At 39.3% G+C, this 57,671-nt stretch carries 55 protein-coding genes, 2 pseudogenes and 2 riboswitches (2 of these 59 cut by a window edge); of the genes and pseudogenes, 12 read left to right on the forward strand and 45 right to left on the reverse strand.

Translation table 11 applies throughout. The features are described 5' to 3' along the window. Positions 1–1,149, forward strand: the 3' portion of a protein-coding gene (gene parE / locus MHH54_RS08880; RefSeq protein WP_095117801.1) for a DNA topoisomerase IV subunit B. It extends 819 nt beyond the left edge of the window; 1,149 of the gene's 1,968 nt are visible here — the last part of the coding sequence; the start codon falls outside the window, past its left edge; it ends in the stop codon at positions 1,147–1,149. A gap of 2 nt (positions 1,150–1,151) precedes the next feature. Then, the gene (parC, locus tag MHH54_RS08885) at positions 1,152–3,590 is read left to right on the forward strand and encodes a DNA topoisomerase IV subunit A (protein ID WP_003212124.1); all 2,439 of its coding nucleotides are present in this window, start codon (positions 1,152–1,154) and stop codon (positions 3,588–3,590) included. 53 nt (positions 3,591–3,643) lie between these two features. Here the strand turns inward: parC and MHH54_RS08890 are convergent, their stop codons facing one another. From MHH54_RS08890 to MHH54_RS08900, 3 genes are all read right to left on the reverse strand, one after another. Then, positions 3,644–3,769, reverse strand: a complete 126-nt coding sequence (locus tag MHH54_RS08890; protein ID WP_003210976.1) for a hypothetical protein — start codon at positions 3,767–3,769, stop codon at positions 3,644–3,646. A gap of 43 nt (positions 3,770–3,812) precedes the next feature. Further along, positions 3,813–4,148 carry a hypothetical protein gene (locus MHH54_RS08895; protein ID WP_003210975.1) on the reverse strand — a complete coding sequence of 112 codons (336 nt, stop codon included), beginning with the start codon at positions 4,146–4,148 and terminating at the stop codon, positions 3,813–3,815. Positions 4,149–4,341: 193 nt separating this feature from the next. After that, the gene (locus tag MHH54_RS08900; RefSeq protein WP_106028888.1) at positions 4,342–5,520 is read right to left on the reverse strand and encodes an MFS transporter; all 1,179 of its coding nucleotides are present in this window, start codon (positions 5,518–5,520) and stop codon (positions 4,342–4,344) included. Positions 5,521–5,725: 205 nt separating this feature from the next. On the opposite strand from MHH54_RS08900, the gene MHH54_RS08905 reads away from it, so the two are divergent. Continuing rightward, entirely contained in the window at positions 5,726–5,899 is a 174-nt protein-coding gene (locus MHH54_RS08905) for a maltose acetyltransferase domain-containing protein (protein WP_262983093.1), read from the forward strand. After that, positions 5,890–6,058 (forward strand): annotated as a pseudogene (locus tag MHH54_RS08910) (acetyltransferase); the annotation flags it as partial. The gene MHH54_RS08905 and the pseudogene MHH54_RS08910, both read left to right, overlap by 10 nt. Before the next feature lie 328 nt (positions 6,059–6,386). Here the strand turns inward: MHH54_RS08910 and kdpC are convergent. Genes kdpC through kdpA form a run of 3 tightly spaced genes read right to left on the reverse strand, consistent with a single transcriptional unit; the run spans position 6,387 to position 10,742 of the window. Further along, the gene (gene kdpC, locus MHH54_RS08915) at positions 6,387–6,968 is read right to left on the reverse strand and encodes a potassium-transporting ATPase subunit KdpC (RefSeq protein WP_268493784.1); all 582 of its coding nucleotides are present in this window, start codon (positions 6,966–6,968) and stop codon (positions 6,387–6,389) included. 23 nt (positions 6,969–6,991) lie between these two features. Further along, positions 6,992–9,028: a potassium-transporting ATPase subunit KdpB gene (gene kdpB / locus MHH54_RS08920; RefSeq protein ID WP_223251369.1), complete on the reverse strand. Its 2,037-nt coding sequence runs from the start codon at positions 9,026–9,028 to the stop codon at positions 6,992–6,994. Between the two features lie 40 nt (positions 9,029–9,068). After that, entirely contained in the window at positions 9,069–10,742 is a 1,674-nt protein-coding gene (gene kdpA, locus MHH54_RS08925; RefSeq protein WP_106032609.1) for a potassium-transporting ATPase subunit KdpA, read from the reverse strand. 727 nt (positions 10,743–11,469) lie between these two features. Beyond that, a riboswitch (cyclic di-AMP (ydaO/yuaA leader) is annotated at positions 11,470–11,612 on the reverse strand. A gap of 214 nt (positions 11,613–11,826) precedes the next feature. Beyond that, a riboswitch (cyclic di-AMP (ydaO/yuaA leader) is annotated at positions 11,827–11,979 on the forward strand. A gap of 106 nt (positions 11,980–12,085) precedes the next feature. Here kdpA and MHH54_RS08930 point away from each other — a divergent pair. After that, positions 12,086–12,463, forward strand: a complete 378-nt coding sequence (locus MHH54_RS08930; protein ID WP_106032502.1) for a DUF2294 domain-containing protein — start codon at positions 12,086–12,088, stop codon at positions 12,461–12,463. Positions 12,464–12,736: 273 nt separating this feature from the next. Here MHH54_RS08930 and MHH54_RS08935 read toward each other — a convergent pair whose 3' ends face one another. From MHH54_RS08935 to MHH54_RS08960, 6 genes are all read right to left on the reverse strand, one after another. Continuing rightward, positions 12,737–13,156, reverse strand: coding sequence for an ester cyclase (locus tag MHH54_RS08935; protein ID WP_106032503.1), 420 nt, complete (start codon positions 13,154–13,156; stop codon positions 12,737–12,739). A 124-nt stretch (positions 13,157–13,280) separates the two neighbouring features. After that, positions 13,281–14,279 (reverse strand): zinc-binding alcohol dehydrogenase family protein, encoded by a 999-nt coding sequence (locus MHH54_RS08940; RefSeq protein WP_342500881.1) that lies wholly within the window; start codon positions 14,277–14,279, stop codon positions 13,281–13,283. 3 nt (positions 14,280–14,282) lie between these two features. After that, positions 14,283–14,909 carry an ABC transporter permease gene (locus MHH54_RS08945; RefSeq protein WP_342500882.1) on the reverse strand — a complete coding sequence of 209 codons (627 nt, stop codon included), beginning with the start codon at positions 14,907–14,909 and terminating at the stop codon, positions 14,283–14,285. Further along, positions 14,906–15,676 (reverse strand): ABC transporter ATP-binding protein, encoded by a 771-nt coding sequence (locus MHH54_RS08950; RefSeq protein WP_342500883.1) that lies wholly within the window; start codon positions 15,674–15,676, stop codon positions 14,906–14,908. Before MHH54_RS08950 ends, MHH54_RS08945 begins: the two co-directional genes overlap by 4 nt. 13 nt (positions 15,677–15,689) lie before the next feature. Further along, on the reverse strand, positions 15,690–16,595 hold the full coding sequence (locus MHH54_RS08955) for a glycine betaine ABC transporter substrate-binding protein (RefSeq protein WP_044141387.1): 906 nt from the start codon (positions 16,593–16,595) through the stop codon (positions 15,690–15,692). Between the two features lie 11 nt (positions 16,596–16,606). Further along, positions 16,607–17,263 carry an ABC transporter permease gene (locus MHH54_RS08960; protein ID WP_161792790.1) on the reverse strand — a complete coding sequence of 219 codons (657 nt, stop codon included), beginning with the start codon at positions 17,261–17,263 and terminating at the stop codon, positions 16,607–16,609. 137 nt (positions 17,264–17,400) lie between these two features. Here MHH54_RS08960 and MHH54_RS08965 point away from each other — a divergent pair, with 137 nt between their 5' ends. Next, positions 17,401–17,757: a helix-turn-helix domain-containing protein gene (locus MHH54_RS08965; protein WP_044141385.1), complete on the forward strand. Its 357-nt coding sequence runs from the start codon at positions 17,401–17,403 to the stop codon at positions 17,755–17,757. Positions 17,758–17,981: 224 nt separating this feature from the next. On the opposite strand, the gene MHH54_RS08970 is transcribed toward MHH54_RS08965, so the two are convergent. Beyond that, a complete protein-coding gene (locus MHH54_RS08970) occupies positions 17,982–18,815 on the reverse strand; it encodes a radical SAM protein (RefSeq protein ID WP_342500884.1) in 834 nt (277 codons plus the stop codon). A gap of 41 nt (positions 18,816–18,856) precedes the next feature. After that, positions 18,857–19,702: a Sir2 silent information regulator family NAD-dependent deacetylase gene (locus tag MHH54_RS08975; protein ID WP_342500885.1), complete on the reverse strand. Its 846-nt coding sequence runs from the start codon at positions 19,700–19,702 to the stop codon at positions 18,857–18,859. Positions 19,703–20,863: 1,161 nt separating this feature from the next. Here MHH54_RS08975 and MHH54_RS08980 point away from each other — a divergent pair. After that, positions 20,864–21,524 (forward strand): annotated as a pseudogene (locus MHH54_RS08980) (IS3 family transposase); the annotation flags it as partial. A 22-nt stretch (positions 21,525–21,546) separates the two neighbouring features. Here MHH54_RS08980 and MHH54_RS08985 read toward each other — a convergent pair. Next, positions 21,547–22,464: a class I SAM-dependent methyltransferase gene (locus MHH54_RS08985; protein ID WP_342500886.1), complete on the reverse strand. Its 918-nt coding sequence runs from the start codon at positions 22,462–22,464 to the stop codon at positions 21,547–21,549. Between the two features lie 239 nt (positions 22,465–22,703). Then, entirely contained in the window at positions 22,704–23,345 is a 642-nt protein-coding gene (locus MHH54_RS08990) for a TetR/AcrR family transcriptional regulator (RefSeq protein WP_044141391.1), read from the reverse strand. Between the two features lie 110 nt (positions 23,346–23,455). Between MHH54_RS08990 and helD the strand changes: the two genes are divergently transcribed. Next, the gene (gene helD / locus MHH54_RS08995) at positions 23,456–25,801 is read left to right on the forward strand and encodes an RNA polymerase recycling motor HelD (protein ID WP_342500887.1); all 2,346 of its coding nucleotides are present in this window, start codon (positions 23,456–23,458) and stop codon (positions 25,799–25,801) included. Between the two features lie 645 nt (positions 25,802–26,446). Here helD and MHH54_RS09000 read toward each other — a convergent pair. The 6 genes from MHH54_RS09000 to MHH54_RS09025 form a co-directional block, all read right to left on the reverse strand. After that, positions 26,447–26,782, reverse strand: a complete 336-nt coding sequence (locus MHH54_RS09000) for a hypothetical protein (RefSeq protein WP_342500911.1) — start codon at positions 26,780–26,782, stop codon at positions 26,447–26,449. 128 nt (positions 26,783–26,910) lie between these two features. After that, complete coding sequence (locus MHH54_RS09005; RefSeq protein ID WP_342500888.1) at positions 26,911–28,014, reverse strand: threonine synthase; 1,104 nt, start codon at positions 28,012–28,014, stop codon at positions 26,911–26,913. Between the two features lie 72 nt (positions 28,015–28,086). Further along, positions 28,087–28,461 (reverse strand): RidA family protein, encoded by a 375-nt coding sequence (locus MHH54_RS09010; RefSeq protein WP_050944882.1) that lies wholly within the window; start codon positions 28,459–28,461, stop codon positions 28,087–28,089. Between the two features lie 11 nt (positions 28,462–28,472). After that, positions 28,473–29,123 carry a PAS domain-containing protein gene (locus tag MHH54_RS09015; RefSeq protein WP_342500889.1) on the reverse strand — a complete coding sequence of 217 codons (651 nt, stop codon included), beginning with the start codon at positions 29,121–29,123 and terminating at the stop codon, positions 28,473–28,475. A 162-nt stretch (positions 29,124–29,285) separates the two neighbouring features. Then, entirely contained in the window at positions 29,286–29,966 is a 681-nt protein-coding gene (locus tag MHH54_RS09020) for a TetR/AcrR family transcriptional regulator (RefSeq protein ID WP_339162256.1), read from the reverse strand. A gap of 42 nt (positions 29,967–30,008) precedes the next feature. Further along, positions 30,009–31,178, reverse strand: a complete 1,170-nt coding sequence (locus tag MHH54_RS09025; RefSeq protein WP_050944880.1) for an NAD(P)/FAD-dependent oxidoreductase — start codon at positions 31,176–31,178, stop codon at positions 30,009–30,011. 219 nt (positions 31,179–31,397) lie between these two features. On the opposite strand from MHH54_RS09025, the gene MHH54_RS09030 reads away from it, so the two are divergent. Next, positions 31,398–31,586 carry a hypothetical protein gene (locus tag MHH54_RS09030; protein WP_106032515.1) on the forward strand — a complete coding sequence of 63 codons (189 nt, stop codon included), beginning with the start codon at positions 31,398–31,400 and terminating at the stop codon, positions 31,584–31,586. Between the two features lie 71 nt (positions 31,587–31,657). Here MHH54_RS09030 and MHH54_RS09035 read toward each other — a convergent pair whose 3' ends face one another. From MHH54_RS09035 to MHH54_RS09045, 3 genes are all read right to left on the reverse strand, one after another. Further along, positions 31,658–32,005, reverse strand: coding sequence for a DoxX family protein (locus tag MHH54_RS09035; protein WP_106028876.1), 348 nt, complete (start codon positions 32,003–32,005; stop codon positions 31,658–31,660). Between the two features lie 91 nt (positions 32,006–32,096). Further along, a complete protein-coding gene (locus tag MHH54_RS09040; protein WP_003211572.1) occupies positions 32,097–32,522 on the reverse strand; it encodes a MarR family transcriptional regulator in 426 nt (141 codons plus the stop codon). 72 nt (positions 32,523–32,594) lie between these two features. Next, complete coding sequence (locus tag MHH54_RS09045; protein ID WP_342500890.1) at positions 32,595–33,164, reverse strand: TetR/AcrR family transcriptional regulator; 570 nt, start codon at positions 33,162–33,164, stop codon at positions 32,595–32,597. Between the two features lie 268 nt (positions 33,165–33,432). On the opposite strand from MHH54_RS09045, the gene MHH54_RS09050 reads away from it, so the two are divergent. Both MHH54_RS09050 and MHH54_RS09055 read left to right on the forward strand, forming a co-directional pair. Further along, complete coding sequence (locus tag MHH54_RS09050; RefSeq protein ID WP_003211311.1) at positions 33,433–34,359, forward strand: DsbA family protein; 927 nt, start codon at positions 33,433–33,435, stop codon at positions 34,357–34,359. Positions 34,360–34,370: 11 nt separating this feature from the next. After that, the gene (locus tag MHH54_RS09055; RefSeq protein WP_003210842.1) at positions 34,371–34,688 is read left to right on the forward strand and encodes a monooxygenase; all 318 of its coding nucleotides are present in this window, start codon (positions 34,371–34,373) and stop codon (positions 34,686–34,688) included. 95 nt (positions 34,689–34,783) lie between these two features. Here MHH54_RS09055 and MHH54_RS09060 read toward each other — a convergent pair whose 3' ends face one another. From MHH54_RS09060 to MHH54_RS09095, 8 genes are all read right to left on the reverse strand, one after another. Continuing rightward, complete coding sequence (locus MHH54_RS09060; RefSeq protein ID WP_268493798.1) at positions 34,784–35,929, reverse strand: choline esterase; 1,146 nt, start codon at positions 35,927–35,929, stop codon at positions 34,784–34,786. Positions 35,930–36,286: 357 nt separating this feature from the next. Further along, positions 36,287–36,709, reverse strand: coding sequence for a cytidine deaminase (locus MHH54_RS09065; RefSeq protein WP_003211471.1), 423 nt, complete (start codon positions 36,707–36,709; stop codon positions 36,287–36,289). Positions 36,710–36,827: 118 nt separating this feature from the next. Further along, complete coding sequence (locus MHH54_RS09070; RefSeq protein WP_342500891.1) at positions 36,828–37,100, reverse strand: DUF2651 family protein; 273 nt, start codon at positions 37,098–37,100, stop codon at positions 36,828–36,830. Between the two features lie 233 nt (positions 37,101–37,333). Further along, positions 37,334–38,260: an alpha/beta hydrolase gene (locus MHH54_RS09075; protein WP_342500892.1), complete on the reverse strand. Its 927-nt coding sequence runs from the start codon at positions 38,258–38,260 to the stop codon at positions 37,334–37,336. Between the two features lie 18 nt (positions 38,261–38,278). Beyond that, positions 38,279–38,689 (reverse strand): MerR family transcriptional regulator, encoded by a 411-nt coding sequence (locus tag MHH54_RS09080; RefSeq protein WP_106035468.1) that lies wholly within the window; start codon positions 38,687–38,689, stop codon positions 38,279–38,281. A 192-nt stretch (positions 38,690–38,881) separates the two neighbouring features. Next, complete coding sequence (locus MHH54_RS09085; RefSeq protein ID WP_106035467.1) at positions 38,882–40,357, reverse strand: family 1 glycosylhydrolase; 1,476 nt, start codon at positions 40,355–40,357, stop codon at positions 38,882–38,884. A gap of 14 nt (positions 40,358–40,371) precedes the next feature. Continuing rightward, positions 40,372–42,261: a beta-glucoside-specific PTS transporter subunit IIABC gene (locus MHH54_RS09090; RefSeq protein WP_342500893.1), complete on the reverse strand. Its 1,890-nt coding sequence runs from the start codon at positions 42,259–42,261 to the stop codon at positions 40,372–40,374. 119 nt (positions 42,262–42,380) lie between these two features. After that, positions 42,381–43,223, reverse strand: a complete 843-nt coding sequence (locus MHH54_RS09095; RefSeq protein WP_106065371.1) for a PRD domain-containing protein — start codon at positions 43,221–43,223, stop codon at positions 42,381–42,383. 374 nt (positions 43,224–43,597) lie between these two features. Here MHH54_RS09095 and MHH54_RS09100 point away from each other — a divergent pair, with 374 nt between their 5' ends. Further along, on the forward strand, positions 43,598–43,906 hold the full coding sequence (locus MHH54_RS09100; protein ID WP_050944865.1) for a DUF4870 domain-containing protein: 309 nt from the start codon (positions 43,598–43,600) through the stop codon (positions 43,904–43,906). Between the two features lie 53 nt (positions 43,907–43,959). Here MHH54_RS09100 and MHH54_RS09105 read toward each other — a convergent pair whose 3' ends face one another. The 12 genes from MHH54_RS09105 to MHH54_RS09160 form a co-directional block, all read right to left on the reverse strand. After that, positions 43,960–45,363: a HAMP domain-containing sensor histidine kinase gene (locus MHH54_RS09105; RefSeq protein ID WP_268493809.1), complete on the reverse strand. Its 1,404-nt coding sequence runs from the start codon at positions 45,361–45,363 to the stop codon at positions 43,960–43,962. Positions 45,364–45,365: 2 nt separating this feature from the next. Further along, entirely contained in the window at positions 45,366–46,073 is a 708-nt protein-coding gene (locus MHH54_RS09110; protein WP_342500894.1) for a response regulator transcription factor, read from the reverse strand. A 129-nt stretch (positions 46,074–46,202) separates the two neighbouring features. Next, positions 46,203–47,471 (reverse strand): glucuronoxylanase, encoded by a 1,269-nt coding sequence (locus tag MHH54_RS09115; protein ID WP_034619861.1) that lies wholly within the window; start codon positions 47,469–47,471, stop codon positions 46,203–46,205. Positions 47,472–47,524: 53 nt separating this feature from the next. Next, positions 47,525–49,060: a glycoside hydrolase family 43 protein gene (locus tag MHH54_RS09120; protein WP_003212282.1), complete on the reverse strand. Its 1,536-nt coding sequence runs from the start codon at positions 49,058–49,060 to the stop codon at positions 47,525–47,527. A 221-nt stretch (positions 49,061–49,281) separates the two neighbouring features. Then, positions 49,282–50,742: a CoA-acylating methylmalonate-semialdehyde dehydrogenase gene (locus MHH54_RS09125; protein WP_003211356.1), complete on the reverse strand. Its 1,461-nt coding sequence runs from the start codon at positions 50,740–50,742 to the stop codon at positions 49,282–49,284. A 336-nt stretch (positions 50,743–51,078) separates the two neighbouring features. Next, complete coding sequence (locus MHH54_RS09130; protein ID WP_003212141.1) at positions 51,079–52,419, reverse strand: alpha-glucosidase/alpha-galactosidase; 1,341 nt, start codon at positions 52,417–52,419, stop codon at positions 51,079–51,081. 31 nt (positions 52,420–52,450) lie between these two features. Next, positions 52,451–53,281 carry a carbohydrate ABC transporter permease gene (locus MHH54_RS09135; RefSeq protein WP_003211851.1) on the reverse strand — a complete coding sequence of 277 codons (831 nt, stop codon included), beginning with the start codon at positions 53,279–53,281 and terminating at the stop codon, positions 52,451–52,453. Next, positions 53,281–54,213: a sugar ABC transporter permease gene (locus tag MHH54_RS09140; protein ID WP_095117803.1), complete on the reverse strand. Its 933-nt coding sequence runs from the start codon at positions 54,211–54,213 to the stop codon at positions 53,281–53,283. Before MHH54_RS09140 ends, MHH54_RS09135 begins: the two co-directional genes overlap by 1 nt. 30 nt (positions 54,214–54,243) lie before the next feature. After that, complete coding sequence (locus MHH54_RS09145) at positions 54,244–55,500, reverse strand: ABC transporter substrate-binding protein (protein WP_342500895.1); 1,257 nt, start codon at positions 55,498–55,500, stop codon at positions 54,244–54,246. A 219-nt stretch (positions 55,501–55,719) separates the two neighbouring features. Beyond that, positions 55,720–56,760: a LacI family DNA-binding transcriptional regulator gene (locus tag MHH54_RS09150; RefSeq protein WP_003210944.1), complete on the reverse strand. Its 1,041-nt coding sequence runs from the start codon at positions 56,758–56,760 to the stop codon at positions 55,720–55,722. A gap of 181 nt (positions 56,761–56,941) precedes the next feature. Further along, on the reverse strand, positions 56,942–57,634 hold the full coding sequence (alsE, locus tag MHH54_RS09155) for a D-allulose 6-phosphate 3-epimerase (RefSeq protein WP_342500896.1): 693 nt from the start codon (positions 57,632–57,634) through the stop codon (positions 56,942–56,944). Positions 57,635–57,651: 17 nt separating this feature from the next. Beyond that, positions 57,652–57,671 carry the end of a PTS ascorbate transporter subunit IIC gene (locus MHH54_RS09160; RefSeq protein ID WP_342500897.1) on the reverse strand. Its footprint extends 1,243 nt past the window's final position, so 20 of the gene's 1,263 nt are visible here — the last part of the coding sequence; its start codon lies beyond the right edge, outside the window; it ends in the stop codon at positions 57,652–57,654.

Here is a 57,671-nt window from a genome sequence, read left to right on the forward strand (position 1 = left end):
GTGAGAACAAAAGATGGCGGTACGCATGAGTCTGGTGCCAAAACGGCGATGACAAGAGCCTTTAATGAATATGCGCGCAAAGTAGCCCTTTTAAAAGAAAAAGACAAAAATTTAGAGGGCACTGATATTCGCGAAGGTCTGTCAGCTATAATTTCTGTCAGAATTCCTGAAGAACTGCTTCAATTTGAAGGCCAGACAAAAGGAAAGCTTGGGACAAGTGAGGCTCGCTCAGCTGTTGATGCTGTTATTTCTGAAAAGCTGGCTTATTTCCTTGAAGAAAACCGTGAAACAGCGACTCTTCTTGTGAGAAAAGCGATTAAAGCACAGCAGGCAAGAGAAGCTGCTAGAAGAGCACGTGAAGAAGCAAGGAGCGGCAAGAAACGGAAAAAGTCCGAAGCAACGCTGAGCGGAAAATTAACACCTGCTCAATCTAGAAACCCCGCAAGAAATGAATTGTACCTAGTAGAGGGCGACTCTGCGGGCGGGTCAGCAAAACAAGGACGTGACCGTAAATTCCAAGCGGTGCTGCCGCTTCGTGGAAAGGTCATTAACACAGAAAAAGCGAAACTTGCTGATATTTTCAAAAATGAAGAAATCAACACCATTATTCATGCGATCGGTGGAGGCGTCGGTGTCGATTTTAATGTAGAAGACATCAATTATGACAAAATCGTAATCATGACAGATGCTGATACAGATGGAGCGCATATTCAAGTGCTTCTGCTCACATTCTTCTACCGCTATATGAAGCCGCTGATTGAGCATGGCAAAGTGTTTATTGCACTACCGCCTTTATATAAAGTCAGCAAAGGCTCAGGAAAAAAAGAAGTTATTGAGTACGCATGGTCTGATGAAGAAATGGATGACGTACTGAAGAAAGTTGGAAAAGGGTACACGATTCAGCGCTATAAAGGTTTAGGTGAAATGAACGCCGACCAGCTATGGGAAACGACAATGAATCCAGAATCGAGAACACTTGTCAGGGTTAAAATCGACGATGCTGCACGTGTGGAACGCCGCGTCACGACATTGATGGGTGACAAAGTAGAACCACGTCGTAAATGGATTGAAAAGAATGTCGCCTTTGGACTTGATGAGGAAAGCAACATTCTTGAAAATGAAAACTTGTCGCTAGCTGAGGAGGTTTAAACATGGCACAACAAGAACGATTTCATGATTTACCATTAGAAGAAGTAATCGGAGACCGGTTTGGTCGCTATAGTAAATATATTATCCAAGACCGCGCGCTTCCAGATGCGCGAGATGGACTAAAGCCTGTACAACGAAGAATTTTATATGCGATGTACGCAGAAGGCAACACGCAAGATAAAAACTTCCGTAAAGCCGCGAAAACAGTAGGTAACGTGATTGGTAACTATCATCCACACGGTGACTCATCTGTTTATGAAGCGATGGTGAGAATGAGTCAGGATTGGAAAGTACGGAATGTGCTCATTGAGATGCATGGAAATAACGGGAGTATCGATGGTGATCCGCCTGCTGCCATGCGTTATACGGAAGCAAGGCTATCTGCGATTGCTTCAGAGCTATTAAAGGACTTAGACAAGGAAACGGTCGAGTTTGTCGCAAACTTTGATGATACAAGCAAGGAACCCGTTGTTTTACCAGCAATGTTTCCAAACCTTCTCGTGAATGGATCAACAGGGATTTCTGCTGGTTATGCCACTGATATCCCGCCGCATCATCTAGGAGAAGTGATTGATGGTGTCATTAAACGAATCGAACAGCCGCATTGTACGGTTGAGGACTTAATGACGGTCATCAAAGGTCCAGATTTCCCAACAGGCGGTATCATTCAAGGGGTAGACGGCATTAAGAAGGCTTATGAAACAGGCAAAGGAAAGATTATGATTCGCGGAAAAGCGGAGATTGAAACCATCCGCGGCGGGCGCCAGCAAATCGTGATCACAGAGATTCCTTATGAAGTGAATAAAGCCAACCTTGTCAAAAAGATGGACGAGTTCCGAATTGAAAGAAAAGTGGAAGGAATTTCAGAGGTTCGAGACGAGACTGACCGGACTGGGCTTCGAATCGTAGTTGAGCTGAAAAAAGAAGCAGATGCAAATGGTGTTTTGAATTTCTTATATAAAAACTCAGATCTGCAAATCCCGTATAACTTTAATATGGTGGCGATACATAATCGTAGACCAACCTTAATGACGCTGACAACTATACTTGATGCATATATTGCTCATCAAAAAGAAGTGGTGACGAATCGCTCAGCATATGAGCTTCGAAAAGCGAAGGAACGCCACCATATTGTAGACGGATTAATTAAGGCGCTATCCATCTTAGATGAAGTCATTGCCACAATCCGCTCTTCTAATGATAAGCGAGATGCGAAAAACAACTTGATGGATAAATATGACTTTACAGAAGCGCAATCAGAAGCGATTGTTTCCCTCCAGTTATATCGTTTAACGAATACGGATATTACGCAATTAAGAGACGAAGCAAGTGAGCTTGATGTGCGTATAGCAGAACTTGAAGACATTTTAGGTAACGAGAAAAAGCTGCTAAAGGTCATTACAAACAGTTTGAAAAAGCTCAAAAAGACATATGCTGATGAGAGACGATCTGTCATTGAGGAAAAAATCGAAGAAATTAAGATTAACCTAGAAGTGATGATTGCCTCAGAGGATGTTTACGTCACGGTGACGAAGGATGGGTACATCAAACGGACAAGCCAGCGCTCCTATGCTGCATCTAACGGTAAGGACTTTGGCATGAAGGATACAGACCGCCTGATTCATCAGTTTGAAATGAATACAACGGATGTCCTCCTATTGTTCACGAATAAAGGGAGCTACATTTATTGTCCTGTGCATCAGCTGCCAGACATACGATGGAAAGACATGGGGCAGCATATCACGAATATCATTTCAATTGATCGTGATGAATCCATCCAAAAAGCCATTCCAATTAAAGAATTTGATGAAACATCGTATCTGCTGTTCTTTACAAAAGGCGGAATGGTGAAGAAAACAGAGCTTCTGCAATATAAAGCGCAGCGCTATTCGAAACCGCTTGTCGCCTTGAACCTAAAAGGGAACGATGAACTCGTGGATGTCCATGTGACAACAGGACAGCAGGAATTGTTTATTGCGACGAAAAATGGCTACGGATTGTGGTTTGATGAAGAAGAAGTAAGTGTTGTTGGTCCGAGAGCGGCTGGTGTCAAAGGAATCAACTTGAAGGACGGGGACGAAGTAGTCTCTGGCCAGATCATTGATCCGAAAAACGATGTCCTTGTGCTGACGACACAAAGAGGGGCTGTGAAGCGAATGAACCTCTCTGAATTTGATAAAACATCTAGAGCCAAACGCGGAGTTCTGATGCTAAGAGAATTAAAGAAAAACCCGCATCGTATTGTGGCTGTCATTGCTGCATCACTGCACGACACACTTGAAATGGATACAGAGAAGGGTGCAACGATTCCGCTTGATATCTCTACTCTCAGAGCGAATGACCGTTATAGCAATGGATCATTTATTGTAGATGAGGAAGAGCAGGGAGAAGTAACGCATGTCCTTGTCACACCTCAACCTGCACCAGATGACAATAAATAAGCAAACGAAAACCCCCTGCGATAAACAGGGGGTTTCTTTTATATACGGGTCATTTAGCTCTCGTGGCTGCCAAACATGTTTGTAATGGCGTGCACTACTTCAATTCCTTGGTAGACGAAAAGAGAAAGTGAAGTGACAGAGAATAGACCTAGAATGAATACTCTTAAGAAAAATAACATCGTGTAAAACCTCCCAATTTTTGTTTTGATTTAGATGGTTGGGTTAAACACGAGATAGTCGGAAATAAGAAGATTGATAGAACACTGCAAGTAAATGCTTCTTTTTCCGGTCATATTGATCAGTATGAGTGATGCGTGCAAATCCAGCTGTCATACTGCCAATCATCAGCAGTACTGTAAATGCGGCAAATACTGCGCTCACATGTTTTTGTTTCTTTTCATCGCCCATTGTCTGAGCGATTTTCATCTCATGTGATTCTTGATCGGCAACCACCTTTGCATGATGGTATACCTGAACGGAATGAGGCATTGAGAACAAATGAAAACTTGCAAGTGCTATGAATAAGACAGCTAATTTTAGCAGCATATTTTTTTTCATTTATCTCACCCCTTCCTGTTTATTTTCATGATCTTATCACGTTTTCTGTTATTTGAAAAGTCTTATTTTTTTACTTTCCCTCTTTAAAAAAGCGATAAACATCAGGACATTTATAGGACTGTTTCACTTCATGAAAGGTTTCAATTTTATTTTTTAAATTTAAAAAAGTGCCATGATCGAGGATCAGACACTTTTAGTGAACTTGTGATGTACGCGGTTTTGCGACAGCTTTTGTAAAGATTCCTGCAATACATATGGCGAATAACACAAAAATAAAGGCATGAAGCAGTCCTACTTGATTGGCAAGCAGCCCTAATATAGGCGGCCCAGAAAGAGAGGCGGTGTAACCTGATAAGGTCACAATGCTGACGCGTTTGACGGCGTAGCGGCTATCATCACCAGCTGCCGAAATGGTTAGCGGGAAGCCTAAAGAAGCGCCAAGTCCCCATAAAAAGATGGATATCATACACACTACGAGTGAAATTTTTAAAATGACTAACAAGAGTCCGGCAGCTGCTGAAAAAATAGCGACTCTTAGCAATAACACCCTGCCAAATCGATCAATTAAACGTCCGCTGATCAGTCGTCCACTAATCATCCCGCACAAAAATAAAGCATAGATGACGGTACTCATGGAATGTGAAACCTGGTACCCATCTACCATCGCAAGGGGAATCCAATCATTTGCAGAGCCTTCTACAAATGCAAGACATAAGGCGATCATCGCAAGAGATATCGTCCGTTTGTTCAGCCATGCCGCATGAGAACTATCAGTTGTATCTGACTGAGACTGCTTCTCATGCTGATCCATTCCAGTCCCATGCGGAATATACCGGGTACAAATTAGGATGCTGAGAAAGAAGAGAAGGGCAATGACAAGTAAATGAATCAACACAGAGACCCCTAGATGAATAAAAAGAATGCCAGCACCTGCTCCAATTAAAGTGCCAATGCTAAAGGAAGCGTGCAATATAGGCAAAATGGTTTTCTTAATCCTGTATTCAATTTCTGTCCCTTCTAGGTTCATCGCCACATTGCACATCCCTGAGCCTGCTCCAAAAAGAAATAGTCCGGCCGTGACGACAAAGATAGAAGAGAGGGTCGAACCAATAGCAAGAGTGGTGAATCCAAGAAACATCAAAAAAGCACTAATCACAATTGCCAATCGTCCGCCTTTTTTTCGAACAAATACATTTGAAAGAACAAGCCCAACAATTGAACCAACGGATAATCCGAGTAAAATGAGTCCCATCGTTCCTGTATTGGCTTGTAATAAATCTCTCACTTCTGGTGTCCGTGAAAACCATGTGGAAATGGAAATACCAGACATCGTGAAAATGATGATGATTGCTTTATACCACTTTAATTCCATGTAATCCCTCACATTTAAAGATGTATCTGTTACTGAACAAATCTACTCGATTATAAATGAGACGGGTCGATTCGTAAATAACTTATGGCAGGAACATGGCCAATTCTATTCAAAAGAAATCATGCCTTCACAAATTCTTCTGAAGAGAAGGTAAAATAAAGAAAAAGGGGAGGAGAGGATCAATATGAAAAGTGAGAAGGAAAAAATGATCCAAGGAAAACATCATGTATCTAGTGACCAAACCTTGATCGCAGATCGTGAAAGAGCGAGACAATTGACCTTTGCATACCAGCAAACCAATCAGCCAGAAAAAAGAACAGCCATTTTATTAAAGGAATTATTAGGCGCTTGCGGAAATGAGGTCGATTTGAACCAATAGAACGTGCAAAAGGCATTGAATTTGGCAAGCCAGTCACCATTGGAAACCACGTCTGGATTGGCGGCGGTGTTATTATTAATCCAGGTGTCACCATTGGCGATTGTGACAAAAAGTGTTCCAGCAAACGTCGTGGTTGGCGGAAATCCTGCAAAATCATGAAATATCTAGATGAATCAAAATCTGGCGAATAAGCGAAGGATTTTGATTTTTTCTTTTTTGTCTCAATAAGATAAGTATACTTAGATTTGAGACATGAAAAATGTATTTGTTGTTTAACTTCCTAGAATATATATTATGTAAACTAAAAAAGAGAATACATATGTACAGCGAAGTAAACACGGATCCATTGCTTTTTTATGCTCTTCTTCTTTATGTAAATGTATACAATGATTCTTATCTAATTTTATCTCCATTTAATTTCAAAACCTCTACAACCTTCTCAATAAATTAATTCGGTCGTAGAGGTCGGGCTTTTTGAGCTTCTTGCTTAGTTAATGATATGTTTATTCTGAATGAACTTTTCTAACTGAATATTTAATTCTAAAATATTGACTCGAGGCTCTCCAAAAAGACCTAATTGGCGATCTTTTTGATTCTTTTTGATAAGAGCAATTAGTTGATCCGGAGCAATGCCTGTTGCTTTAAAAATTCTTGGCACCTGTAATTCAGCTGCCTCTGGTGACAAATCAGGATCTAATCCAGAACCTGAAGTGGTAATTAAATCAGGTGGAATTTTGCTGCCTATATTTCTATTCTCGCCCCTTAACTGCTCTATATTTTTTTCTGCTTTTTTTATATATTCCTTTGATGCAACAGCAGAATTTGTGGCAGCTGAAGCAGTTGGATCATACTTAGCAGCTGATAGTCTTGGATGAAACCATTGAGCTCCTTTAAAATCCTGAGCTAATAATTCTGAACCTTCTACCTTTCCATTATGAATGACAAGGCTTCCTTCCGCTTGTTTATGAAATAAAACTTGAGCTACCCCTGTTGTAGCCAAAGGATAAACCAACCCACATAGTATCATAAAAACTATTGATGTACGTAATGCGATTATAATTGATTTCAATGGTGTTCTCCTCCACTTTCTTTTTAGGCAAGATGCAATGCGGATACAATGACATCAATCATTTTAATACCAATGAAGGGTACAATAACCCCGCCAAGTCCATAGATTAATAAATTTCTAAACAGAAGCCTATTTCCGTCCATTGCTTTATACTTTGCCCCCTTCATCGCAACAGGAATAAGAAGAGGAATAATGATAGCGTTAAAAATTAAAGCAGAAAGCAGTGCTGAATTTGGTGATGTTAAATGCATAATGTTAAGTGATTGTAACTGCGGGATTGTCATAATAAATAGAGCTGGAATGATGGCAAAGTATTTAGCAATATCATTAGAGATAGAAAAAGTTGTTAAAGCTCCTCTCGTAATGAGTAGTTGCTTCCCAATAGCAATAACAGATAAGAGTTTTGTCGGATCTGAATCTAAATCAATCATGTTGGCTGCTTCTTTTGCGGCCATCGTTCCAGAGTTCATCGCAACCCCTACATCTGCCTGTGCTAATGCTGGTGCATCATTAGTCCCATCACCTGTCATCGCAACAAGTTTACCTTGTGTTTGTGCCCTTTTAATCGCTTCTATTTTATCTTCTGGTATAGCTTCTGCTATAAATTCATCTACACCAGCTTCTTTTGCAATTGTTGCTGCAGTTAATGGATTATCTCCTGTACACATAATTGTTTTGATTCCCATGCCTCGCAGTTCTTCAAAACGTTCTTTTAGTCCTGGTTTTACCGTATCTTTCAGATAAATAATTCCGTATATCTTATTATTAATAGCGACTGCTAAAGGTGTTCCTCCTGCTTTTGCAACCCTATTAGATATTTCCTCAAAGTCAACAGGTATGCTTCCGTCATTTTCAATGATATATTTCTTGATTGAATCTACTGCGCCTTTTCTAATAACTGTTCCATTCATTAGATTTAGGCCAGACATTCTTGTTTCTGCTGTAAATTTGATGATCTCTGCATTACTGTAATCTTCGTTCCAATTAACTCCTAATTTATTAGAAAGTTCTACTATTGACCTTCCTTCAGGAGTCTCATCTTTAACAGATGCTTTTAGAGCTGCTAAAGTAACTTCCTCTTTGGTAACATTAACTACAGGGACAAAATCACTCGCCATACGATTTCCAAAGGTAATTGTTCCTGTTTTATCTAATATCATGGTATCTATATCACCAGCAGCTTCTACTGCTTTACCTGACATAGCCAATACATTAAATTGAGTGACACGGTTCATTCCTGCAATTCCAATGGCAGAGAGTAAGCCACCAATTGTAGTAGGAATGAGACAAACGAGGAGTACTATTAATGTTGTTACATCAAGTTTGACTTTTAAATAATCTGCGATCGGAACAAGCGTCATCATAACCACTAAAAAAATTAAGGTTAATACCGTTAAAAGTGTTGTAAGCGCAATTTCATTAGGTGTTTTTTGACGAGTTGCTCCTTCTACTAAAGAAATCATTCGATCGAGAAATGATTCACCAGGATCTGCTTGTATTTTCACAATGATGTAATCTGAAACGACCCTTGTTCCTCCTGTTACCGAGGAGAAGTCACCACCAGCTTCTTTAATGACAGGTGCAGATTCACCTGTAATAGCTGATTCATCAATAGATGCTAACCCTTGAATGATTTCACCGTCAGAAGGAATAATATCCCCAGTATCTACCCGTACAATATCTCCTTTATGTAAAGAAGTAGATGGCATCTCCTGATAGCTTCCGTCTTTTTGTCTTACTTTTGCCAATGTTTCTGATTTTGTTTTCCTTAATGTATCTGCTTGTGCTTTACCTCGCCCTTCTGCAAGAGCTTCTGCAAAATTAGCAAATAGTACTGTAAATAAAAGAACAAGAAATACAGCAATATTGTAACCATGTCCGACGTTACTTTCGCCAAAGATGTTAGGGTTAAAAGATAAAATCAGCGTAATGAAAGTTCCTACTTCTACTACAAACATGACGGGATTTTTGATCATAACCAATGGATTTAACTTTTTAAATGCATCTATACTTGCTTGAAACATAACATTTTTTGAAACAACTTTTTTCTCAATTGCCACGAGGCATCCTCCTTATTTGTTTTGTTGCTTGTCTGTTGCATTACTGAAACATTCCTAAATGTTCTGCTATTGGCCCTAGTGCTAGTGTCGGGAAAAATGTAAGAGCTCCGACAACCAGAATGACTACTAATAGAATAATAGTAAACATGGGTGTATCTGTACGAAATGTTCCTGAAGTTGTCGCAACAATCTTCTTAGTAGCTAATGAACCTGCAATGGCTAGCATTGCTATAATGGCAATATATCTTCCGAATAAAATAACTAAACCGATAGCTATATTATAAAAATCAGTGTTAGAGGTAAGACCACCAAAAGCTGATCCATTATTAGCTGCACCTGATGTAAAAGCATATAATACTTCTGATATCCCGTGGAAACCTGGGTTTAATATTGATGAAACTGGTCCTGAGAGCGATAAAGCAATTGCTGTAGGAACTAGGATAAGAATTGGGTGAATTAAGATAGCGATTGAAGCTAATTTGATTTCTTTAGCTTCAATCTTTTTTCCTAAAAACTCTGGTGTACGCCCTACCATAAGCCCACAAATAAAAACTGTTAGTATGACGTATAGCAATCCATTTAATAGTCCTACTCCTTTACCTCCGAATATGTTATTTAACATCATCTGAGCCAATGGAACAAGCCCGCCTATAGGCGTTAAAGAATCATGCATGTTGTTTACTGAACCAGTTGTTGCTGCTGTTGTAACTGCGGTAAACAAAGCAGATTCTGATATACCAAAACGAACTTCTTTGCCTTCCATATTCCCATCAATACCCAAATGATTTAAAGCGGGCGTCCCATTATATTCGGCAATAAACACAACAGAAAGGAACACGATAAACATCATGCTCATTGTGGCAAATATAGTGAAACCTTGCTTTTTGTTTTTTACCATAACTCCAAATGCATATACTAAAGCAGTAGGAAGCAGCATCATAGATAAAATGTGAACAAAGTTTGTTAATGGCGTTGGATTTTCAAATGGATGTGCTGCATTTGTTCCAAAGTATCCACCACCATTAGTTCCAATGTGTTTAATAGACTCTAAAGCTGCTACGGGACCTCTTGTTATAATTTGGGTAATTCCTTCAAGAGTTGTAGCATGAACCGCACCATGAAGTGTCTGAGGTACTCCTTGAAATACTAAGAATAAAGCAACAATAAAAGATAAAGGCAAGAACACACGGATGATAGAACGAACAAGATCGACGTAGAAGTTGCCAAGGTTATCTTGACGACCTATTAAACCGCGTATAAATGCAATGGCTACAGCAAATCCTGTAGCAGCTGATGTAAACATAGGGAAAGTAACAGCTATCATCTGTGATAAGTATGACAGTGAATTTTCCCCACTATACGCTTGCCAGTTTGTATTGGTAATGAAAGAAGCGGCTGTGTTAAATGCTAATCCAGAAGACATATTCTCTATACCGTCCGGATTTAAAGGCAAGTATTTTTGTAATCTGAAAACTCCATACATCAACATCATCATGATAAAATTAGAAAGCAGAACAGCAAAGACGTATTTTTTCCACCCCATACGGTCTTTTTCGTTAACTCCAATAAAACGATAGATGACACGTTCCACTGGTCCGAAAAATTGATTCAATCTTGTTTCTTCATAGTTAAATACTTTTACAAGGTAGAGACCAACTGGCTTTACTAATAGCCCAATAATGAGTAAGGTGACCGCTACCTGTATAAGTCCCATCGACATTTGTATTTCCTCCTATTTGCTGCTCTTTAATTTTTAATATTTAGAATTTTTCGGGTTTAATCAGCACATATAACAAGTAAATGATCATAACTAATCCAATTATTGCAGGTATAAACATATTATTATCCTCCTTATTCTTTCTCACAAAACAACGTAAAACACCAGAAAAGAACAAAGGATACTATAAAAAAACTCATTGTTATTAAGTCATTCATCGTTTTTTCTCTCCATTCATTTACTAATTGCATCGCAATTTTAGTTTCTACACCGTTTGACTTTCTTATGAAATTCATATCGTTCATCAAATATAAACCTAGTCTCCTACTTATTGGATTGATCGAAAGTAGACAAATTTTATATTTACGCTTACTTCCTACAAAACTTGAAATAAGCCTAAGAATAAAAAATAGACCAATGCTTACTTATCTCCCTGTGAAATGGTAAAGAAACAAATAGGTATCTATAACTATGCCTTTGAAGTTAAAGACATAGAATTCCTATCCTTCTCTTAACAATTCCAACTGTGGAAGAAAAGTACTCATTGGTCTACCTAATGCCTAGCTAGCGTTAAGCTCTCCCTGCATTCTGTCTCCCTGTTCTTTTCTTAAGATACAGTTTTATATCAATTTTAAACAAATAAAAAAGACCCACAAAACATGATTCAATAAATATTTTACTGCAAAAGCAATAGAATATCCGTTGAATTAATAGGCGGTCTGTTGACCTCCTTCGCTTTAGCCGACGAAGTTAGCTGACGGGTAGGATGGCGAAAGAGTCATCTCATCCCTTCTACAATCTGTAGAATTAACCCCAATTAATTGGTTCCTCCGTTCCTGAATATTCAGGACTAGGCCGATATATGTTTAATTTAATGAATGGTTTGATTATACGATTATAAATTTTACTTGTAAAGAGACATTTCCAAAAAAATTATTTAGTTATGGTCTTTCTTTTTCATTAATCACCAATAAACTTATGTTAGGCTTCTCTTCTATATCCCCCTCCCTTATTAAATAAAAAATCTTCTTTACAATTCCAGTATCATTAATTATGATAATTGATGTTTTAACAAATGAATGAACTTAAATCGCTAAATCTTGATTGTAAGAGCGGGGGAACCAGAATAAAATGGAACTGATTCATTTTAGGGGTGAATCTCATCATTTTGAGTAGGGCAACTCTCATGCCCGAATCCGGCAGCTAACCTCGTAAGCGTTTGAAGAGAATTGTTCCTATTTGCTTATAGGCTAGTGAATTCCTAGATTTGTTGGTCTAATAGAAATCCTCTTCTCGGTTTTTTTGTTTTATTACGACAGAAAGAATTATTCGGAGGGAAAATTATGGGACAATCTAAGAAAAAGTTAGAAACTGAACTCAGCGAGGCTTTTATTAAATTTCAACGAGAATTAATTGGTCGAGGACCTCGAGAGGCAAAAACTTATATTGTAGAGGATATGATTCTTTTACGCTTTAAAGGTGTTTTGACTGTTGAGGAAGAACACCTTGTTACCCATGATATAGGTAAAGGTCTTGTGAAGAAGATGAGACAGGTCCTTAGGGAAATGTATAGTGAAGATTTTAAGGCAATTGTGGAAAAGCATACAGGGTGTAATGTATTATCTAGCCATAGTGATACTAGTACAAAAACTGGTGAACGAATTGAAGTATTTGTGATGAATCAGAATATTTCGAAGTTACTTAATAATATTGAGTAACACTTACCTACTATGTGAGGTTGTTTTTAGTATTAACTTTTATAGTAGTAATCTAAGTTCATTCTAGCGCTTGTAGTTGCATTTAAAACTTGAGATTCATTAAAAGACCAAAGAGTATGGGGACTGAACCCCGTTATGGTATTTTAAAAGAACTGAATTTTCTAGGTGTGAACTGAGGTAATTTCTCAATCAAGTCACATGATCTCAAAAAAATGCCGCTTTTATAGCGACATTTTCTGAGATCACTTCATTTATTTACAAGAGGAGATGTAATTATGCTTTTGGAATTGCCCCTATTTGTTGGAGCAAGCCAAGCATATCGGGTTGACCATACTCTTCAATAATTTGACCATTAGAGATCCGATAAAAATTCATTGCATTTACTTCAATTTTCTTTTTCGTTGGTGGAAACCCGAGAAACTCTCCGTCTTGTGTGCCCTTCATGACAAAATGAGCTGCTATTAGATTCCCTTCTGCTACCAACTCCTTAACAGTCCATTGTATATCAGAAAAACCAGATCTCATCATATGAATTATGGAGAGATAACCACTTGGACCATTCATTGGTTCTTTTTGCATAGGTACATAAAAAACAGCATCTGGAGCAATTAATTCTTCAGCAAGTTCTTTGCTTGCCGTATTAATGAAGTTCGTGAAACGATCCATCAATTGTTTGTTTTCTGTAATCGTCATATTTAAACCCCTTTCTATTTTCGTGAGCATATGCCTTCACTTAAATTTTATCTCTACTTTAGATAATTGGTAAGTAGGCACCTTAATGTTGCATAGGAACCTTTTTGTAACTATTATTTTATCTTTAAGTTGCAGAGAAATTATCATTCGTTTCTAAAATGTCATTGGATATAACGATCTTACCGTTTGCGGTGTTACTTTCCATTAAAAGATGTGCCTTTCCAATCTCCTCGAGTGTAAAGACTCTAGAAATAGGTGGGACTATACCATGTTTTTGGATATGTTCAAATAAAGAGATCAGTGTACTTTCTTTGATCACTTCACTTGTGAACGCTGTGAAATATACACCTGTGGGTATATCCACTAAAGGTTCAAAGGCATCAAGAGTCCATTCATCTCCTAATATTCCTGACATGCAACAAATCCCTCGTTCTGAGATGAATTGCAAGGACTCCTTTACAGTCGTTGTACCAACCAACTCTAGAACCTTGTTTACCCCATTTGGAGCAATAGCATACACCTGTTCACTCAAATGTTCATTATCGAGCAGTGCATAGTCTGCTCCAGCTTGTTGGAGAAGTGCAAATTTCTCTTCGTCTCGAGTCGTTGATATTACTGTTGCTCCTACACTCTTAGCTAGCTGAAGTGCTGCTAAGCCTACGGAACTTGTTCCACCACGAATAAGTAGCATCTCTCCTGAAGTCAATTGAAGACATTCAAATAAGGATGCATACGCGGTATAATACATTTCCGGTATCGCTGCAAGTTCAGTCCATTTCATATCGCTAGGAATAGGATACACTTGGTCCGAAGGTATAAGTGCATATTCAGCATAACTTCCGTCAAATGCACGGCCTAACCCTCCCATTAATGAAGCGACGGTCGTTCCCTTTATAAATGTGCTATCTGAAGGGTCTTCAATTTCTCCTACGCATTCGATCCCAATAATACGTGGGAATTGAACGGACGGTGAATGCCCCTGTCTAGTGAACATTTCGGAGCGATTTATTCCAAACGCCCTGATTTTTACAAGTACCCATCCAGGTTTGACTACAGGAATAGATACTTCAGTGATCTGTAGTTCTTTTGGGGTACAGACCCTTTCCAATACAACTGCCTTCATTATTTATCTCTCCGATCTCAAATGTATTCGTTTCTCAAACAGCATGAATATTGCGTTCGTCACAATAGCAAGTCCTGCTGACAATAAGCCCCCCCACAAAATCTTATCGATATTCATGGTCCGTAATCCATCATTTAATATCGTACCTAGCCCTCCTGCATTAATGAAGGCAGCGATGGTTGCCATGCTAATGGTTGTTACCGAAGCAAGTCGAAGGCCTGTAAACAGAGGCTTGATTGCTAAGGGTACCTGGACTTGAAGTAAGATCTGAAATCGGCTCATACCAACCCCTGTAGCTGCTTCAATAATAGATGGTTCAACATGATTCAAAGCTGCAATGAACTGACGTAGAAGGATATATTGGTTATAGGCAATGAGCACGATAATGGCTGTCGTTTTCCCCAATCCGGTTACAGGGATCATGATAGCAAACAAAGCCAAGCTCGGAATGGAATACAAGATTGAAAACATGTAAATGAGTGATCTAGATACCTTATCAGAGGCCAGAGCTAAGATGGTTAAGACGATTGCAATGATCACAGAGAGCAACATGGTCAAAATGAGGATCTCCACATGCTCTAACAATGCATTTCCCAACTTATCCGGATGCTTAATGGCATAGTCGATCATGTTAAGTTCCCCCAGAAACGTTCTTGCTCCTTCGAAGATTGAATAAGTGAGTACACAAAATCATCTGCAGGATGAGTTGCAATTTCTCTCGGGGTATCGAATTGACAAACCTTACCCTGATTCATAATCATAACCCTGGTTCCTAGCTTGAATGCTTCATTCATATCATGAGTCACGAACAAAAAGGTTTTTTTCATTCCCCCATGAATCCTTAACAGTTCATCCTGGAGATTTAAGCGCGTAATAGCGTCCAATGCCCCAAAGGGTTCATCCAGCAGCATAATATTGGGATCGGTTGCTAATGCTCGCGCAAGACCGATTCTCTGTTGCTGCCCTCCGGACAATTGTGAAGGATAACGTCGTTTGAAGTTCTCTGAATCTAATCCAACTAAAGTTAACAATTCTTGCACCCGTTCTTCGATTTTCTTTTTGTCCCATTTCAAAAGACGAGGAACGGTAGCTATATTTTGTTCAATATTGATGTGGGGGAACAAGCCTACTTGCTGAATAACATAGCCGATTTTTCTTCTAAGTTTTACGGGATCAACTCCAGCGATATCCTCGCCAAATATTTTAATAATCCCGTGGGAAGGATCGTTAAGCCGATTCACCATCTTCAATAAAGTTGTTTTTCCTGATCCAGAGGAGCCGAGGATGGTAATAAACTCCCCTTCACTTATGGACAAGTTCACATGATCAACTGCATATTCATTGGAATCTGAATATGCTTTACTCACATCATGGAATTCGATTGCTGTTGGATTCATGTTAACGCCATCCTTATTTAATGGAATCATAAAATTCTTTTGCCACATCTTCATATTCTTCTTTGTCTACGTCCACTTTTGCGTTTAGTGCGGTGACGGTGTCTGTATCCAATACCGAACTAACCTTGTTGATCACTTCAGCGATACCGGGGTCCGTTGAGAGCACATTATCACGGATAACAGGCGCCAAGTTATAAGGTGGCCATACTTGTTTGTCATCTTCCAATAGGGTGAACTCGTCTTTGTTCACCAACTGACCTTCAGTGGTATATGCGGGAGCAACATCAGCCTCGTTGTTTCTAAGTACTTCATATTTCAAACTGTTATCATATACTTTGGATGATTTCCAATTGAGCTTGCCATACACTTTCTCTAAAGCTGGAATACCGTCAGCTCGCTGGTCAACCTCTCCTTGGGAAGCAAATCGAATCTCACCAGCATGTTTTTGCAAGTCGGTAATGGTCTTGATCCCTAATTTTTGTGATACTTCTGTTCGAATAACGAGACCCGCTCCATCATTTGCTTTTGAATAATCGAGCCATGTGATATTGAATTGCTTTTTGTACTCTTCCTTGACTGTTGTATACACTTCATCCGGATCTGTCATCAAATCCATCTTTAAGACGGACAACAACCCCGTACCTGTGTACTCTGGATACATATCGATATCGTTATTAACAATCGATGAATGAATGATGGAACCCGCAATATTAGGAACACGCTCTACTTGGTATCCCGCGTTTTCCAAGGCCAAAGCATATAGCTCCCCGATAATTAAATTCTCAGTGAAGTCTTTTGAACCAATTCGTATTGTCGATCCATGATTATTCGTTTTATTACCACATGCGCTCAAAATGATGGACAAAACAAGTGTGATTGAAATGGTTAAGACCAATTTTTTCTTTTTGTTCTTTTTCATTTGTGTGGACACTACCTTTGCAAGAATTTATATCTAAACAATACACGTTCAGACAGATCTAAAAAGAAGCCTATACCAATAGCTAAAATCGCTACTGAAATACCACCAATTAAAAGTAAATCCGTTCGATTGAGTCCTAAACCGGTAAAAATGATCTCTCCTAATCCACCAGCTCCAATTTTGGCAGCCAAAGTGGCGCTGGCGATAATTTCAATCGCAGCGGTTTTAATCCCTGTCAATATCAATGGTCCAGCCACTGGAAATTGGATTTTCCATCTTATTTGTCGTTCAGACATCCCTACACCTTTTGCAGAGTCAAGTAGAGACATGGACACACCTTGTAACCCGGATATTGTATTCATTAAGATAGGAGGGATTCCCAAAATAATGAGAGCGACAAGGGCTGGCCTAAATCCAGTACCCATGATAGGAAGCAACAGAAGTAAGACCGCTAGGCTGGGAACGATTCGTAATGTTTGAAATAAAGAGATGATCCATTTTTCGGAACGACCGTATTTAGTTGATAAGGTACCTAATGTAATCCCGATAAGTGTAGAACCTATCAATGCCAATAAACTGATCTCTAAATGCTCTTTCCAAGAATTCCAAAAAGTAAACATATTATTTGAAAAATAGTCACTCAGTTGTATCCATAAACTTTCTTGCAAACTCCCTCCTCCTTTCATTCATTTTCATTTGCTTTTTTCATCGTCAAAATTATAATATAAGCAATGTATTGGTTTTGAAAGTAGGCACCTTTTTGTTATATAGGCACCTAATTGTAACTATTGGAGGCGATAATGTAATGATTCCCAAAAAAGAGTTGCCGTTGTGTCCCGTCGCAACGACAGTTGGATTGATAGGCAACAAGTGGAAGTTATTGGTTATGAGGGATCTTTTAAAGGGAACTCAACGATTTGGAGAACTTCGTAAAAGTATCCCGGAGATCAGTCAAAAGGTACTCACTGAAAATCTACGTTCAATGGAAGAGGATGGAATTGTCATTCGTACTGTTTTTGCAGAAGTCCCTCCGAGAGTCGAATACAGCTTAAGTGATTTAGGAAATTCACTTAAGCCAATTATATTCTCTATGGAAACATGGGGACTCGGGTACCAGAAACTCAATGATGAACTACCAAACGATATTCATCAGAGTGAATGATTTCAATTTGTTACTCCACGGTCATTTCAAAAATAGAAGTAGCTTCTCTATTATTCCCGTGGAATTATAAACCATGCATTTTCATCACCAAGCTAAGTCAATGGAGGACTCATGCGTCCTCCATTAATTCGTAAGTGAAAGTTTATCTTCGAACAACAGCTGCAATATTTCTAGCATGAAGTAAAAACGGGTAAGATTCTCATAAAATGAATGGCTATATAAAATCAAAATGGATATGCGCTGTGTTTAGATACATGAATGATTTCAGACGGAAACCTTGCCTTAAAATATTTTTCCACTTTTAGATGAATGCTTTTCTCGTACCATTTGTCCCAGCCGTTCGCATCAAATAATTTTGGCATCCCTAAACGCTCAGATCTCATCCCCATTTGACCATCACCAATCATTAGCGTATCAATCCAAATTCGATCAGTTATGCCTTGTATCATGTTAGCGAAATTAGGTGAAAAAGGTAGCACTGGGGAAATAGATACTTGTGTATGTATTCCAGCATCCTTTATCTTTTTCAAGGTTTTAACTCTTAAATCAATTCCAGGAGCATAGGGTGAAAAAATTCGTTTTACATCTTCGCGATCTGTCTCGATTGTCATTGATACCAGAATTCGACATTTTTTCTTTAATTTCAGTAGTATATCAAGATCTCTGGCAACCAGAGGGCTTCTAGTTTGAATTTGAAGTGAATCTGGTGGGTTTTTATCCATTTCTTCCAATAGGCTTCTTGTAATGTTTGCCTTCTGCTCTACAGGTTGATAAGGATCTGTGGCTGATGACATGAATATACTTATGGGTTTATTTTTACGTCTTAGAAGAGAGACTTCCCTTAGATAGTTTTCTGCTGCATTTTTCTTGACATCCACCCACAATCCCCAAGGAATATCCTTAAACTTTTGAATAGGCATTTCTCTGACGTAACAGTATTCGCAAGCAAATGCACAACCTGCATAGGGGTTTAGTGAATGAGTAAAGCCAATATCTAGATAACCCTTTACTTCACTTAAAATTTTCTTAGACACAATGTCTTTGATTTCAATCGGCATGATGTTACCATCCCCTCAATTACTTTCGTTTAATCTCCCACTTAATCGGTTAATTGAACGATCACACTATGCATATCTTCTACAAAAGCAATGGTGCGATCTATATTCTCTACAACTCCCTCGGAATGGTCTCTATTGAGTCGAAGTAACGTTGCATTCGCATTGTTATACGTCATTTGTTCGAATGGATAACGTATAATTTCTGGTGTATTGAAACCAACGCCTAGTTCCATAAAGACAATTCTCTTGTCACCAAATTTTTCTAAGAAATTCCTATATAATTTTTCGGAAATCAGCCATTGTTCATCTTGAACGAAAAAACGGTTGCTTCGTAAATTCGGGTCCATGTCCCCACCGCATACAGGACATTTTGGAACAAGGTATGATGGAATTGCACAATCTATCATCGTGGCAATCATTTCTTCGATTAGAGACTCATTATCATATAATTTGTTATGGCAACCTTTGGCACATTGAAGATAGCTGTAATTTCCTTGAACTTCGAAAATATTCAATGGTGAAAATCCTGCTTTTTCAAATTGGCTTTCAACATTTGTTGTTATAACATGATGGGCTTTCTTAGATACAAGATGATATAATTCTCGGTAAAGCTTGGTTGGACCAGTGGCGTACCGATTGAGATGTATATGTCTGGACCAATATGCCCGCTTCTCCTCTTGCATTTTAAATGGATAGAAACTGGATGTATACAGATCAGAAAAACCATATTTATCGATGAAAGGACCAAAATGATCCGTAAATCGTTTCCCAGTGTAAAATAAACCTGCTGCTGCTGAGAGACCAGCTCCCCCGCCAATAATAATACAATCTGCCTGATTAATCGCACTTTTGGCATCATTAATACGTTGATTATAACTTTTGTTCATTACATACGCCCCCTGTTTAACCGCCTTTCTTTTTATGTTAAAATTTCTCATGCTACTTGAAAAGTAGGCACCTTTTTATTAGATAGGAACCAGAAAGTAACTATTGGGTGTTTACAACAAAACAGCTGTTTTGTTGTTGTGTTGTCATGAAAGATTAAACTATTGTTTTTAAAAGAATTTCCTTATTTTGAACCTGTTGTATAGGGACATGAACAAGGGTCCATTCTATGCCTTTATATTTGTTTCCCAACCATTCTATTCTACTCCCAGTATAGAGGATTAAGGTACCCGTTATAAATAAACTCTTCGGCTTCTTCCTTAATTTTTTTAGAAATTTTCAATTGATTTTTTCATTTAGCACTTCCCCATAAAAACTGCCCTTGTAATGTATGTATTAGACAATGTTTATTTCTGGGGTCCCGCTAACCAAATGACATAATTATACAGGCAAACTAAGAGTCCACTAGATGGAAAGGACCCTTCTTGTTGTCCTTTGAACATAAAGGACCCTTTTTCTTGTCCCTTGAACAGAAGGTGAAATAGGGTCCTTTAATAAATATACAGTTGTTGTTTCAACAAATTAAAGGACCCTTTTTTTTGTCTTGGTACAGTACTAGAAGGTAAATGTGAATCCATTGTTGTACACTCCCTCTTATCCATCTCCAACTGCCCTTTTGTATGTAATATCAAAAACCTCTATGTCCAATAAATTATTTTGAATTTAATTATTGTTACCTAATTGCCATCACTCGACTTCACCCACATATTAAAAAATGTTTTTAAAACCTTGTTATCTTTATTGAAATACTTAACTTCAAAAGGCCTTTCGCAAAGGGTGGATCGCCAGTTAAACAAGCCCTTTCTTTCTGCCTCAAAAATCTCTGTTAAAGCCTTTTTTGGGCTTATTATCACCAAATAACTCAAGACCAAAATCAATTTGTGATCTTTTAGTCGAATTAAAGAACTCTCGATTTTCTTCAATACCGATAAATTGGAGTAGTGAATTATCTAAAATAAATACAGCGCAGTGGTCACTTCCGGACCTAACTGCCCTTCCCAACCCCTGTAATCGTCTGAGCAGTTTGTGCATATCCCTCTCGCACAATATGAGCTAGGTTTACCATCAAAAGAATCCCCTGCCAGATCTACTCCATGTCATATACAAATTATCCATTCCAATATAAACTAGACGTACTTCACATGGGACGTCTATCCTGGAAACAGCTGCACTCTTTAATTTGCCTTCTGATACCACGCTTTGGGACTGGCAGCGTATCATGGAAACACAAGGAGAAGACGCCCTCAAATCAATGAAAAAGGGGCGTCCGTCTATGAAAAAGAAAACAGGAAAGCAAGCACCAGCTAAAGGATCGATGGAACTTTGATTTAAGGCATAAATACCCGGTGAAAGCACTGCTTAAGATCGCAGGTATTCCGCGTAGTACCTACTACTATTTGGTGAAACATTGGAATCTTCATAACCGAGATGTCCATCTGAAAAAATGATTCAAAATATTTACTAAGAACATCATGGCCGATACGGATACCGCCGTATTCGTGATGAACTAGTCAATCAGAGACAAAAAGTCAATCACAAAAAAGTACAGAGCATCATGAAATAACTAGGTCTAAATGCATGGTTCGAATGAAGAAATATCGTTCATACAAAGGCTTAGTTGGCAAAGTAGCGCCTAATATTTTAGCTCGTCACCTTCAAGCTGATAAGCCAAATGAGAAATGGGTCACAGATATGACAGAGTTCAAATTATTTGGGCAGAAGCTCTACCTTTCGCTCATATTAGATCTATTTAATGGAGAAGTGTATTAAGTATCTTTAATATGTTTTATTTTTTTATCGCATGAATGTAATGAATCGTTTCAAAAGCAGATAAGTAATCATTACGATTCTTAAAATAAAGTTCATGAATTTGAGCCGGTGATAGGTGTTCGTAAATTAATAAACCGGATTTCTCTAGCATCTTCTCAATTTCAAAGTAAGAAAAACATGATTTCATTGGTTCCCCGCCCATTGAAGCCATTTTCAACATATTTTCAACTCTATTAGAGGTTCCTTTTTCTTCGAATAGTTTCTCGTCTGCATAATCAAAAACGATCGAACTTCCTGATGGAACCTTGGTGAATAAATAATCTATTAAGCTTGAAACTTCCTCTTTCGTTAAATAGTAAGAAACACCTAAAAGACTAAAGAATGTCTTTTTGTTATCAAATCCTTTACCTATTAGGTTTTGATAGGACAGATTTTTGGTGAAGTCCATTGAAACAAAATGAAGATTACTTGGGATTTTTAATTTAGCCTCGTCCAATCTTTGCTTTTTAAATTCCTGTGTAGTGGGATGATCAATTTCGAATATTTCTAAGCTGTTTTCCAATTCTGGATGTCGTAAACTAAAAGTATCTAATCCAGCGCCAAGTATGACATATTGTCTTAATCCTAACGCTACCTCATTAAGCAATACTTTTTCGCAATACGCAGCACGTGATAAGGTTATTGGAGAAAGTTGTACTTGTGTAATCCATTTTAATATTTCTTCTGTATTTCCCTCGAATTTTTGTGCGATATCTTTGTTGAAGAAATGTATGCCTTGAACCATATTCTCTTTGATGTCATTAAATTCTTTTACAGAAATTAAGTCTTTAGCTAAATAATCATTAAAGATTTTAGGGGTATCATCAAATTGACTATGATAGGATCTGCCAAAAGCTGATATTAACGAAGTTACACTTGACTCATTTTTCTTCATACAAACACACTCCTTTATTTTAGAACAAAAAAATAGGGTTCCCCCTGGCCAGGAGAACCCTATTATATAACTGAAAAAAATAAAAGTAAATTATAGCACAAATAAAAAATTTTGTCAATTATAAAGGCGGAAAAATATTTTAATTGCTATGTGTTCATAAATTGATGATTTAATGAACAGTGCACATATTTATCGAATTCTTTCTGTTTTATTTCGTAACCTTAAATGCTTTAACAAACTCAATACAACTTTTCGAAATATTGTTTTATTGAAGGAAAGCTACCTTTTGGAGCACCTAATAGTTTTTCATAAATCTCGTCAATCGCATCTAGTTTGGCAATGAGCTGTTCGTGAGTCAATGAGAAAAGGCTGGGATCAAGCATAAAATGGAGTCCGACTAATAAGAATTCCGTAATTTCATCTGGAAAATCCGTGTGAAATACACCTTCTTCTACTCCTTGCTTCAAAACAGATGAAATAATTGGTACATATTCTTTTATCATGCAAACTTTCATTTTCTGATGTAGAAGAACGTTATCTTTGTGATGTAAATGAGTCATTAATCCATCACTGAAATGATTTGATGTTTCCTGTGAAAAAAACTGAATAATATTTATAAACTTCTCTATTGCTTTTAAATCGGAGTTACTATTAATTTGTTTAAACAATTGAACACTTGAATCAATAGAGTCTTGAATTACTGCGTCCGCAATTTCATCTTTTGACTTGAAATAATGATAAAAAGTGCCTTTTGCAACTCCGATTTTTTTAATAATATCGCTAATCGTAGTATTCTCGTACCCATTAGATGAGAACAAATCTTTTGCGACGGAAATAATCTCGGTTCTTCTTTCTTCGGGTTTTTTGACAATTCTTTTCATGGAACTTCCCCCTTGAGACTTATAATTGTCTTTTAAAGATACATCATTGACCGTCGGTCGGTCAATGATGTATTATTTATTTACTTAACATCTTTAGGGAGTGTGAAGAGATGACGAATGAAAACCAAGTGCGAAAGTATGAAGAGGAGCGCATTCGTATTGTTTTAAGAGAAATTGAAAAAAAAGTCGTTAAGTTGGATCATGATTCTGGTGGATTAAAGAAAGATGTCATTCATCTAAAGAAAACCTTTTGGGATGATGTAAAAATAAATCTAGATAATCCTGAAGATGCTAGTGAAACCTTATCAAGCATTAGACAGCAGGCGGAGATGCTGTCCGAGAGAGAAAGAACGCACCGTCAGCTAGATAAGCAGAGGAAGACCTTATCTCGATTAAAAGATTCTCCATATTTCGCCCGTGTTGATTTTCTCGAAAATGGTAAGGATACAACAAATAACGTGTACCTTGGAGTTTCGAGTTTAATGGATGAAAATGAGGAAACATTTCTTATTTATGATTGGAGAGCCCCTATTTCCAGTATTTATTATGATTACTCTCCAGGATCAGCCCAATACGAAACAGTAGAAGGGATAATTCAAGGAGAAATAGAGTTAAAGCGTCAGTTTATCACGAGAGATGGGCAAATCAAAACGATGTTTGATACGGATGTTACCATTGGCGATGAACTTTTGAAAGAAGTACTTGGCAATAACGCGAGTACCAATATGAAAAGCATTGTTGCTACCATTCAGAAAGAACAAAATCAGATTATTCGTAACGTGAAAAGCAAGTATTTAGTTGTACAAGGGGTTGCTGGAAGCGGGAAAACTTCTGCAGCTCTTCAAAGAGTTGCTTATTTGCTGTATCACTATCAGAATGAGATCACGGCTGAAAATATTATGCTTTTTTCCCCTAATTCTTTATTTAATCGCTACATTGCTTCTGTCCTCCCTGATTTAGGAGAGGACAATATGCAGCAGCTCACATTCCAAGAATATGTGGAGAAGCGTCTTGGAAAACAATTTGATGTTGAACATCCGTTTACGCAAATGGAATATATGCTTACATGTCAGGAACATAAAAAGTATCCTGCAAGAAGAAAAGGAATACGGTATAAAGCGAGTAGCGATTTTAAAGCTTTGATTGATTCCTATGTTGTTATTCTCTCGAGTGAAGAGCTTATCTTTAAAAATATTTCTTTCCGAGGAGAAATGTTGATTAGAGCTGAACAAATTAAAAACTATTTTTATTCACTAGATGCATCTATCTCCATTCCAAATCGTATGCAGTTAGTAAAGGAATGGCTTCTAAAAGAGTTAGGAAAGAAAGAAAAATTGGAAAGAACCAAAGATTGGGTAATAGAAGAGAGTGATCTGTTAGAACTTGAAGAGTATACAAAAGTTTATAGTGAGCTACTGAAGGAAGGCAGATTTTCTGAGAATACGTTCGACGATTTTGAACAGGAGCAAAAGAAAATAGCTAAAATGATTGTCAAAAAACACTTTAAACCAATACGAACAGCTGTAAAGAAACTAAAGTTTATTAATGTAGCGGCGATTTACTGTCAACTGTTTAAACAGAAAGACAACATCCTTCAAAAGCTTAAAGATACACTTCCTGAAAGTTGGGAAGAAATTTGTTCGTATACATTAAAAAAGCTACAAAGAAAAGAAATGACGTATGAAGATGCAGCGCCTTATTTGTATCTCCAAGATAAACTTGAGGGAAAAAGAATAAACACAAGAATACGCCATTTATTAATTGATGAAGCACAGGATTATTCACCCTTTCAGTTTTTTGTTCTTAAGCAGCTTTTTCCTTATTGCCGAATGACGATTCTAGGTGATTTTAATCAGGCGATTTATGCCCATACTCTAAATGCACCAACCTTACTATCAAGCGAATTATATGTAAAAGAAAATTTTGAGAGAGTAGAGTTAACGAAAAGCTACCGTTCAACTCGTCAAATCGTTGAATTCACAAAGGGAATTATAGAAGAAGGAGAAACTATTGAAGCTTTTAACAGAGATGGTCAGAAGCCTACTTTCACGAAGGTTGAGGATCTTGACACCCTTCAATCTCGAATAACACAGAAGATTCGTCAACTGCAGTCAGCAAACCATGAAACAATCGCTGTGATATGTAAAACGGGAAAAGAATGCAAGGAATCCTATGAGCAATTGAGTAAGCAAATGGATCTCAAGATGATTGAACAAAGTGCGATTTCCTATCAAAAAGGTATCTTAATTCTCCCTGCTTATTTAGCAAAGGGAATCGAATTTGATGCTGTGATCATATACGATGCTTCTAATATAAAATATGGAAGAGAATTTGAAAGGAAACTCTTTTACACTGCATGTACGAGGGCTATGCACGAGCTTCATCTTTTCTCCGTAGGGGAAATGAGCACGTTTATGAATAAGATTCCTGAAAATTCGTATGAGATTACAGTTTGAGTATAATTTCAATGAGGAATTGCTAAGCGTTTAAAAGCCGCCCTATCACTTCAATTCCTGCCAGATTTGCGGATGCTTCTTTTTCTTTGACATTAAATATGAAAGCCGATGAATCCTTAGCGTAGGAAAAATCGGCTTTATCCATCTAGAAATTGTCTTAGCGTATGTTTTCCGCGTTTGGCTGGTAGGACCCCAAAAAGAGCTGGCTCTTTTTTAAGTCATCAACTATCTGTAACTGTACGAAGTCTACATTTCTTTACTAATTTCGGAGTCAAATGATGAAATAATCTTGGAGGAATGTGTAGGTGCCGAATAGCTAACAATTTTCACCTTCTAATTCCATGGTGTTTACACTTGGTTTGCTAGGAGAAGAAAACTTTGCTACTTCTTATCTTTATTTTGATTTATTAGTCGTTTATTATGGATCCACTTTTAACTTCTATGAAAAGAGTATAAAAATTGGATCCATTAAATTATAGAATCCTTATTTCACTAGTGTCAATGAAGCATTCAATGGATCTATATTTACCTTCTTGTACATCTTCCCTTCTGTGCATCATCTCAAAAACCTCTACGTCCTCAATTAATTAAACCAGTCATAGAGGTTTTTGAGTTAAATGAGCTGTCATATGACAATTCTTAATTTTAAATAAAGCCTATTGGCTCATTTTGTTGATGAGCTAACTCCATTCCTTCTGCCAGATAGAGAGCGTTCTTTTTATCTATATCATCATCAGGCCAATTGTGGATCAGTTGACGTAATCTAACTGCAACGGTCCTACAAACATCTGGCATTAAGTAACTATCAGAATCCGAAAGTTCCAGCAAAGGAATGATGTCATCTGTAAAGTTTTCAAATGGTATGTCCCCGCCAAATCCGTCCATTTCATCTAAATTCATACCGATACATGCTGCTAACTTGCATCTGAAATCATGAAAGTCGGTGTAAGACCAATGTGCTTCACAATGAGTTAAATCCATTCCCACGAATCATTCCTGTAATGGTCGTTTCAACACTCGCAAACGTCACTCCTGATTGATCATATAATAGGTCAACGAGGCACGCAACTCTCTATTCTACCTGAGTTCTGCGTGATTTTCTCCTAAGGTTATTTTGATTTAATCCCTGCACCACAAAGAGGTATGACAATGGTTTCTTCTGGTTCCTTTTGATATTTCATGTAGCCAGCCAAATTGACTGCTGAGGTCACTTCGACATAAAATCCTTTCTCACTTAGTTTAGAACGTGCATGCAGAATTTCATCTTCTTCAATATCAATAAATGTACCATTGGTATCTTGTACAGCTTCTAAAATTTGTTTGGAGCGCGCCGGGGCAGCAATGGCGATCCCTTCTGCTAAGGTCCCTTTATTCGTCACAGGTGATGCTGATTTTTCTTCATTTTGATAAGCTTTCACAAGGGGTGCACAGTTTTTCGCTTGTACGGCAACGATTTTCGGTATTTTATGAATGAGACCATTTTCAAATAACTCTTTAAAGCCATAATACGCACCTAGGAGGAGAGTGCCGTTTCCAACCGGAATGATTAAAGCGTCAGGTGCTCCTTTTAATTGCTCATAGATTTCATAGGCGTATGTTTTTGTTCCTTCAAAAAAATAAGGGTTATAGACATGACTTGCATAAAAAACCTTTTCATTGTCTACTGCCTTTTGTGCCGCAACTGCAATGTCCTCTCGGGTCCCGTGAATTTCTTTAATCGTTGCTCCATGTGCTTTTATTTGAGCGACCTTTTTAGGAGAAGTGTCATCGCTTAGATAGATGTCACAGGCCATCTCGCAGCGCGCTGCATAAGCTGCAATCGCCGTTCCTGCATTCCCACTACTATCAGCAATCACTTTTGATACCCCGAGTTCCTTAGCCTTTGTCATCAAAACAGCGGCTCCTCGGTCTTTAAAGGATAAGGTCGGCATCATATAATCAACTTTGACATAGGTGTTTGGCTCATGAGGATCTAGAACGATTAAAGGGGATTGACCCTCCCCCATTGTAACCGTTTCCCAAGTCTTAGAATCTTTTGAAAATGGCATGGTTTCAACATAACGCCATAATGAATTTGGATAGTGATCCCAAGCTGCGACGTCTATTTTCGGGGTATCTTTCACTAGATTTAATACGCCACCACAATCACATTTCCATAGAGTTGGTGTCATCTCATATTTTTCCCCGCAATGGTTACAAATCAATTGATTCATCAATCATCAACCCCTTCAAATATTTTTTTATACGAAATATAATTTTTTATATATAGTAGGCAAAAAAAGATCTTAAATATATGCAATGGCATCAATTTCAATTTTGAAACCAAAATGTAATTCATTCGTTGGTACAATAGTACGTGCTGGTTTATGTTCACCGAAAAAATCAGTATAAACAGCATCAACTTTGTCCCATAAGTGAATATCCGAAATGTATAATGTCATGCGCAAAATCTTCTCTTTGTTACTTCCAGCAGCCTCTACAATCATCTCTACATTCTTAAGCGCTTGTAATGTCTCTTCTTCAATGGGGCCGAACTCTTTTTCTCTCGTTTCGGGATTGATGGCAAATTGTCCTGAAACATAGACCGTGTTTTGATGAATGGTTGCGAATGCATAGTGTCCGTTTGATTTTAGATTTCCTACCTCGAGTATGCTTTCCATTTTGACTCTCCTTACCTCGATTTATTTTTGATTTCATCCAAATAGCTATAGACGGTTACTTTGGAAATGCCTAACATAGAAGCGACCTTCTCAACAGATCCTTTCAGTAAAAAAATGCCCTTTTCATCCATGAATTTAATTAGTTCAATTTTTTCATGACGTTTCATGACTGGATGAACACTGTTTTGAATGATCTGTTGAATCAATTGATCTACTATTTCTTCCACATTTTCAAGATCATCATTTGATGTTGTTTGTTTCTCTGGAGCTTCCACTTGTGTAGAAAGAAAAGTATCCATAAATTGCTGCATTTGATTCAGGGCTTCAACATCAAAGTTGATACAGAAAGCACCAATCACTTTTTGCTTTGAATCACGTATTAATGAAGTCGAAGAACGAATCGTACGCTTATCTTCTGTAACAAATGTATAGCCAGCCAGGTAATCTTCTTTAAAATCTTCTGATTGTAATACAGTCTTTACTAGATGATCAAATGATTGGCCGATTTCTCTTCCTGTCACATGGTTATTTACTGTAAACATGACAGATGCTTGAGGGTTCGTTAAATCATGAATAACCACTTCACAATTTGGTCCAAACATTTTTGCTGTAGATTTTGCTAAAGGAATATAACTCTCTAATAAATTTTTAATATGTTCCATGCCTAAGCACCTCATTTTTTTATTCCACTAGATTATATAATTTTTTATATATAAAAACAATATATAGATTTATTTATATATCATGATGCTCACAAGATCATAAATGTGAAAATCACCATATAAAAAAAGCAGCCATTGACTGCTTTTTGCTTGTGCTCCTTTCTAATTGATTTCTTTCTGGATTCCATACAAAATGACGTCAATTCCCCATCGGAACCGTTCCATTGATACGGTATCACCTGCAAACATTTCTTCTTTTACACTATGAATGAAAGGAAAACGCGTTTTGTCTGCATCATGAAATGTTTTTTTAATGTCTGAAATCTGCGAAGAGTCATGTTTCTTCCAAGAGACCTTTTCGTAAGCTACCGAAGATACGTATAACAGCAATAGGTCTACTCCCCATGCAGCGGATGTAGATTTGATCCCGCCTTCATGCAATGCAGCGAGAATACGTTCAGTCAACTGAAGAAAGTTCGTTCCTTGTGGAATGGTGGAAAGAGAAATTTCAGCAAGACCAGGTTTTTCGAATAGCAGTAGGAAATAAGTATGCAATATGTCAAATAACTGTTCTTTCCATGTGCCATTCTCTGAATCTGGGTAAACCATTTGGCCGAGACCATAATCCAATACGTAAGCACTGAGTTCTTGAAAATTGTTCACGTAGACATACAAGGATGCAGGTCCCGTATCCAATGCTTTAGCCACCTTACGCATACTCATGCCCTCTATCCCTTGCTCCTTAAGAAGCTCATAGGCCGTTTTCACAATGAGCTCACGGCTTAAGGGCTCTTTAGCCGGCCGAGACCGGCGACTTATAATACGACGATTTGAATTGTTCATACTCTCTTTATAACATGTCAAAGTAAAATAGTAAATTGAGCATCAATCACCGTTTTCTTGAAAAGAATTCATCATATCTGCAAGCTTGACCGCAGCGTCTTTTGAAAAACACAGTTTTAAACTATTCTCCGATTCATGTGCCTTTTCCGATGAATATTCGTACATCATGTCTTCGTATTCCTCAATGGCCTTTTCAATATCATGAGGATGTCGGACAATAGCAAGTGCTAGCTCCCTTGCATCAAACATCGCCATGTTTACACCCTCGCCTGCGAATGGTGACATGACATGAGCTGCATCACCGATAAGCGTTACTCCTTTATGACGGTTCCATTTAAAACCGGTAGGAAGCGTATAAATCCGTCTTGGAATGATGGCATCTTCTGCATAACGAATATACTTTTTCAGCTGATCATCCCAATCACTAAATAACTCTAATAATTGTTCTTTTGCTTCTTTTGCTTGATGAAACGGTATACCACAAGTCTCGATCCAGCTGCGTTCTACCATAAGGCTTGCATACACTTTGATTCGTCCATCTCCGTTTAACTGCCCAATTATCCCTTTGTGATCTGCTAAAGCAAACATCTTACCACGTTTATTAAATTCAGCTAAATCAGGGTGGTTCGCCTCTACGCTTAGGACATTCAATTCCAGCATCGTGAGCCCAGAGTATTCAATCTCAATATCTGTTAACAGAGGACGCACACGAGAAAATGCACCATCAGCCCCAATCAAAAGGTCAACTGTCTCGACAACCCCGTTTTCAAAATGAAGCTCCGTCATGCCGTTTTCTAATGAAACGCATCTTTCTAGTTTATATCCATATTTGATGTTTGCAGCATCAATTTGATCTAACAGCAGTTCGCACAACACACCACGATCAATTTCTGGACGAGTGCCTTTTTGATCTGATTCCGTTTCTTCATCTAAATAAATTCTTCCTGATTTATCAAGTAATCGGAAATCTTCTCCTTCATAACGGGCATTCCTTTGAAATTTCTCATAAACTCCTGCTTCTTTTAAGGCTTTTTGGCCTGTTTCTTCGTGAATATCCAGTGAGCCTCCTCGTTCAAGACTCTTGTCATGCATCTCCCGTTCGTAGATAGTTGTTTGTATACCGTAATTTTGCAGAATTAAGGCGAGTGTTAGCCCCCCAGGTCCTCCTCCAATAATAGCGATTTGCTTTTGGTTCTTAGATAATGCCGTCATCGTATGCATCTCCTCTTCTTTTATGGAAATCGTTTAAAACTACATCTCATTTATATTATAACGAACATTGTTCGTAAAGAACAGTGTTCGTTTAAAATCGTTTGGTTCAAGATTGTGTTTTAATGAAAAGAAACCACTCGCCTGCTATCATATGTTACACTCCATCTAGGAATGTTAAAGGTTTCCATTGTTCAAATTCTAAGTGTAAGAGGTGTTTCTATGAATAAATTATTGGCAATGTTGATATTAGGATTGGGCTTTAGTGGTGCCGCGCTCATTCTTTCTGTCCCTTTGTTATTCAAATCCAAATTAGAACAATCTGGGCTGATGTTTGCTGCTGGATCAGCAGGCGCTTTCGCAGTTTTTGCTGTCTCATGCCTAGTTCTTCAAAAACGATTCAATCGCTAAAAAACCTAAACACAATCCAGCATTAGAACAATGGAGATTTGTTTAGGTTATTGCGACTTCTTGATATGAATTTAAAGAATGTGGTATAAGCTGACCCCAATACTGAGAGCGAATAAAACAAGTGCAGGGATTGCTTTTTTAAAGGGATCTTTGGCCAATACGATCAGAGTAAATGCTGCTGCCAGCATCGTGCCTCCTAACAATAAGCCTGATAATAATGCTAATGTTGGCATCCATATGCCGGCTAGCATTCCAGCAGCGCCTATTAGCTCAAGAGCCCCCGTTAAAACATTGAAAAATGCGGGTAAACCAAATCGTTTGAACTCTTCTGCCATTTTCCCTGATATGATTTTCGTTCCTGTGAGGAAAAAGAAAACGGCCAATACAATTTGTAGAATAAGAATAAAAATAGTGATCACATCTTTCTAAGTTATTTGACCAAATGGTGTCATTTATATGTCATAGCATATATCGTACAAAAATAGAGGTTGTTCCTACTTTACAGATTTATCAAGATGAATAGTGTGAATGAAATAATTTGTTTAAAAGTAATTTTAATTGTTGAATCTCTTCATCGCTTAATTGATTTGTCACAGTTCGATGTGCATCCATGACGACAGGAAGAATCGCCTTTTTGATCTCGTCCCCTTTTTCTGTTAAAAACAGGTGATGTGAGCGCCGGTCTTGTTCATTATAGATTTTTTTGACAAGCCCTTTTCGTTCCATTGACTGGATCATTCTTACGACAGTGGTTTGATTTTTATCAATGCCTTCTGCCAATTCCTTTTGAGTCGAGCCTTTTTCACGGCTAAGAATACTAATAATGCTCCACTGTTCTGGTGTAACTCCGTACGGTTTTAACCTATTTGTAAAATAATTCGTCATTTTCACATCAGTGCGATGAACGAGAAAACCTATTAAATCATGTAACTTCATGTAAACACCCTCTAACAACTTTATATGCTATAGCATTTATATTAGTGGAGTGGTTAAACATTGTCAAATTGTCTACCTGTTATGCTTAAAATTAATTCCTGACATGATATACGGCAATGCTGATTTGATAAATTTTTCTGAAGAAATGTGCGAACTATTCTTTCTCCACTCAACAGAAGCTCCGTGAATTCCCCAGCTTAAAAAAACAGCCGTGACCTTCAACACTTGTTTTTCGACATTTGTATATTGATTCACTAACAATTGATAAAAAATAATTTCAAGCTGTTCTCGAACAATCGGAGCAAGTTCAGTTTCATATTCTACTTGGCAGCGGTTATGCAGAGATTGTTGAAAACTGGCTAGCGCTTTAAAGATATTCATCATTGTATCTTCATCAAGTTTACTATTATTAAAATTGATACTTTCTAAATTAATCGACAATACTTCTGAGAGTGTTTTATCCAATAAATCGTATTTATCCTCAAAATGATAATAAAACGTCGCTCGGTTAATCATGGCTTCTGCTGTCACATCTTTCACCGTAATATCCTTAAATTCCTTTTTCGATGAAAGCTTGATGAAAGACTCCATGATTAATTTGCGCGTTCTTAATACGCGCGGATCTGTCTTTGGCTGCGTCATCTTCTTCCTCCTTCTTTTTAAACAAATGCTTGAATCTGTTGGATAAACAACAAATTGAAGAAATTATTGGTGTTGATCTCACTCATTCTGTCTTAAGATTCAATTGTAAAGCAAATGATTGATTCAAACAACTTATAGAAAATGAAGTTTTCTTCAAAATCGAGGAGGAAAAATCATGATGAAAATGAGGTTGTATCTTGGTCTACTGCCTCAAAAACCATTAGAAATTAATGAACATAGATAATGAAACAGAAAAGAGGAAATCAACTTGAAAAACAATGACATGTTTTGTGATTTAGAAACTGGTGTATGCGGTGTAGGTGAAGAAGAAGATATCCAGGTCATTGACTTTCACCAACCTAAAAAATCCATTACGCTCTACTATGTAACAGATCCGATTTGTTCTCATTGCTGGGCAATTGAACCTGTCCTGCGTCGTTTTAAAGAGCAATATGGACATTATTTTCATTTCCAGACTGTGCTTGGTGGACTGCTAGAGAAATGGCATGACGGTCCAATTGATCCCGCAAACGGAATTTATAAGCCTGCTGATGTCGCGGGTCACTGGAGAGAAGTCGGAGAACATTCTCGCATGCCAATTGATGGGTCCTTAATGATTGACAATCCTGTTCAATCCTCCTACCCGTCCTCTCGCGTGTTCAAAGTGATTCAAAAACATCACGGTGATGAACGAGCCTATACGTTTTTACGCCGTGCAAGAGAAGCACTATTTGCATTCAATCAAAATATATCTGATATTACGGTTTTGATTGATATCGTCAACAACCTTGGACTGAACGGAGATGTTATTTTACATGAAGCGGAGCTCCCTAGCGGACAAGACTTATTAAATCAAGATTTTGCTCTTGTTCGAGACCTCGGTGCAAGAGGGTTTCCGACCATCATCTTCGTCAACGAAGAAAATAAAGGAGTTAAAATCACGGGTGGTCGACCGTTAGACGTCTATGTTGATGGATTAAAGCAAGCTTTAAACACTGTAGAGATTCAACCGAAGAAGCTCCCAGCTGTTTCTGCCTTGCTCGAAAAAGAAAAACTACTATTCTCTAAAGAGATTGAAGTAATGTACGATATTGACCAATCGGATGTGCGGTCATTTATGGAGAAAGAACTTTCACAAAAACCGTTTCAAATGAAAGAAGTTCTAGGGGAACAGTATTTCACAACTTCAACATAAGGAGAATGACGATGGCTTACGTATTACAAGTAGATTTTAAGATGAATGGCCCTTTTGGGGATGAAATGGCAAAAGAGTTTTCTGATTTAGCGAGAAGTATTAATCAAGAGGACGGGTTCATCTGGAAGATATGGACGGAGAATTCTGAGGAAAATGAGGCTGGCGGGATTTATTTATTCGAAACAAAAGAAGCAGCTGAAACATATCTCGATATGCATTCTAAAAGAATCACTAGCTTTGGCATAACAGACATCAACGCGAAAATCTTTGACATTAACTCTGAGCTGACTCATATCACAAAAGGCCCATTAAAAACGCATAAAGATTGACAAACGAAAAAAAGAGCAGTTGTTGGCTGCTCTTTTTGCTAATGAATTAAATAAGATATTCAACTTTAAGGCTGCTATCAGCAGCTTCCCCTATCTCACTTGTTGCTGGTTTTCTTGATTAAGTCTACACCTTCATATGACAGGCTTTCTACACGTACAGCCTTTTGCAGGATGTAATGATCAAAAAAGGTCTTCGTATAGTCCGTCACAAGATTTCGCATCTCTAATACATCCCTTGTGCCTCTAAGTTCCTCATCTACACCGGTAAACACGATGTCACAGTAATCTAAATGTGCAGCACCATCAACAGAGAAATAATAGGTTTCCATGCTGTTGTTAGCACCAATGATCGCATTCATATAATAATTCGGTTCAGAAAACAGGAGCAAAAAGGGTTTATTGAGGTCGCTGTCGAGAAGGCCGAATGCACCACTATCTAAGCCAACCCCGCAGACAAACCGGTCGTCATCCCGGCAAACAATAGCCGCTGTAGGCCCGCCATAAGAATGCCCTGCGATGCCCATGCCAATGCCGAGCAGCAGTCTGTTACGAAAGATAGACTTCCATTCTCCAGAGTCTAGTCTGTGAAGATAATCAGCTACGTACCTTACATCTTCTGCCTGTCGTTCACTATATCTTGTTAACTCGTTAATGATTGGCAAGGTAAGGATGTTATGGCACATCTCAATAGCCGTTTTATCGTCAGGGCGCATTTTCATCTTACTAGCCAGCGCCATCATCTCTGGATCTTCAGAAAACGCCATAATGACATCCGAAAAACCCTTTGAGACATTCACCAGCTTCCCATCTTTCCGTTTATACATGGTGCTATCCTGATGACCGATACTGACGACAACATACCCTTGGCTTGCCATGTCTGTACAGATGGCTGTCCCCCATTCTGGTGAACCACCCCCGCCGCAAACATAGAATAACACTGGATAGCGCTTTTCCTTCCCGGAAAGAGCAAGATCGTCATAACAATGAGTCTTGATATCGGTAGAGAAGAAGTTTATTTCCTTCAAATATTCAGTGACAAGTGGCTGCTCATGAAGCATCTCGTAGACTTCAGGAAACATGTACGTTGATGCAGTCTTCCCTTCGCTGCTATCGGACGGATAGTACACAAACGCGGTCAATTCTCTTTTTGAGTGATCTGATGCCGTATACTCAAAATCCATCTGGGTGCGTCCGGCAGTATAGCCGCCAATTGGTTCTGGGAATATGTCATACCTTTTCATATTTTGATGCCCCCTTCATCATAAAAATAGATATCCGCTCTTTGCTTGGTGAGTATCGTTTTGTGATATAATCTTGAGTCAAAGACAAGCGCTAAGAGAAATGGAATGAACTTGCTGAATGGAATTCATGAGAGAAGGTAAATGATGACCCTGCTCTTTCTGACGATGAACGGAAAATACTAGCGCGTAGTCTGCGAAAGCTTGAGCATATGGAACAATATATTTTTAACACGGCGCATATGAAGAAAATACATGGGGCTACTTTTGTTGAGCGATTTTTCTGTCATCTTGAATGCAGTAAGGATCACACTTGATGTTTTCTGCATCCATCCTCCTACTGTATATCTATGGGGCACATCAGCTTCGAGTATATTTGAGCGGTATGAGTTCTTCGATTTTCACCTTGACCAGCTCCCCAGCCATCTCGATGATGACAAAACATGCTGGTCCGAAGTCTGAAATGAGCTCTCGGCAGATGCCGCAAGGGCTTACTACTCTAATTTTTCTATCTTCTTCATCTGAATAGGGATGTCTCACTGCCACAATTGTATCAAAATCCTTATGTCCATTCGATAAAGCACTGCCAATCGCAATGGCTTCTGCACAAACAGTTACCCGTCCGATATAGGCTTCTATATGGACAGCCGACATTATTTCTCCTGTTTTCATGCGGATCGCTGCCCCTACATGGTGTTTATCATCTTCATAAAGACTGATAATCTTCTTTTTTGCTTCGTCTATTAATTCAAGATCTTCTTGGGATAAATCAAAAGTTTCCAACGTGTTCTCCTTCCCCTTCCATGCTCGTATCTATTATACCAAACATTAGGTAATGAACTGTTTGCCCGAAGATGAGTGGAAACAAAAATAAAGCTTATGTTTGCAGGCAAAAGCTTCTTTATGCTTTTTTATAGCGTTGAATCATAAATCGGATGATTTTTGTGATGACAGAGGTACACATGCATAGAAAGGTCATAGCGATGACCCAATACATATTCGACATATCGAACCCCGTATATGCAAAGATAAAAACGGTTGAAGCTGCAAATGTGATCATTAGAACAATGTAGACCCGCTTAAAGATGATATAGCCGACAATCCCCCATATCAAAGATAACAAAGGCAATGTAAACAAGATCAGAGCCATAGGTTGAAGAAAGGAAACAATCATCATTCACTCTCCTTTAATAGCCGTCATTTATTTAAATCCAATGAAGAAGCGAACAATCATTATAGTAATGGGAAATACGCTCGTTGATAACAAAAATTGGAATTTAAAGAAGTTTAATCTGTAGTGAGTTGACATTCTGGATGTATTTCAAGTTGAATTGAAAAAGGCTGCTTTCATGAAAGCAGCCCATTCACTAAACTTTCGACTATTTCAATCAAATCATTATACATTTCTTAACGATTGATCACCTGAATGATCTTCTCCTGAGCATCTTGTGCCTCAGGGATTGGCATGACAACAAATACATGAAGCATTTCAGGATAAACAAAGGTTTTGATGTCAATTCCTTGTTCTGTTAGTTTTTCATCGAGCTTTATGGCATCTGGATATAACATATCATGTGTTCCAATGAAATGAGTAATCTTCGCAAGTCCTTTGAATTCACCGTAAATGGGACTGATCAATGGGTCAGTTACATGTTGATCAGCTGTCCAAATCTTTGCAATGGCTTCCATTCCTTCATAACCTAGAATCGGGTCCTTTTTTGCATATTCAAACATGAGAGGATTGCTTAAGCTCATGTCAACACATGCAGATAATAAAATAATATCCTTCGGCTGCGGCAGATCCTCCTTCTTTAAAAGGTGCGCCAAACCAAGTGAGATATTTCCGCCAGCTGAATCTCCCATGATCGTCAATTGATTGGCACTTCCGGCAGTTTTCAGAAGGTCTTTATATAGGTTAAGTATTTTCGGATACGTATCCTGGTAGCTATAATGAGGCACTTTTGGGTAAATAGGAGCGACTACTTTCGCACCTAGTGATTGCGCCATTTTATCCATGAACCACCAATGGACATTCAAAGGCTGATTTGTCCACGCGCCTCCATGTAGATACAGAATGACTTTTTGGTTTTGTGATGCTTGTTCATTCAATGTGAAAACTTGCATGCCGTCGAATGTCTGCTCTTGTACCTCACTCATTAACTTCACATCATCTCCAATGGCATAAGGTTGCGTATTTTCCATTCCTTTTTGCTCAAGAAATTTTTTTGTGTGCTCGATACTAGAAAAACTCTCTTTATTACTTTGCGAAGCGAATAATGTTTCAAATTGAATACTTTCTTCAGAACGTTCACCATGATAAATTTCTACACTCATTTTTTTCTCTCCTTTCACTCAATATGATGATTGATCATCCTGATTTGGTACACGAAATGATTCCAGGTAGACTTGTACTTTTTTTTCAGGAGTTTTTAATAAGTTAGATAAAAGGTCTTGAATGAGACGAAGGCTTTTGATTTTCCTTTCAATTTCTTCATGTTTAAGATGGACAATTTTTCTTAGCGTATCAAGTTCTATGTCTTGACTTAGCATGTCCATAATTTCAGCTATTTCCTTTAATGAATAACCCAATGTTTTCGCATCTTTGATCAATTGAATCTTCACAACATAGTCTTCTGTATAGAATCTGTAACCGTTTGAACGTCGTCTTGGAGCAGGCAATATGTTGTTCTCTTCATAGTAACGAATTGCGGCAGGACTTATTCCTGTTTTTTTGGCAAGTTCTCCTCTAGTCATCAACTCCATCGTTACTCCTTTGTCATTATTTTGTCTTACTATATGTACATTATAAAGATTGAACTATACTTCAAGGTCAAGGTGAAACATTTATTGGCTTGCTATGACATGATTTGGGTTTCTTTTCGGTAAACAAATAAAACACCATCGCACCCGGCAAATAAAGGCGGGCGCAATGATGTTTTCATCATTCAATCTGGATTATGATAAATCTTCTCCATTTGTTGCAATCACATTTTTGTACCAGTAGAAGGAATCTTTTCTGTAACGATTTAATGTACCATTCCCTCTATCGTCTTGATCTACATAGATCAAACCATAGCGTTTACTCATTTGAGAAGTTCCGCAGCTAATTAAGTCGATGCATCCCCAAGGCGTATACCCCATTAAATCGACACCTTCTTTGACTGCTTCTTTCATCTGTTCAATATGTTGTTTTAGATAATCAATTCGATAATCGTCGTGTATTTCTCCGTCTGGTGTCAAGGTATCTCTTGCACCAAGTCCATTTTCACAAACAAATAAAGGCTTTTGGTATCTGTCATACAGTTTAATTAATGAAATGCGGAGTCCCATCGGATCAATTGGCCAATCCCATTGTGATAGCTCCAAATGCTCATTTTTGATTGGACTATCAAATGTACCCGCTAGCTCAGCCGCATCTTCTCGCGCTTCTGCAACGTGGGACATATAGTAGCTGATTGCCACAAAATCAACGATGCCCTCTTTCAAAATTTGCTCATCCTGCTTTTCGATATCCAGCTTGATGTCGTTGTCTGCAAAATATTTCACCATGTATGTTGGATATTCTCCTCTAGCTTGAACATCTGGATAGAACATATTCAATTGGTTCGATTTTACCGCTTGCAGCTGGTCCTCTGGCTTTGTTGTTTTTGCATAGGCTTCAATTTGGTTAATCATACAGCCAATTTGTGCATGCGGAATGATTTCTTTTGCTGCCTTCACTGTGAGAGCGCTGGCGATAAATTGATGATGTGATGCTTGATACGCAGCCTGTAATTTATGGTCTACTAGGTCCTCTAAAATTCCAGCACCGGTGTAAAGGCTGTTGAGGTTCATATTCATTTCATTGAATGTAATCCAATACTTCACTTTATCTTTATATCTTTCTAAAATGGCACGGGCATATTTTTCAAACAACGGCACAAGCTCTCTACTCATCCAGCCATTATATTTCTCTGTTAAAGTAATCGGCATTTCATAGTGAGACATCGTGACTAACGGTTCAATTCCATATTTCGCACATTCATCAAATACTTGATCATAAAAAGCCAATCCTTCTTCGTTCGGCTTTTCCTCTAAACCAGTTGGGAAGATTCTTGCCCATGATATAGACAAGCGAAACACTTTAAAGCCCATTTCTGCAAATAGTGCAATATCCTCTTCATATCGATGGTAAAAATCGATTCCGCGTCTTTTCGGGAAATCAAATTCATCAGGTTGTTCCTTGTATCTTTTTAATTCAGCTGAACTAACATCGAAAGTAAAGTTGTTCACTTTTCCTTTTTCATAAGGATCTTTATATGCAGCAAAGTCTGACGTCGATAGGCCCTTGCCACCTTCTAAGTACGCGCCTTCTATTTGATTGGCAGCAGTTGCGCCACCCCATAAAAAATCATCTGAAAATCCTTTTTTTACATTCTTCATTTCAATCATCCCTTCTCTTTATATTAGTGAATAAGCATTAAGAGCTTATTTTGACCTGCGGTGACATGAGCGTCACCTGTATGAATCACATCAAGGTATTGCGTTGAATTTGTGACGATAATAGGTGTCACTACATCTAAATGGTTTGATTGAATTCCTTCTATATCAAACGATAATAAATGATCCCCGGTCTTCATCTCATCGCCCTCTTTTACCAGTACATCAAAGAATTGGCCATTTAGGCTGACGGTATCAATCCCCACGTGGATCAATAATTCAATTCCATCATCTGAAACGAGTCCGATGGCATGTTTAGTAGGCGTAACAGTCACTACTTTTCCTGAGAACGGTGCTTGTACCACCCCCTTATCAGGCAAAATTGCGACTCCCTTCCCCATCATTTCACTTGAGAACACTGAATCATTCACTTCAGATAAAGGAATGACCTTTCCACTCATAGGTGCTTGAACTTCGAAAGGGCTTGTTTGTCTAGACATTTGTTGATTCTCTGTACTCACAGTGTGATTTGGCTTTTCTGCTGCTTGCTCGTTAACGGTGACTGACTCCTTAAATCCAAGGAAAATGGTGACGAGAAGTGACACGATGAAGCTCAAGGCGATTCCAATCAGAGCCAGCTGGAAATTATTCGTCCCTTTCATCATGTAAGTGGGCAGTGAAGTAATGCCCGGAATCGAAAAGGCTGTCGTTTTAACTGAAAATAAACCGTAAAAACATCCACCGACTGCGCCGCCAATTAATGAAGCATAAAAAGGTTTTTTTAGTCTAAGCGTGACGCCATAAATGGCTGGTTCTGTGATACCGAAGAAACTAGGAAGCAATGTTGAAAGTGCTAAAGACCTTGTTTCTACCCGCTTGGTGCGGATGATGACACCTAACACAGCGCCCGCTTGTGCCATATTCGCAATGAAATTCATCGGAAGCAGCATGATATCGTAACCCACTTTTTCAAAGCTGGCTAACGTGCTTGGGAAGAATGCGTAATGCATCCCAGTTAACACAATGAGTGGCATCAAGCCGCCCATTAATAAACCGGCAATCGGACCAGCGAAATTGAACAAAGAAGTGAAAAAGATTTCTAAATACTGCCCGGAAACGTTCCCAATAGGAGCTATAAAAGCCAGTGTAAGAGGAGCCGTGATCATCAGGCTCAGTACCGGTGTAAATACGATACTTAAGGATTTTGGGATCGCTTTTGTTATCCACTTATCGACAAAGCTTAGTAATAGCACACCTAAAATAATTGGTAATACGGAAGATGTATAATTATTTAGTGGAATACTTAACCCTAAAAAGCTTAACGGGTCTGCTCCTTTTGCTGCACCTTCGATCATCGCTGGGTATAGTAAAATTCCTGCTAATGCGAGCGCGAGAGATTCTCTTGTTTTAAACTTCTTCGCTGCCGAATAAGCAATGAGGAAAGGTAAAAAGTAAAAGACAGCATTTGAAAAGATTTGAAGTACTTGATAGGTAGAGCTTGTTTCCGTCAGCCAGCCAAAGCTAACAAACAGTGCCATGATCCCTTTGATCAACCCACTACCAACAATCGCTGGCAAAATAGGTGTGAAAATCCCGCTGATCACATCGAATACGACTTCGATCGGATTCATCTTTGACGTATTTTTAACTGGAGCAGATTCATTGCTGCTATGACCGACCAGATGATCAATCTTCTCATAGACCTCTGCTACCTTTGCTCCAATAATGACTTGGAATTGTCCACTTTGGAATTGTGCACCTAAAACACCATCTAATGTTTTCAGCTCATCTACTTTTACTTGGCTTTCATCGTTGAGATTAAATCTTAGTCTCGTGATACAATGCCAACTTTGAGATATATTTTCGGTTCCGCCGATTAAATTCACAATTTCTTGAGCCAATTCTTTATTTTCCATGCCTCCACCCCTTCATTTTCACAAAAAAAACCTAAACAAAATCCACCATTAGAAAAGATCATTCTTCTTCATGGAGATTTGTTTAGGTTAATGCTTTTTCATAACACGCCTAAAAGAAATCATTTATTTTTTTGGTGTTCCTTTGTGATTCTCTCAATATGGATGACTAAAAAAACAAGTTCGTCTTCTGTCACATTCCAATTGAATTCTCGTTTTAACATTTCTTTGATAATCAATCCGCAGGCATAACTCTTCATATAACGATCCTGAATTAATTCTTTTAACGAGTCATCCATCTGCTGCGGCGGTTGATTGGTTTCCTGCCTCACAATAAAATATCTCAAGTGTGTGATAAACCTCGAATAATTAATGGATGATTTATCCAATATCATCTCAAAAATATTTTGAATAATTTTGACGATTTCCTTCGTGAGGTGAGTCATCTTAATGGTGTCTCCCATAGACTGACCATCTATTTGAGCGTTTACAAAATGCAGGGCAATGAGTGAAGCTTCAGTATCTTCAAAAGAAATGCCCATCATTTTTTGAATAATTGTCAGTGCTTTTTTCCCGATTTGATATTCTTGAAAATAGAGATGTGGAATTTCCCACACAATGGGGTTTTCATACGCCATTTTTTCTTCGTGCCTTTGAATAGCAAAGGTGAGATGATCGGATAGCGAAAAGAGCACGCTGGAACCTAACTTCTTATTCAACATCTCTTCGCCTACGCGAATGATTTTTTCAGTTAATAAAAGGATATCAGTTGGGATAGCGGCAAGTTGAGATTCTAATGGAGACGTCTGATCAGAATAAAATGTCTTACTGACAGCGCTCTCATCAAGAGTATCACCTTTCTTCTTTTTAAAACCTATTCCTGTTCCAAAAACAACGACTTCATTTTGAGCCTCTGTTAGAGCTAATACAATATTATTATTTAAAACTTTAACGACGGTGAACATCCTCATCCCACCTTACCTAAAATGCTAAAAAAAGCATAAAAAAACACCAAAATCTCAGCAAACAACGTACAAATGTACAAACTGTTTACCTGACTTGGTGGTGCCTGATTATATCAGTAACACTCCTGCATCGGTTACGACTTTATTTTAAACAGAGGAATGACCAAAGTCAACTATTTTTTCTTAAAAAATAGATTGAAATACCTATAATCATTTTAAATTTCATTGATCATTTTACGGTTTAACATTTTTAAGGTTGCTGTAAGGTTCGGATTAATACAAGTTAAGGTTGAGGTTGTACAATGGGGTTGTAAGGAAGTGAGGGAAGAGTCAAATGGTCCCCTCTTCTAAATCAATCATAGAGGTGAAAAGGTTTGAGAGAAAATAAAATTTTGTCTTCATTATGTTACTTCAGTATCTTTTTTGCACCGTTTCTGTTTCCAATTATCGTCTATTTCTTAGGAAAAGACGAAGTGAAATATCATGCGAAAAAATCGCTTTGGACGCATTTAATTCCTTATTTGATTTTTGGCATCGGTATTGCCGGTTCAGGGTTACTTGGCATGAACGATATCAGTCATGCTGGTCCGTTCTTAATTGCAACGTATGCTGTGACATTCCTTGTCGCGATCTACTTCTTCATTTGGAACATTGTGAAAGGCATTAAAGTGTTTTCAGAATAATAGATGAAAAAAACGGTTCTGTGATTGAGCAGAACCGTTTTTTGTATGTCCGTTCAAGCGGGTAATTGGATATCAATCGTTGTTCCTTCCCCTATCATACTTTGTATCGTAATATCTCCGCCGTGTTTTTGGATGATATCTTTTGCAATCGCCATTCCAAGACCAGAGCCTGCATGTGTCCCTCCTGTATTCGTCCCTCTATAGTAGCGGTCAAACACTTTTTCTAGCTCTGCTTCTTCGATTCCTTTGCCGTTGTCTTGAATCGTAATGTGGGTGTTTTCTTTTTGTTCAAGCTGTACAATGATGTTCACATCAGCATCATTGTGAACAACGGCATTTAAAATGAGATTGGTGACCGCTCTTCGTATGAGGATCGTATCAATATTCAGCATAAGCTTGTCTACATTCGTTTGCAGCTCAATGGTCTGATCTGCATATCTCGAATCGTTGAGGATATCAATTAACGTTTCACGCAGCAACGGCACAATGTTCACCAGCTCTTTATGCAGCATCACATCGTTATTTTTCAGTCTTGTTGTTAAATTGAGATCCTCCATGACATCTTTAATGTAAAGTGATTTATTCTCTATGATGCTGGCATAATGTTTGATGTCTTGATCTGAAAGAGGATAATTTGGATCTTTCATGATTTCTGCATAGCCTTGGATTGAGGATAATGGTGTTTTAATATCATGAGAAATATGACTGATCCACTCTTCCCGCATTTGCTCTAATTTGTCTTTTTCCTTTTGGCTTGAAGCGAGCTGCTCTGATAAGTGATTGACATTATAGAAAACATCTTTATATATCCCCTTAGTTGGCAGCTTCGTCGTATAATCTCCGTTTGCGAGCCGTTGGATGCCATATATGGCACGGCCGAGCGGTTTGATGAGCTGCCGGCTGAATAAGTACCCAATGAGTAAGGCAATGATGGCATCTATTGATAATAAAATCATCGTCCCGATATTGAATTGCGATATTAAGTCTTTCGTATCAAAAGAAAATAAATATTTTCCGATGGAAGGGTCCTTAAATCCGATAAAGTAGCTGTATTCCATGCCCTTTCCATTTTTCCCCCCAGCATAAATAGTCGACATCAATTGCTTATCTTTATATTTATGTAAGTTCACGACTTCTATAGGTGTGTATTTGCTCTTTAAACCTTTAGGTGCTTGTGCATGATAAACATCTTGTCCATTTTCGTCTAATATTTGAATCCATGCATTTTGTTGTTTTAAGGCTTGCTGTCCTTCTTTGCTCACAGTGATATCTTGATTGGACAAGGTGATGTACTGTTCAAATGTTCTTGTGAAGGTTTCCGGCGTATTTTCTTCGTTTTGCTGGCTGCTTGCTTGTAGTACAAGCCAAATCATGAATCCAAATAAGTTAATAAAGACCGTGATAATGGTCACGATAATGACAGAGACCATATATCTGCCTGTTAATCGCCATTTCATCTTTACGCATCCTTTACAACAAATTTATAGCCAAGCCCTTTAACCGTCACGAGAAATTCTGGTGTAGATGGGGAATCTTCTATTTTCTCCCGAAGTCTTCGTATATGAACCATCACTGTATTATCAGAACCGAAGAAATCCTCTCCCCAAACCGTTTGATAAAGCGTTTCTTTACTGATCACGCGATTCGGATGCTGCAAGAAATAGGTCATCAACATAAGTTCTTTCGGAGTGAGCTCAATCGCCGCTCCGTTTTTCGTCAGTTCGGCTTGCTGCTCGTTTAACTCAAATGGCCCTTTTTTGATGATGGGATCTGCTTGAGAAGGCTGTAAGTATGACGACCGTCTAAGCTGGGCTTTTACCCGGTAGGCGACTTCTTTTGGACTGAACGGCTTTGTAATATAATCATCACCGCCAATGGCAAGTCCTACAATTTTGTCTGATTCCTCTCCCTTTGCTGATAAAAAGATAATCGGAACATGCGAGACGTCTCTGATTTGTTTGCAAATATCGTAGCCTTCACCGTCTGGCAGCATAATATCCAGTATGACGAGATCAGGTTGTTCCTGATGGAATTGTGAGAGCCCATCACGGGCAGTTGAAGCTGTTATCACCCGGTCAATGCCTTCTCTTGTTAATACGGTATGGATTAATTCCAAGATTTCTTTTTCGTCATCTATAATCAAGACTTTGCTTTGAAGTTTTGGCATTATGATCACTCTCCTGAAGTCATTGTTATTATTATACCCAAAGTGGAGACGTCGTGAAAAATCAACTTTCTATTGACACAAAAAAGCCAATTTTCTTTTTTAATGAGAAAATTGGCTTTTGGTGTTTTTTTAGCGTTTGACCACAAATGTTGTCACACTTTGAGCAGGGAGATGTGCCCAAAATTGATTTCCTGATATGTTTAAGTCAGTTCCAGGCTGGAGGTTACTGTTGCTGCTCGTGATCCATCTTGACGCTTGGGAAGCAGTTCCGTTTTGCATGACAAAGTGTTGATTGACTCCTGTATTGTTTTTGTTAATCGCGACAATGACGACCTGATTGTTTCCTTTATAGGCTGAGACGAAAACATTCGGTTCAGGGCTTTTCGTTGCATCAATTCTGACGTACCCTGGACGCACAAACTTGGAGAAATGCGCCATGTTGTATCCACGCTTGCTAATCATTCCATCTTCTTTCATAGGACCGTATGATCTCCGGATGTACCACCACACATACGCCTGAAAGTCCCCTTCCACCATTGAATGGTGAATATGCTCTGATACCCCTAATGCCTCAGGCCAGCGGTCCGCTGAATTGTTATCACTATTCGGGTAGTAGACCTCTGTCATCCACAGCTCTTTCCCCCCTCCTTTTTGTTTGAAAAGAGGATACGGAAGCTGGCTGATTTGGGTTCCGTACAGATGGGCACCGAGAATGTCCATATTTCTAAGCGCCTGCGGATCGTTTAAGATAGGATCTGAGATATTCTTAAGGTATTGAAAGGATTCTGGTGCAATCACACGTGCATTAATGGAGCCGGCATTTTCTCTCATGAATCGCAGGATTTCCTGAGGTGTCCACCATGTCCATTCATGTGCATAATCAGGCTCGTTTTGTACGGAAATGGCATAGAGATTGACGCCATTATTTTTCATGTATGTCACAAAATCATTCAAATGCTGAGCATATGCGGCGTATTGATTGTATCTCAGCCGCTTTGCAGACGCACCATTACGGTTGAAAGTCTCTACCATATGGCTTGGAGGATTCCAAGGCGAAGCGATCACCAAAGCGCCATGCTCTATCGCTCTTTTGGCGGTGGCGACTTCTCTGTGCCAATTATTTCTGTTCTCGTCTACATAAATCCGTAAAATGGAGAATCCTAACTGATTCTGTCCATTGCCAAAGGCGGTATCCCTTTGAGGGCCGGTCAAATCACCAATCCAGGCCGGGTGGTTCATTCCGCCAAAGCCGCGAATCACTTGTCTTTCCGCATTGACATTAATATTCGCATCACTTGCCGCTGACACCTCAGTTACGCTGGGTCCTATGAACATGACAGACAACATAGTGAAGCAGACCAATAAAGTGCAAATTGGTTTTTTGATTATGGACATCAAATTTTCCCACTCTCCCATCAACCATTAATCGATGCCGTAGCATCAGATTTTGTTTACCTTTGAGTAAACTGCCAGGAATCAAATTGGAATAGGTTGGCACCATTTCCTTTGAAGACAAAAAATACGTTGTGTACTCCCGTTGCCCCGTTTACTGCCGCTTCTATTTCTCGCCAGTTTCCGCCTGTGGAAGGGACATTGAGTGTTCCGGCAATTCTACCGTCTGGACTGCCGAGACGTACTTCAATTTGTCCGCCTGAAGCGGCTGCTACATTGGCTTTAAAGGTTCTGGCACCTCTCGATCCGAAATCGACATTACTGACAGCCACCCAATCGCCGTTTTGAATGTTTGTGACGTGCTGGTTATTGGCTGGCCCACCAGGTGCTGAGGAGGCCTCTGTTAAAATGCGCCCATTCCAAGCGAATGTTTCAGCTTCTACCCGTTGATAAGGATTTAAGTTGGAAAGCTGTTTAACGCCTTCAAAATTGGCTGCGACCTCTCGAAGGGAGCCGTCAGCATTATGCACAAGCTTATTAATGTGGGGAGATCTGTAGCCTTTCCCTGCTCCGTATAAGGCAGAGCTCACCGTTTGTGTGTGATACACGACATACCACTCGTTTTTAAAATTAAACACAGCATGATGGTTGTTACCGCCGCCACCGAAAAATGCACCCGGATTTTTCAAGAAGTGTCCTTTATACGTAAAGGGACCCATAGGACTTGAGCTCGTCATATAGCCGATCTCGCCTGGTGGTTTATCTGCTGGGTGAGAGCCGCCAAAATTGATGCAATAGGAATAGTAATAGGTACCGTTATACTTATGCATCCCTGAATCTTCAAACATAAAAGGAGCATCAATGGTTGATGCACTGCCGACCACACTTGTCATGTCAGGCCCTAGCTTCAGAACTCTTGCTGTTTTAGGATTGGCCCATTGTCCCTGCGTTGGATTTGAACCGCCTGGAACGCCTCCACCAGCATATAGATAACCGGTCCCGTCATCATCTACAAATACGGCTGGATCAAACAGCCATACAACACCTGACATCCCTGGTGTATTTGGCGTGACGAGCGCTTTTCCGATAGGATCTTTCCAGGGACCAATCGGGCTGTCCGCTGTCAGGACGCCAATCCCTCCACCGCTGTTAGCAAAATAAAGGAAAAATTTATCCTTCCCATTGATCTTCTTCACCGCAGCGGCTGGAGCCCAAGATGCGCCTGCCCATTTGGCAATCCCTTTCCCGCCATTGGCCCCATTGGCACCTGCTACTGGAATCGCTCCGTGATCTGTCCAGTTCACCATATCCGCCGAAGAGATGACAAAAACCCTATTCAAGTTTGCAAAAGAATTGTCCTTAATCGTTCCATTGCTGTGATACTCATAGTCATCGCTCGACATATAAATGTACACTCTTCCGTTATAGGTGAGCGCAAACGGATCCGCCCCCAGGTGATGGTCTATGAGCGGATTTGCATTTCCTACTCGTTTTGCAATGGGGGTACTTGCTGCACTCGCATCATATACAGGTATACAGCTTAGTACCAAAGCAAGAATCAATAAACCTAAACCGCACTTCATCCTCTTTCTCATCGTGTCATTTTCCTCCTGTTTTCATCTTCCTAATCTTGGGGTTTACGCCCAATTTCAAATTATGTTGATAGATGCTGATGAAGAATGAATACAAAGGATGATTTCTTGAAGGAATCGTTGCTAAAACAACTATGTAAACCCTTACTTTTTGACTAGGAGACAACAAAAAAATGCAGTTCTCCTTTTGGAACTGCATTTTCTTAGCTTATTCATGATGTTGATCACATATAACGAGCGGTCACCATTTTCTTTCTTGTGTAAAACTCCACTCCGTCTGTTCCATTGGCATGCAAATCCCCGTAGAAAGAATCCTTCCAGCCGGAAAACGGGAAAAATGCCATTGGTGCGGGAACACCGATATTGACGCCGAGCATCCCTGCGTCGATGTTTTCGCGAAATTCTCTGATGCTTGATGCACTGTCTGTGTACAGGCAGGCACCGTTCGCAAATTTTGATTGATTGGACAGGTCGATTGCTTCTGTTAGTGAAGAGACACGAACAATGGATAAGACTGGGGCGAAAATCTCGTCCTGCCAAATTTTCATTTGATTTGTCACATGGTCAAAGATCGTTGGTCCAACGAAATACCCTTTTCCATTTGTTTCGTGATCTTTCCTGCCATCACGAATGAGACTTGCGCCTTCTTCAATCCCTGACTGGATGTATTGAAGCGTTCGTTCTTTATGTTCCTTTCGAATGACTGGACCAAGAAAGACCTCTTCATTTATTCCATTTCCAATGACGAGCTCGTTCGATTCATCAACTAATTTTTGAATGAGCTCATCTGCCACTTCTTCTTCCACTGCGACAACGGCCGCAGCCATGCAGCGCTCTCCTGCTGATCCAAAGGCAGCACCAATGATTTGTTTCGTTGCCGCGTCTAAATCTGCATCTTTGAGAACAATGGAGTGATTTTTTGCTCCTGCAAGTGCTTGGACACGTTTGCCATGCTCTGTGCCTTTTTTATAGACGTATTCTGCGACTGGCTGAGAGCCGACAAATGAAATGGCTTTGACCTTTTGGTGTTCAAGCAGACCATTGACGACATCGTGAGCCCCATTGACAATGTTGAGAACCCCTTTTGGAAGACCTGCTTCTTCGAATAGCTCGGCTAATCGCGCGGCAAGAATCGGCGTGCGCTCTGAAGGTTTTAAAACAAACGTATTTCCGCACGCAATGGCAAGCGGGAACATCCAGCAAGGGACCATCATCGGAAAGTTAAATGGTGTAATCCCCCCGATGACGCCTATTGGATAGCGGTACATGCCGGATTCGAGTCCAGATGCGATATCTGGTAATTGTTTTCCCATCATTAAGGTTGGTGCACCAGCGGCAAATTCGACACATTCAATCCCGCGCTGCACTTCTCCTTTTGCTTCTGTTATGCTTTTTCCGTTTTCAATCGTGACGAGTTCAGCCAGCTCATCCCATTTTTCAACGAGTAACTGCTGATATTTAAATAAAATGCGGGCACGGCGGGGAACGGGGGTTTTCGACCAAGTGGTAAATGCTTGTTGTGCTGCCTGTACCGCACGTTCGACATCTTTTTTTGTTGAAAGCGGCACTTCTGCGATGATCTCGCCAGTTGCTGGGTTATATACTGCCTCTGTTTGACTAGTTTCTGCCTCAATCCATTGTCCGCCAATATAATTTTTCAACATTTGTACATCTGTTTTGGTCATGTTCCCTCTCTCCTTTTTATGAAAAAATGTCATGCTTATAGGATGTGTTTGGTTGTCATTGTCTCATCTAATGGGCGCCCATCTGTATACACTCTTTGTCAAATATTATTGTCGTTTTGGTTTACGTTGTGATAAAAGCTTGCTCTAACGTGTGAAAGGTTGTCGCCCATTCATTTGTTTGTGAGAAATGATTCCGGAATGTGATTCATTCATGATGTATTTTTGATTAACTGTTGGTTAACTTTAGAAAAATCATAATATTAAAAACGCTTTCAGTCAATCCTCTTTTTGCAGCATAAAAAAACCTGATGCGCGTAGCATCAGGTAGAGGCTGGTTTATTTCTGTAAGTTGGTTGATGCGGCATATTGATTCGGTTCTGCAAAATGCGGAAGCATCTCACCATGTGCTTCAATGAGTTCATCGCATAATTTGATGATGTCATCAATCGATAGTTCAGCGCTTGTGTGTGGATCAAGTAATGCCGCTTGATAAATGTGCTCTTTTTTGCCGCTGATTGCTGCTTCGATTGTCATGAGCTGTGAGTTGATATTGGTCCGGTTCAGTCCAGCCAATTGTTCAGGGATCTCTCCGACATAGCATGGCATGATACCGCTCCGATCTGCAACACACGGCACTTCGACACACGCTTTTTCAGGCAGGTTGTGAATGAGGCCTCCTGTGTTCAACACATTCCCAGCAAATTTAAAGGGAACGTTCGTTTCGATCGCTTCAATGATACGAGAACCATATTCTTTTGAGCGAGTATGTGTGATCTGTGTATTGCCCACAAGGTCATGCTTCATGGTATTCCAGTTGTTGATTTGTTCCTCGCAGCGTCTCGGGTATTCATCAAGCGGAATGTTAAATTGACCGATCAGTTCTGGATAGCGTGATTTAATGAAATAAGGATGATATTCGGCATTATGTTCTGAGGATTCTGTGACATAGTAGCCGAATTTATCCATCAGCTCAAAACGTACCATATCATGATGCCGCGCTTGCTGCTTTTCTTTCGCTCTTCTTTTGATTTCTGGGTACAAGTCTTTTCCGTCCCGTTTCACTTCTAATAACCATGCCATATGATTAATGCCGGCAATTTTTTCTTCAATGCCTTCATGATCCATTTCAAGTGATTCAAATAGATCCTTTGTACACACCTGCACACTATGACAAAGACCCACCGTTTGAACCTGTGTATAGCGCAGCATCGCACCTGTCAGTGTGGCCATTGGATTTGTGTAATTTAACAATAAAGCATTTGGGCAAACCTCTTCCATCTCCCTTGCAAAATCAAGCATCACAGGAATTGTTCGAAGGAAGCGGAAGATGCCGCCGATGCCAACCGTATCCGCAATCGTTTGTCTTAACCCATAGTTTTTCGGAATCTCAAAATCAATCACCGTGCTTGGCCGGTAGCCTCCAACCTGGATGGCATTGATCACATATTTCGCATCCTTTAAGGCTTCTTTTCGGTTGTGATAGGACTTAATGGCCACATGTGCACCGTAGTTCTCTTTTAAATGGCGGAGCATCGTTTCGGATTCTTTCAGCCGGTTGTGGTCGATATCATATAAAGCGAATTCAAAACCGGTTAGTGCAGGGACGAACAAACAATCTCCTAATATATTTTTAGCAAACACGGTACTCCCTGCACCGATAAATGTAATTTTAGACATAGACGACTCTCCTTTTCGCATCCATATTGAACTATCCTTTGACAGAGCCTTGTGAAAGCCCTGCGATAAAATATTTTTGCAACAGTAAAAACATCGTCACCATCGGCAGCATTGCAATGAGCGCAGCAGCACCAACGAGCTGAAGCTGATGTTGATTTTGACCAAAAAAATGGGATAAGGCGACTGTGAGTGTGTGCATCTCTTTATCTTGCAAAAAGAAGATGGCAAATTGATAGTCGTTCCAAATATACACACAGGCAATGATTAAAACAGAAGCGGTAATGGGTTTCAGAAGCGGAAAAACGACGGTGAAAAAAACTCTAAGTGTCCCAGCTCCATCAATACGGGCTGCTTCTTCAAGCTCCTTTGGAATGGTTGACCGGATAAAGCCTGCGTATAAGAAAATCGTTAGCGGCAAAAAAGCAGCGACATTATTTAAAATAGCGATTTGATAGGTGTTCATCATCCCAATTTGAACGACCAATTTATAGAGCGGGACAAGGGCTGTGAGTGGTGGAATGACCATAATGGCGATGAATAAAACATAAACTGCTTTATTTAGCTTTGTGCTTCTTCTTGCGAGCGGATAGGCTGCAAGAGAGCCAAGAAAGATGAGGCATACAGCAGAGCTGAACGTAATGATCACGGTATTCAAAAAGGATTGGCCAAGCTGAGCCTCTGTCCATGCCGTGCGAAAGTTTTCAAGATGAAGCGCTTTTGGAAACAGCCATTTTGAACTGAAATCTCCTATCCCCTTTAATGATGTCGTTACCAAGATATAAAATGGAATGAGATGAAGCAATGTCACCAAAAGGGCGAGGAAGGTGTACCATCTCTTCTTACGTTTAAAGGCATTTTCCATCACACCTCGGTCTCCTTTCGTTTGAAATACATCAGCGCTGCGATACTAATGACAAGGATGATGACCGCCATGAAGACCCCTTGAGTTGCTGCATAGCCTGCATCCTGACGTTTGAAATACAGATCATACATAAAGGTCGACATCGATTGTGAGGAATCTCCCGGTCCGCCGCCAGTGAGCGCCACAATGACATCAAAGAGCTTGAGCCCGCCAATGACATTTAGCACAACATTAATGGTGATAGACGGTATAAGGAGAGGCAATGTAATTCGCCTAAATTGCTGGAGGCTGGATGCACCGTCTAATTGTGCCGCTTCATAATAATCCTTAGGAATACTTTGCAGTCCTGCTAAATAAATGATCATCGCAATCCCAACGAATTGATAGGTGTTGACGAGCACAATGATCCAAGTGTTTAATTGCGGATTGCCAAGCGCATTCAATTGATCAAATCCAAAAAGCGTCACCACATCGTTTAAGGCACCGCCTTGGTAAGCAAACACGAAATACCAAATATAGCCCATCGCAATCGGACTAATCATGACAGGTAAATAGATGACTGTTCTTGTGATCGCTCTCATCTTTAAGCTTTGATTTAATAAAAGAGCATATCCAAGTCCGATGATATTTTGTAAGATGGTGCTACCGATTCCGTATAGAAGTGTATTTTTAACAACAAGCCATGTCGTTGGGTCCTGAACCAGACGCTTATATTGATCAAGCCCAATCCATTCATAAGTTTGTGAGAATCCATTCCAATTCGTAAAAGATAGCTGAATGCCGTTCAAAAAAGGATAAATGATAAAGGTACTGACAATGAGAACAGCTGGCAAGTACATCCACCAAAGGGATGAATTCTGGCTTTTTTTCATTTTCTGCTTTGGTAAAGAGGTGAATGCGGCTGGCTGCTGTGCTTTTGTGATGTCATTCATTGGATTCACTCCTGTTTCAGCATGAGCCTGCTATTGTTTTTTCAGACGCTTATATTCCTCTTCCATCTTCTTCGATAACTGTTCTGGTGTGATGGAGCCTGCTAATAATTCTTGACCCGTCGTTGCCATGACAGCCCACATGCCGCTTGGTAAGTATTTTCGATCGAAGTAAGGTTCAATCTTAACCTTTTCGTATTGATCGTAAAACGTAGAGTAATCGTTTTTCGCTTTTACTTGCTTTAAGGCTGCTTCAGAGGAGGTGCCTTCTGCGATCTTTTTCGCATTTTCAGGCTTTGTGAGAAAATCGATGAATTGTTTTGCTTCTTTTAAATGTTTGGAGTCTTTCCAGGCAGCGACCGTAAACCGTTCTCCTCCAATCCAGCTTTGCTTATCTCCTTCATGAATAGATGGAACTGGCATCGTGCCGACTTTGATCGATGGATTGAGTTCAGACGCTTCAGGTCCTAAAGAACCTCCGACAAAGGTGAAGGCTATCTTGTTTTGTGCCATTAGTTCAGGTGCTTGAGTGAGTTTTGCTGTGAGGACATCTTTGTTTAAAAGGTCTTGATCCTTCAGTTCCTTCATGAACTGTGCAAGCGGTGTATAGAGAGACCAATCAAATGATCCGTTTTCAAGGTCTTTTCCGTATCGATGGTTTGGACTGGTGATCAATAAAGGTGTGGCGAGTTCATCAAAGACTTGGGCGATATTTGAGTTGTCTCCTCCTGGTATCCAGAGCGGCACAACCTCTCCTTTGCTCTTTTCCTTCACTGTCAGCAAAGCGGATTTTAGCTCATCAAGTGTTCTAGGGATTTCAATGTCATAGTCCTTTAATAGATTGGCATTAAAGCTAAGCCCGTCTTTTGCTTGATTCAGCGGATACGCGTATACTTTTCCATCTTGGTCCTTTAAAATTTGATCGAGTGAAGGATCAAGCTGTTTCACCCAATCCATTTCTTTTAGATCAGCGAAATACTCGCTGTAGCGCAGTTTGGCCCAGCCGTGTGTGTCAAACAGATCCGGCATATCATTTGCTCCCATTTTGACACGGATCGTATCTTCATAGCTGTTGCCTGGGAAGTTGGCATCGATTCGAAGATGTGGATGCTCTTTTTCAAACTCACGAATCACTTCTTCAAACGCTTTTCTTTCCCCGCTGTTGCTCATCGTCGAAAAGAGAGTTAGGGTGACCTTTCCGTTTGCTTCGGACGTTCCGCTATTGCTACAAGCAGACAAAAGAATGGTCAAGATAAAGGCCGCAGTGAGTAGCATGATTTTTTTATTCATGGTTTCCTCCTTTTAATCACTGAAAATTCAGACGATAATCGGTAGAATTCATGCAGTTGCGGAAACAAAAGAAGTCCATTATACTGGAATTCTATTCTTTTCAAAGAGATAAGAGAGCATACCGGTAGGCTGCCTTGTTCTTCGCATGATCTGGCCATCATGCGAAGCAGCTTGCTTTCTGCTTTTTTGTCTCTTTTTTTGTTTGCTGAAATCGTGGGTTCACCCCCTTTCATGGATGAGGCATGTGCTGCCTCTTTCGATGAGTTTTGTTGGCACGACGACTTTTAGAGGAAGCTTTCTGCCGTTTATTCTCTCAAGCAAAAGCTTCAAACTGACTTCCCCCATTTCTTCTGTATATACTTTGACGGTTGTAAGCGGCGGGCTTGAAAATGAAGCCGCTTCAATGTCATTAAACCCAACGATGGATACATTTGAAGGTACGCGTAGACCGGCTTCGTTGAGCGCGCGCATTGCACCGATCGCCATTGAATCACTTCCGATAAAAAAGGCTTGTGGCAGGTTTCCTTTTTTAATGGCCTGCTGCATGAGCGTATAGCCTTCTTGCATGGAGTATTCCCCGATATGGATGTCATCCAGATGAAGACCACCTGCTTCTTGCATTCTTTTCATAAACGTCGTTTGTCTTTCGTCCTCAATCACAGCATTCCCTTCGAAATAATGCTCTCGCTCCTTTCCGCCAAGATAGCCTAGATGTGTATAGCCAAGCGATTGCAGATGGCGAATCGCTCGATCTGCCGCTCTGACAAAATCGACATGTACACAATCATATAAATCCTCATCTGCATAATGATTGATAAAAACAATGTGTTCCATTCGATTTGTCATTTTTTCCACCGTATCAGGGCTAATTCGTCCAATGACGATCAAACCGTCAATATCCTTTAGCATCGCCCCTTTATCCATGCTTCTCAGGCGAAAGGTATGGAGGGTGGAGAGCCCTTGTTTGGCATATTCTTTTTCAATTCCTTTTCGAATCGATGAAAAAAAGGGGTCATTTAATTCTTCGTCAATGGATTGAGCGACAACGATACCGATGACTGGGGATTCAGATGGGCTTTTTTCCTCTGCTTGATCGGCTTTTCTTGCTCTCACTGGGGTATAGTTTAACTTCTTTGCAATGTCGAGGATGTTTTGTCTTGTTGCGTGCGAAACGGCAAGGGTTTGATCGCCATTTAACACACGGGATACAGTAGAAACGGACACTTTTGCATCATGAGCAATATCTTTGAGTGTGGTCATAGGCAAACTCCTCTTGGTTTTTGACTAAATATTTACTAAAGATATTTGAAGGATAACATGTTGATAAAGCGCTTTCAAGTGTGAATTTGTGATTTTTTATTTTGTTTTTGAGTATGTTTTGTTTAGATGTGAGATTTTAGTAAAGTTGCGTAAAAAAGAGGATGGGTTTCATCCTCTTTTACTAACATGATTCAATTGAGGCTGTTTCTTTTGAAAACAATTGCTTCATTGTCTCCCAAGCTGTATCAAGTTGATGGTGAAGTCCAAATAAACCTGAGTTGCCGATAATATAGATCTCGTTTCCAGCCTCAGCAAGCAGCCGGAACGTGCTCTCATTACAAGAGCCGTCTACTTCAATTGAAAACGAGTAGCCTCCCTTCTCTTTTACATCTTTCACCTGTTTCATTTTCTGAAGCATTTCTTTAATAAAAGGCTGACCTGCAAAGCCTGGATCAATCGTCATGATCGTCACTCGGTCTATTAAATGTAGATAGGAATCTAACGCTGCAATTGGTGTGGCGGGGTTTAAGACAAAGCCGACCTCGCAGTTTCTTTGATGGATATGCCGAATGATTCTAAAAACGTCTCTTTGCACGACCTCTGGGTGTAAGCAGATCATGCTTGCGCCTGCATCAATGCAGGCATCGATTAAAAATTCTTGGGGGTATTCTGCCATAAGATGCACATCAATTGGTCTATCTGTCAGTTTTCGAAGCTGTTCTATGAAAAAGGGTGATAAGGTGATATTTTTCACGTAATGACCATCCATGACGTCGACATGATATCGATCTGCTCTCGTGTTGAGAATATGAATTTGTTCGCGGAAGTGCGTTAAATCCATGCACATCAGTGAAGGTGAAAAAATGGCTGTCATTCCCAGGTTCCTCCTTTTTACAGTTGAAATAAAAGCT

It is taken from the genome of Bacillus sp. FSL K6-4563 (genome assembly GCF_038630405.1).
GTDB lineage: Bacteria > Bacillota > Bacilli > Bacillales > Bacillaceae > Bacillus > Bacillus pumilus.

Coding starts and splice junctions, on each gene's coding strand:
- MHH54_RS09120 (WP_003212282.1), bottom strand. CDS start 49,060: ATGAGAAAGAGGATGAAGTGCGGTTTAGGTTTATTGATTCTTGCTTTG.
- MHH54_RS09025 (WP_050944880.1), bottom strand. CDS start 31,178: ATGACGGCATTATCTAAGAACCAAAAGCAAATCGCTATTATTGGAGGA.
- MHH54_RS09125 (WP_003211356.1), bottom strand. CDS start 50,742: ATGACCAAAACAGATGTACAAATGTTGAAAAATTATATTGGCGGACAA.
- MHH54_RS08950 (WP_342500883.1), bottom strand. CDS start 15,676: ATGAATCCAACAGCAATCGAATTCCATGATGTGAGTAAAGCATATTCA.
- MHH54_RS08935 (WP_106032503.1), bottom strand. CDS start 13,156: ATGACGATTACAGAAAACAAACAATTGATGGATCGTTTCACGAACTTC.
- MHH54_RS09000 (WP_342500911.1), bottom strand. CDS start 26,782: ATGGATTTAACTCATTGTGAAGCACATTGGTCTTACACCGACTTTCAT.
- MHH54_RS08985 (WP_342500886.1), bottom strand. CDS start 22,464: ATGAAGAAAAATGAGTCAAGTGTAACTTCGTTAATATCAGCTTTTGGC.
- MHH54_RS08900 (WP_106028888.1), bottom strand. CDS start 5,520: ATGGAATTAAAGTGGTATAAAGCAATCATCATCATTTTCACGATGTCT.
- MHH54_RS09020 (WP_339162256.1), bottom strand. CDS start 29,966: ATGAACAATTCAAATCGTCGTATTATAAGTCGCCGGTCTCGGCCGGCT.
- MHH54_RS08890 (WP_003210976.1), bottom strand. CDS start 3,769: ATGTTATTTTTCTTAAGAGTATTCATTCTAGGTCTATTCTCTGTCACT.
- MHH54_RS09040 (WP_003211572.1), bottom strand. CDS start 32,522: ATGAAGTTACATGATTTAATAGGTTTTCTCGTTCATCGCACTGATGTG.
- MHH54_RS09135 (WP_003211851.1), bottom strand. CDS start 53,281: ATGGAAAATGCCTTTAAACGTAAGAAGAGATGGTACACCTTCCTCGCC.
- MHH54_RS09130 (WP_003212141.1), bottom strand. CDS start 52,419: ATGTCTAAAATTACATTTATCGGTGCAGGGAGTACCGTGTTTGCTAAA.
- MHH54_RS08945 (WP_342500882.1), bottom strand. CDS start 14,909: ATGATCGACTATGCCATTAAGCATCCGGATAAGTTGGGAAATGCATTG.
- MHH54_RS09070 (WP_342500891.1), bottom strand. CDS start 37,100: ATGATTGTTTCCTTTCTTCAACCTATGGCTCTGATCTTGTTTACATTG.
- MHH54_RS09095 (WP_106065371.1), bottom strand. CDS start 43,223: ATGTTCACCGTCGTTAAAGTTTTAAATAATAATATTGTATTAGCTCTA.
- alsE (WP_342500896.1), bottom strand. CDS start 57,634: ATGACAGCCATTTTTTCACCTTCACTGATGTGCATGGATTTAACGCAC.
- MHH54_RS09010 (WP_050944882.1), bottom strand. CDS start 28,461: ATGGAAAGCATACTCGAGGTAGGAAATCTAAAATCAAACGGACACTAT.
- MHH54_RS08965 (WP_044141385.1), top strand. CDS start 17,401: ATGATTCCCAAAAAAGAGTTGCCGTTGTGTCCCGTCGCAACGACAGTT.
- parC (WP_003212124.1), top strand. CDS start 1,152: ATGGCACAACAAGAACGATTTCATGATTTACCATTAGAAGAAGTAATC.
- kdpA (WP_106032609.1), bottom strand. CDS start 10,742: ATGGGACTTATACAGGTAGCGGTCACCTTACTCATTATTGGGCTATTA.
- MHH54_RS09140 (WP_095117803.1), bottom strand. CDS start 54,213: ATGAATGACATCACAAAAGCACAGCAGCCAGCCGCATTCACCTCTTTA.
- MHH54_RS09145 (WP_342500895.1), bottom strand. CDS start 55,500: ATGAATAAAAAAATCATGCTACTCACTGCGGCCTTTATCTTGACCATT.
- MHH54_RS09150 (WP_003210944.1), bottom strand. CDS start 56,760: ATGACCACACTCAAAGATATTGCTCATGATGCAAAAGTGTCCGTTTCT.
- MHH54_RS09085 (WP_106035467.1), bottom strand. CDS start 40,357: ATGATTGAAATGAAGAATGTAAAAAAAGGATTTTCAGATGATTTTTTA.
- MHH54_RS09060 (WP_268493798.1), bottom strand. CDS start 35,929: ATGAAAAGGTATGACATATTCCCAGAACCAATTGGCGGCTATACTGCC.
- MHH54_RS09015 (WP_342500889.1), bottom strand. CDS start 29,123: ATGGAACATATTAAAAATTTATTAGAGAGTTATATTCCTTTAGCAAAA.
- MHH54_RS08975 (WP_342500885.1), bottom strand. CDS start 19,702: ATGAACAAAAGTTATAATCAACGTATTAATGATGCCAAAAGTGCGATT.
- MHH54_RS09075 (WP_342500892.1), bottom strand. CDS start 38,260: ATGAGTGTAGAAATTTATCATGGTGAACGTTCTGAAGAAAGTATTCAA.
- MHH54_RS09030 (WP_106032515.1), top strand. CDS start 31,398: ATGAATAAATTATTGGCAATGTTGATATTAGGATTGGGCTTTAGTGGT.
- MHH54_RS08970 (WP_342500884.1), bottom strand. CDS start 18,815: ATGCCGATTGAAATCAAAGACATTGTGTCTAAGAAAATTTTAAGTGAA.
- MHH54_RS08895 (WP_003210975.1), bottom strand. CDS start 4,148: ATGAAAAAAAATATGCTGCTAAAATTAGCTGTCTTATTCATAGCACTT.
- MHH54_RS09045 (WP_342500890.1), bottom strand. CDS start 33,164: ATGACGCAGCCAAAGACAGATCCGCGCGTATTAAGAACGCGCAAATTA.
- MHH54_RS09055 (WP_003210842.1), top strand. CDS start 34,371: ATGGCTTACGTATTACAAGTAGATTTTAAGATGAATGGCCCTTTTGGG.
- MHH54_RS09080 (WP_106035468.1), bottom strand. CDS start 38,689: ATGGAGTTGATGACTAGAGGAGAACTTGCCAAAAAAACAGGAATAAGT.
- helD (WP_342500887.1), top strand. CDS start 23,456: ATGACGAATGAAAACCAAGTGCGAAAGTATGAAGAGGAGCGCATTCGT.
- MHH54_RS09090 (WP_342500893.1), bottom strand. CDS start 42,261: ATGGAAAATAAAGAATTGGCTCAAGAAATTGTGAATTTAATCGGCGGA.
- MHH54_RS09105 (WP_268493809.1), bottom strand. CDS start 45,363: ATGAAATGGCGATTAACAGGCAGATATATGGTCTCTGTCATTATCGTG.
- MHH54_RS08990 (WP_044141391.1), bottom strand. CDS start 23,345: ATGAAAAGAATTGTCAAAAAACCCGAAGAAAGAAGAACCGAGATTATT.
- MHH54_RS08905 (WP_262983093.1), top strand. CDS start 5,726: ATGATCCAAGGAAAACATCATGTATCTAGTGACCAAACCTTGATCGCA.
- MHH54_RS08955 (WP_044141387.1), bottom strand. CDS start 16,595: ATGAAAAAGAACAAAAAGAAAAAATTGGTCTTAACCATTTCAATCACA.
- MHH54_RS09110 (WP_342500894.1), bottom strand. CDS start 46,073: ATGCCAAAACTTCAAAGCAAAGTCTTGATTATAGATGACGAAAAAGAA.
- MHH54_RS09005 (WP_342500888.1), bottom strand. CDS start 28,014: ATGAATCAATTGATTTGTAACCATTGCGGGGAAAAATATGAGATGACA.
- MHH54_RS08940 (WP_342500881.1), bottom strand. CDS start 14,279: ATGAAGGCAGTTGTATTGGAAAGGGTCTGTACCCCAAAAGAACTACAG.